The 50,076-nt window shown below is 68.1% G+C and carries 30 protein-coding genes and 3 tRNA genes; 17 read left to right on the plus strand and 16 right to left on the minus strand.

Going from position 1 to position 50,076, the window contains the following annotated elements; all coding sequences use genetic code 11:
• The first annotated feature begins 342 nt into the window (after window positions 1-342).
• The gene (pip, locus tag EX88_RS0120070; RefSeq protein ID WP_031373765.1) at window positions 343-1,296 is read left to right on the plus strand and encodes a prolyl aminopeptidase; all 954 of its coding nucleotides are present in this window, start codon (window positions 343-345) and stop codon (window positions 1,294-1,296) included.
• 39 nt (window positions 1,297-1,335) lie between these two features.
• Here the strand turns inward: pip and idi are convergent, their stop codons facing one another.
• The 3 genes from idi to EX88_RS0120085 all read right to left on the minus strand — a co-directional run bounded on the left by idi (window position 1,336) and on the right by EX88_RS0120085 (window position 3,134).
• Complete coding sequence (idi, locus tag EX88_RS0120075; protein ID WP_031373766.1) at window positions 1,336-1,875, minus strand: isopentenyl-diphosphate Delta-isomerase; 540 nt, start codon at window positions 1,873-1,875, stop codon at window positions 1,336-1,338.
• Window positions 1,876-2,103: 228 nt separating this feature from the next.
• Window positions 2,104-2,445, minus strand: a complete 342-nt coding sequence (locus EX88_RS0120080; RefSeq protein ID WP_031373767.1) for a hypothetical protein — start codon at window positions 2,443-2,445, stop codon at window positions 2,104-2,106.
• A 604-nt stretch (window positions 2,446-3,049) separates the two neighbouring features.
• A tRNA-Leu gene (locus EX88_RS0120085) sits at window positions 3,050-3,134 on the minus strand.
• Between the two features lie 407 nt (window positions 3,135-3,541).
• On the opposite strand from EX88_RS0120085, the gene rnk reads away from it, so the two are divergent.
• Window positions 3,542-3,979: a nucleoside diphosphate kinase regulator gene (gene rnk / locus EX88_RS0120090; RefSeq protein WP_051885353.1), complete on the plus strand. Its 438-nt coding sequence runs from the start codon at window positions 3,542-3,544 to the stop codon at window positions 3,977-3,979.
• Between the two features lie 350 nt (window positions 3,980-4,329).
• Here the strand turns inward: rnk and EX88_RS0120095 are convergent, their stop codons facing one another.
• The 5 genes from EX88_RS0120095 to EX88_RS0120115 all read right to left on the minus strand — a co-directional run bounded on the left by EX88_RS0120095 (window position 4,330) and on the right by EX88_RS0120115 (window position 12,016).
• Window positions 4,330-5,733: a heavy metal sensor histidine kinase gene (locus EX88_RS0120095; protein ID WP_031373769.1), complete on the minus strand. Its 1,404-nt coding sequence runs from the start codon at window positions 5,731-5,733 to the stop codon at window positions 4,330-4,332.
• Window positions 5,730-6,446 (minus strand): heavy metal response regulator transcription factor, encoded by a 717-nt coding sequence (locus tag EX88_RS0120100; RefSeq protein ID WP_031373770.1) that lies wholly within the window; start codon window positions 6,444-6,446, stop codon window positions 5,730-5,732. The genes EX88_RS0120095 and EX88_RS0120100 overlap by 4 nt, the downstream gene beginning before the upstream one ends.
• 49 nt (window positions 6,447-6,495) lie before the next feature.
• Window positions 6,496-9,642 carry a multidrug efflux RND transporter permease subunit gene (locus EX88_RS0120105; protein ID WP_051885354.1) on the minus strand — a complete coding sequence of 1,049 codons (3,147 nt, stop codon included), beginning with the start codon at window positions 9,640-9,642 and terminating at the stop codon, window positions 6,496-6,498.
• Window positions 9,639-10,838 (minus strand): efflux RND transporter periplasmic adaptor subunit, encoded by a 1,200-nt coding sequence (locus EX88_RS0120110; protein ID WP_051885355.1) that lies wholly within the window; start codon window positions 10,836-10,838, stop codon window positions 9,639-9,641. Before EX88_RS0120110 ends, EX88_RS0120105 begins: the two co-directional genes overlap by 4 nt.
• Before the next feature lie 353 nt (window positions 10,839-11,191).
• Window positions 11,192-12,016 carry a glutaminyl-peptide cyclotransferase gene (locus tag EX88_RS0120115; RefSeq protein ID WP_081931280.1) on the minus strand — a complete coding sequence of 275 codons (825 nt, stop codon included), beginning with the start codon at window positions 12,014-12,016 and terminating at the stop codon, window positions 11,192-11,194.
• Window positions 12,017-12,198: 182 nt separating this feature from the next.
• Here EX88_RS0120115 and parC point away from each other — a divergent pair, with 182 nt between their 5' ends.
• A complete protein-coding gene (gene parC / locus EX88_RS0120120) occupies window positions 12,199-14,442 on the plus strand; it encodes a DNA topoisomerase IV subunit A (protein WP_031373774.1) in 2,244 nt (747 codons plus the stop codon).
• Window positions 14,443-14,975: 533 nt separating this feature from the next.
• Here parC and EX88_RS27225 read toward each other — a convergent pair.
• Complete coding sequence (locus EX88_RS27225) at window positions 14,976-19,214, minus strand: autotransporter domain-containing protein (RefSeq protein WP_031373775.1); 4,239 nt, start codon at window positions 19,212-19,214, stop codon at window positions 14,976-14,978.
• A gap of 624 nt (window positions 19,215-19,838) precedes the next feature.
• Between EX88_RS27225 and EX88_RS0120130 the strand changes: the two genes are divergently transcribed.
• From EX88_RS0120130 to EX88_RS0120180, 12 genes are all read left to right on the plus strand, one after another.
• Window positions 19,839-19,915, plus strand: a tRNA-Arg gene (locus EX88_RS0120130).
• Window positions 19,916-20,256: 341 nt separating this feature from the next.
• Window positions 20,257-22,530: a prealbumin-like fold domain-containing protein gene (locus EX88_RS0120135; RefSeq protein WP_152566386.1), complete on the plus strand. Its 2,274-nt coding sequence runs from the start codon at window positions 20,257-20,259 to the stop codon at window positions 22,528-22,530.
• Between the two features lie 122 nt (window positions 22,531-22,652).
• Window positions 22,653-22,777 (plus strand) — tRNA-Arg (locus EX88_RS26225).
• Between the two features lie 98 nt (window positions 22,778-22,875).
• Complete coding sequence (amaB, locus tag EX88_RS0120140; RefSeq protein ID WP_031373777.1) at window positions 22,876-24,408, plus strand: L-piperidine-6-carboxylate dehydrogenase; 1,533 nt, start codon at window positions 22,876-22,878, stop codon at window positions 24,406-24,408.
• Window positions 24,409-24,531: 123 nt separating this feature from the next.
• Window positions 24,532-24,723 carry a hypothetical protein gene (locus EX88_RS0120145; protein WP_031373778.1) on the plus strand — a complete coding sequence of 64 codons (192 nt, stop codon included), beginning with the start codon at window positions 24,532-24,534 and terminating at the stop codon, window positions 24,721-24,723.
• 184 nt (window positions 24,724-24,907) lie between these two features.
• The gene (locus tag EX88_RS0120150; RefSeq protein ID WP_031373779.1) at window positions 24,908-25,102 is read left to right on the plus strand and encodes a hypothetical protein; all 195 of its coding nucleotides are present in this window, start codon (window positions 24,908-24,910) and stop codon (window positions 25,100-25,102) included.
• A gap of 173 nt (window positions 25,103-25,275) precedes the next feature.
• Complete coding sequence (locus EX88_RS0120155; protein WP_031373780.1) at window positions 25,276-25,566, plus strand: DUF4190 domain-containing protein; 291 nt, start codon at window positions 25,276-25,278, stop codon at window positions 25,564-25,566.
• Window positions 25,567-25,731: 165 nt separating this feature from the next.
• Window positions 25,732-26,790, plus strand: coding sequence for a quinone-dependent dihydroorotate dehydrogenase (locus tag EX88_RS0120160; RefSeq protein WP_031373781.1), 1,059 nt, complete (start codon window positions 25,732-25,734; stop codon window positions 26,788-26,790).
• 69 nt (window positions 26,791-26,859) lie between these two features.
• Window positions 26,860-27,900: a UDP-N-acetylmuramate dehydrogenase gene (gene murB, locus EX88_RS0120165; RefSeq protein WP_031373782.1), complete on the plus strand. Its 1,041-nt coding sequence runs from the start codon at window positions 26,860-26,862 to the stop codon at window positions 27,898-27,900.
• A gap of 20 nt (window positions 27,901-27,920) precedes the next feature.
• Window positions 27,921-28,808 carry a DMT family transporter gene (locus tag EX88_RS0120170; RefSeq protein ID WP_031373783.1) on the plus strand — a complete coding sequence of 296 codons (888 nt, stop codon included), beginning with the start codon at window positions 27,921-27,923 and terminating at the stop codon, window positions 28,806-28,808.
• 420 nt (window positions 28,809-29,228) lie between these two features.
• On the plus strand, window positions 29,229-30,632 hold the full coding sequence (locus tag EX88_RS0120175) for a pectin acetylesterase-family hydrolase (RefSeq protein WP_031373784.1): 1,404 nt from the start codon (window positions 29,229-29,231) through the stop codon (window positions 30,630-30,632).
• Between the two features lie 30 nt (window positions 30,633-30,662).
• On the plus strand, window positions 30,663-31,277 hold the full coding sequence (locus tag EX88_RS0120180) for a hypothetical protein (RefSeq protein WP_051885356.1): 615 nt from the start codon (window positions 30,663-30,665) through the stop codon (window positions 31,275-31,277).
• 30 nt (window positions 31,278-31,307) lie between these two features.
• Here EX88_RS0120180 and EX88_RS0120185 read toward each other — a convergent pair whose 3' ends face one another.
• On the minus strand, window positions 31,308-32,378 hold the full coding sequence (locus tag EX88_RS0120185) for a GGDEF domain-containing protein (RefSeq protein WP_031373786.1): 1,071 nt from the start codon (window positions 32,376-32,378) through the stop codon (window positions 31,308-31,310).
• 345 nt (window positions 32,379-32,723) lie between these two features.
• Here EX88_RS0120185 and EX88_RS0120190 point away from each other — a divergent pair, with 345 nt between their 5' ends.
• Window positions 32,724-33,092: a hypothetical protein gene (locus tag EX88_RS0120190; protein ID WP_152566387.1), complete on the plus strand. Its 369-nt coding sequence runs from the start codon at window positions 32,724-32,726 to the stop codon at window positions 33,090-33,092.
• Window positions 33,093-33,916: 824 nt separating this feature from the next.
• On the opposite strand, the gene EX88_RS0120195 is transcribed toward EX88_RS0120190, so the two are convergent.
• The 6 genes from EX88_RS0120195 to ispG form a co-directional block, all read right to left on the minus strand.
• Window positions 33,917-37,231: a S8 family serine peptidase gene (locus tag EX88_RS0120195; RefSeq protein WP_031373788.1), complete on the minus strand. Its 3,315-nt coding sequence runs from the start codon at window positions 37,229-37,231 to the stop codon at window positions 33,917-33,919.
• A 496-nt stretch (window positions 37,232-37,727) separates the two neighbouring features.
• Window positions 37,728-41,012 carry a S8 family serine peptidase gene (locus EX88_RS0120200; protein WP_031373789.1) on the minus strand — a complete coding sequence of 1,095 codons (3,285 nt, stop codon included), beginning with the start codon at window positions 41,010-41,012 and terminating at the stop codon, window positions 37,728-37,730.
• A gap of 296 nt (window positions 41,013-41,308) precedes the next feature.
• Complete coding sequence (locus EX88_RS0120205) at window positions 41,309-42,577, minus strand: YadA-like family protein (RefSeq protein WP_235186370.1); 1,269 nt, start codon at window positions 42,575-42,577, stop codon at window positions 41,309-41,311.
• Between the two features lie 143 nt (window positions 42,578-42,720).
• On the minus strand, window positions 42,721-46,011 hold the full coding sequence (locus tag EX88_RS0120210) for a S8 family serine peptidase (RefSeq protein ID WP_081931283.1): 3,291 nt from the start codon (window positions 46,009-46,011) through the stop codon (window positions 42,721-42,723).
• 271 nt (window positions 46,012-46,282) lie between these two features.
• The gene (locus tag EX88_RS0120215; protein ID WP_081931285.1) at window positions 46,283-47,020 is read right to left on the minus strand and encodes a phosphatase PAP2 family protein; all 738 of its coding nucleotides are present in this window, start codon (window positions 47,018-47,020) and stop codon (window positions 46,283-46,285) included.
• A complete protein-coding gene (ispG, locus tag EX88_RS0120220) occupies window positions 46,995-48,266 on the minus strand; it encodes a flavodoxin-dependent (E)-4-hydroxy-3-methylbut-2-enyl-diphosphate synthase (protein ID WP_036149614.1) in 1,272 nt (423 codons plus the stop codon). The genes EX88_RS0120215 and ispG overlap by 26 nt, the downstream gene beginning before the upstream one ends.
• Before the next feature lie 207 nt (window positions 48,267-48,473).
• On the opposite strand from ispG, the gene xseA reads away from it, so the two are divergent.
• Complete coding sequence (xseA, locus tag EX88_RS0120225; RefSeq protein WP_031373794.1) at window positions 48,474-49,835, plus strand: exodeoxyribonuclease VII large subunit; 1,362 nt, start codon at window positions 48,474-48,476, stop codon at window positions 49,833-49,835.
• The last annotated feature ends 241 nt before the right edge of the window (window positions 49,836-50,076 follow it).

Here is a 50,076-nt window from a genome sequence, read left to right on the forward strand (position 1 = left end):
CGCGTAGCGGGCGGAAGCTCTGCTCTTGCTTGAGAGACACGCCGGAGGCCGCGAGAGCGCGGTCGCGACTTGCGTCGCTCCTACCCACGCTCCAGCAGTCGACGACGCGAGATTGAAACTCCGTAGTTGCGGTTTGTAACCGGAGGATATCCAGTAGGACGCCGCTCCTACCCTTTGAAGCCGCGAACACAACGCCCCGATCACGCGCCGAGATGCAGGTCGCTGCGCAACCCACCGCCACACCGTGCCGGATCGGTCAAAATTGCGGCGCGAGGTTCGCGGCTGATGACGCGCACGGAACCCTGGCGCTATGCTCGGATGATTCCCTGCAGGAGACCGTCCGTGCGCGAGCTGTATCCGGAAATCGAGCCTTACCGCACTCATCGCCTCGCGGTCGACGAGCTGCACGAGCTGCACATCGAGGAATGCGGCAACCCCGACGGCTTGCCGGTGATCTTCCTGCACGGCGGTCCCGGCGCCGGCGTCTCGCCGTACCACCGCCGCTTCTTCGATCCCAAGCGCTATCGCATCGTGCTGTTCGACCAGCGCGGCTCCGGCCGCTCCACGCCGCACGCCGAACTGCGCGACAACACCACCTGGCACCTGGTCGCCGACATCGAAGCGATCCGCGAGCATTTCGGCATCGAGCGCTGGGTCGTGTTCGGCGGCTCCTGGGGTTCGACCCTGGCGCTGGCCTATGCGCAAACCCACCCCGAGCGCACGCTCGGCCTGGTCTTGCGCGGCATCTTCCTCGGCAGCACCGGCGAGCTGCGCTGGTTCAACGAACTCGACGGCGGCGCGCGCTGGATCTTCCCGGAACGGTGGACGCGCTATCTCGACCACATTCCGCCGGACGAACACGAGGACCTGACCGAGGCCTATTGGCGCCGGCTCGACAGCGACGACGAGGCGGTGCGCCTGGCCGCGGCGCAGGCCTGGAGCTATTGGGAAGGCGGCAGCACCACGCTGGTGCACGACCCCGACGAGGTCGGCAATTTCGAGGAGCCGCATGCCGCGATCAGCGTCGCGCGCGCCGAGGCCCACTACTTCCGCAATCGGGTGTTCCTGGAACCGGACCAGTTGCTGCGCGGGGTCGAGCGTATCCGCCACATCCCCGCGACCATCGTGCACGGGCGCTACGACATCATTTGCCCGGTCAAGAGCGCCTACGACCTCGCCTGCGCCTGGCCCGAGGCCGATTTCCGCGTGGTACTGGCCGGCCACAGCGCGGCCGATCCGGCGATCGTCGACGTACTGGTGAGCGCGACCGACGCGCTGGCCGATCGCTACGGCTGAGGCTCGACCGCAGCAAGCAGAACCGCAAAGCCGGCGGCGTTATCGCGTCGCCAGGCTTTGCCAGCGTTCGAACTCGGCGCGCCCGGTTTGGTCGGCGATATGGCGCAGCCAGCGGCTGAACTCCTGCGGCCGTCCGGCCAGGGCATCCCACAGCTCCGGCAGCGGCTTCCAGGCCCAGTCGGAAGCTTCCGCGGGATCGGGCAGCGGCTGGCCGTCGTAGCGGCCGACGAAGACGTGGTCGCATTCGTGTTCGACCAGGCCGTCGGAGACGTCGAGACGATAAGTGATGCGGGCCACGTGCCTGAGCTCGCACTCGAAACCCATCTCCTCGCGCAAGCGGCGCCGCGCCGCGGCATCGGTGGCCTCGCCTTCGCGCGGATGGCCGCAGCAGCTGTTGCTCCACAAACCGCCGGAGTGGTATTTGCCGTCGGCGCGACGTTGCAGCAGCCAGCGCCCCCGGGCATCGAACACGAACACCGAGAACGCGCGGTGCAGCAGCCCTTGCCGGTGCACCTGCATCTTCTCGCCGACGCCGATGGCCTGGTCTTGCTCGTCGACCAGGATAAGCATCTCGTTCATATCGCTCTCGTTCGCTGCATGAGCGCGACTATGCCAGCCCCTGCGTTCGGGGTCGTGCGCTCAATCACGGGCGGGGCATGAAACCGGCCGAATCGGCACAGCGCGGGAATGGCCGAGCGGGCTTGCGAAGCGCGACCGCCGCGCCCCCTGCAGCTCGCTTGCGAATCCGCATAGCGAACGGCCCCGCCAAGGCGGGGCCGCTGCGTTCGAACCGATGTCGCGACCGGCTTACTTGTCGATGCGGGCCGGGTCGCGGCTGGTGGAGCTGGCGCCCTTGGTGTCGGTGGTCGGAGCCGGCGGCTCGCCGCCTAAGTCGGCGTCACCCATCTTTCCGTCGAGAAACGCTTGCTTGCACACACGTGCGAACAGGTTGGCCGAATAGGGATTGAAGCACTTGCGGTTGACGACCTTGTACTCGCCGGTGGCGGGATTGACCGGCCTCCAGCAGTCCTGCGGCACGCCGATCTTGCAGAACAAGAAGGGGTTGTTGCCGTAGTACGGAATGAACTCGTTGGCGAAGGCGCTCGAGGACGCCATCAGCAACACGATCGACAGACAAAGCTTTTTCATGAGACCTCTCCTTAGTGTGAACTCGATTTCCTGTATTGCAGACCGGCGCGTCGTTCCCCTCGCCTGGATTCGCGGTCGAAACCGTCGAATCGGCCCCCGGGGCCCTGCGCTTCCCCTTGCCGCCACAGCCTTCACGGCTTGAGCTTCGTGGCGAAGACTAGCCGATGAGCCTGGGCCAGGCAAAGGCCGGCCCCCGCAAAGACTATCGCCGAGCCTTGTCGCAGGGGTCACGACGGCCCGGTTGGCAGGGGCCAACGTCCTGGCGCCCCGTCGCCGGCACACCGAATACCGCTCGGCCATCCCGCGCCGGTCTCGGCAGCGCCGGAGGCCGTCCCGACCCTCCAAACGCCCGAAACCGTCGATCGGCCGGCCGGAACGGTCGCGACCGCCGACCCATGTGGACAAATACGGCAGCCCTGGCCCGGACCGGTCAGGCCTGGTGGCCGCGGCAGGATGAATAAGGGGGCGGCGGCACCGCGCCGGCCGGGCCGGCGGGTCGCCGCGAGGGGTTGCCGGCAAAAAATCGCAGGCAACAAAAAACCCCGCCGAGGCGGGGTTTTTCGTTGGATCGTCGCATCGGTGCCGACTGCGATGATCGATGTAGTGGTGCCCAGGAGAGGACTCGAACCTCCACGGTTTTACCCGCTAGTACCTGAAACTAGTGCGTCTACCAATTCCGCCACCTGGGCCTGCCGCAACACGTTCAGTACTGCGGGGCGCGTATGTTGCGTTGCGGCGGGTCGGCTGTCAACGGTTTTGTCGCAACTTATTTCAACCAGCATTTAAGGCAAGGTCGGGAAGGCCGCGTCCGAGCCGTTGCGCTCGCGAGGACTGCAGCGCAAGGCCCGCGCCATGCGCGCGCCGACGCAATCGCGCCGCCGTCGGCGCCGGCGAACGGTGCTGAACGCTCCGCTTGCTGCGCTCCATCACCGAGGCCCGGTTCCATCCGATTCCTGCCGCGCTCGGACCGCGCAGCGGCGCGGCAGGGCAGCGCCTGCGGCTTGATGCCCCCTCGCCGCCGGGCTAAGGTCCGCGAACATCCTGAACCGCGGGCGGCGCATCGTGCGTCGCCCGTTCTTGCTTTGGAGATCCACGAATGAACCCGAACCACCTGCCCCATCCCTCGGGACTGCCTCCTCCGCTGACCCTGTCGCGCCTGGACTGCGACCGGCTCGAAGCCCTGCTGGAACAGCCGCTCGCCGCCGCTCTCGACACCCGCGGCCTGCGCCGCGAACTCGACCGCGCCGACCTCGTCGAACCGGCGCAGATGCCGGCCGACATCATCACCATGAATTCGGTGATCCGCTTCCTCGACGAGAGCAGCGGCGAAGAGCGCGAAGTCACCTTGGTGTATCCGCGCGACGCCGACGGCAGCGCCGAACGCATCTCGATCCTGGCGCCGATCGGCACCGCCCTGCTCGGCCTGTCGGTCGGCGCCAGCATCGACTGGCCCCTGCCCGGCGGCCGCAGCGCACGACTGCGCGTGCTCGCCCTGCGCTACCAACCCGAAGCTGCGGGCGACCTGCACCGCTGAGTCGCGCGGGCGCGCCCGTGGGTAGGAGCGGCGCGAGCCGCGAGCGCGAAACCAACGGCGACGACGCCCCCGGCAAAGGCCACGAGAGAACCACCGCGCGAGCGACGGCCATGGTTCGTTCGCGGCGATCTGAAACCGCGTGGTCGCGGCTTGCGCCGCTCCTACCCTTTGCTGCGTCGCTCCTGGGTAGGAGCGGCGCGAGCCGCGACCGCGAAACCGCAGCCAGCTGCGACACATCGGCGGCTAGCAGAGAATCAGCGATGCGAGCGACGCCCATCGATGGGTTCACGGCAATCTGAAACTGTGTGGCCGCGGCTTATGACCGAAGGAAATCCAGCAGGACGCCGCTCCTACCCTGTAGCGCTGGTGCAGGCCGCCGGTGTGGCGAGGTTGAAGCCCACCGTCGTCGCACCCTCTTCGCTGTTCGCGAATACTTCGCCGCCGTGCAGGACCGCGATGGCCTTGACGATCGACAGGCCCAGGCCGTGATGGCGTTCGCCGCGGTGTTCGCGCGCGGCGTCGACGCGATAGAAACGATCGAACATGCGCACCAGGTGCTCGGAGGCCACCGAGGAGCCCTGGTTGCGCACCGCGACGCGCGCGCCTTCGCCGCCGTTGCCGAGTTCGACCACGATCTCCGAGCCCGGGGTCGCGTGCTGCACCGCGTTGTGCAGCAGGTTGGTCATGGCGCGGCGGAACAGCGCGGTGTCGATCCAGGCATCGGCGGCGCCGTCGATGCGCAGGCGCATGCCGGCTTCTTCGAGCAGGTACTCGAGGAACTCGCCGGTCTTGGCGACTTCGTCGGCGAGCGCCACGCAGACCCGATCCAGGGCGATGTCGCCCTGGTCGGCACGCGACAGGAACAGCATGTCGTTGACGATGCAGCGCATGCGTTCGAGCTCTTCCAGGTTCGACTGCAGCACGTCCTCGAGCTGGGCGGCTTCGCGCGGCCGCGACAGCGCGACCTGGGTCTGGCCCATCAGATTGGTCAGCGGCGTGCGCAGTTCGTGGGCGACGTCGGCATTGAACGCATCCAGGCGGGTGTAGGCGCCTTCGAGCCGGTCGAGGGCGCCGTTGAAGGCGCCGGTCAGATGGCCGAGCTCGGGCGGCAACTGCGCCGGCTGCAGGCGTTGCGAGAGGTTGCTCGGGCTCAAGGCCTGCGCCTGGCTCGACAAACGCTGCAAGGGCCGCAGGCCGACCCGCGCGATCCAGTGGCCGAGCAAGGCCACCACGGCGGTGCCGACCACGCCGAGCACCACCAGCGCCAGCACGAACGAGCGCAAGGCCGACACGTAAGGCCAGGAATCGATGCCGATCCACAACCGCACCGCCGGCCGCTCGCCGTGCGCGGGAATCAATTCGTTGAGGGTGCGGTACGGCGCCGAGTGGCCGTTCAGCCACAGGCGGCCCATGCCATGGTCGCCCTTGCGCGGCACGTCCACTTCCGGCTCGCCGCTGCCGATGCGGAAACCGGCATCGCCGCTCCAGGCCCAGATGCGGATGCTGCGATCGCTGGAGGTCAGGTTCTCGACCTTGTCCTGCACCTTGTACCAACGCTGGCGGGTGTCGCACATGGCGACGCTGCCGGCGACCGAACGCAGCTTGGTCTCCAGCTCGGCGCGCTGGTAACGCACGATCTGGTTTTCCAGCACCTGGTACAGGGTGACGCCGACCAGGGTGAACACCAACAGCGCGGCGAGCGCGAACATCGCCGCGAGGCGTTGGGCGATGGAGATGTCGCTGAAAGGCCTCATGCCGAGGCCCGCCCCGACGGCGACGGGACTTCGCCCTGCTCGCCCTCGCGCGCCTCCAACACATAGCCCATGCCGCGCACGGTGTGCAGCAGCTTGTCGCGGAAGGGACCGTCGATCTTGGTGCGCAGGCGCTTGATCGCGACCTCGACCACGTTGGTGTGGCTGTCGAAATTGATGTCCCAGACCTGTGCGGCGATCACCGTCTTCGACAGGATCTGGCCGCGGCGTTGCGCCAGCAAGGCCAGCAAGGCGAATTCCTTGCCGGTCAGATCCAGGCGGCAGCCGTCGCGATGGGCGCGGCGCGCGATCAGGTTGATCGACAGATCGCCGATCTGCAGCTCGGTCGGCTCCTGCTGGCGGCCGCGCCGCACCAGCGCTTGCAAGCGCGCCAACAACTCGATGAAAGAGAACGGCTTGACCAGGTAATCGTCGGCGCCGGCGCCGAGGCCATGCACGCGGTCGTCGATGCGGTCGCGCGCGGTCAGCATGATCACCGGCGTCTGCTTGCGCGTGCGCAGTTCGCGCAGCACCGCGAAGCCGTCCATGCCGGGCAGCATCACGTCGAGCACGATCACGTCGTAATCGAGTTCGCGCGCCAGGTGCAGGCCGGACACGCCGTCGCGGGCGACATCGACCGCCCAGCCCTGCTCGGCCAGGCCGTCGCGCAGGTAATCGGCGGTCTTGATTTCGTCTTCGACGATCAGCAGCTTCATCGCGACACCGAGCTTGCGGGCAATACCTGGGCCGACATCGTACCGCCGCTCAGGCCGTCGCCGCTGCGGCCGGGTCGGCCGAGCGGGCCGGGTCGACCGGCCCGGGCGAGGCCGCCTGCGCCGCCTCGCGGCGACGGCGCAGGAACAGCCGGTCCAGCGCCAGATAGATCACCGGCGTGCTGTACAGGGTCAGGACCTGGCTGATCAGCAGGCCGCCGACCACCGCCACGCCGAGCGGCTGGCGCAACTCCGCGCCTGTGCCGAAGCCGATCATCAGCGGAATCGCGCCGAGCAAGGCCGCCAGGGTGGTCATCATGATCGGGCGGAACCGGGTCAGGCAGGCCTCGTGGATCGCCGCGGTCGGCGTCAGGCCGCGCCGACGTTGCGCATCCAGCGCGAAGTCGACCAGCAAAATGCCGTTCTTCTTGACGATGCCGATCAGCAACACAATGCCGATCAGGGCCATGATCGAGAAATCCAGGCGCCACACCCACAGCAGCAAGACCGCGCCGATGCCGGCCGACGGCAGAGTCGACAGGATCGTCAGCGGGTGGACGAAGCTCTCGTAGAGCACGCCGAGGATGATGTAGACCGCGAGCAAGGCGGCCAGGATCAGCAGCGGCTGGGTCGCCAGCGAGTCCTGGAAGGCCTGCGCCGAGCCCTGGAAATTGCCGCTGACGCTGCTCGGCATGCCGATCTCCGCCTTGGCCCGGTCGAGTGCGGCGACCGCATCGCCGAGGGCGACGCCGGCGGCGAGGTTGAACGAGATGTTGACCGCCGGCGACAGGCCGTTGTGGCTGATCGACAAGGGCCCGTTGCCGGGCGGCTCGACCCGCGCCACCGCCGACAACGGCACCATCTGCCCGGTGGTGGCCGAACGCAGATGGAAGTAAGCCAGGCTGTCGATGCTGCCGCGCATGCGCGGGTCGATTTCGAGAATCACCCGGTATTGGTTGGTCTCGGTCTGGAACTCGTTGATCTGGCGCTGGCCGTAGGCGTCGTACAGCGCATTGTCGATGTCCTGGGCGCTCAGGCCGAAACGCGCCGCGGCGGTGCGGTCGATCGCCAGGCGCACGATGCTGGCGCCGATCTTCTGGTCGTTGGACACATCGCGCAGCTCCGGCAATGTCGCCAGGCGCTGGGTCAGGCGATCGGCCCACAGCCCCAGTTCGGCGCTGTCGGCGCCGCGCAGGGCGTACAGGTATTGGGTGCGCGAGGGCCCGGCGCCGATGTTGATGTCCTGCGCCGAGCGCATGAAGATCGTGATGCCCGGCACCTGCGACAGCTTGCCGCGCATGCGGTCGATGAACTCGTCGGCGGACACGTCGCGATCGCCGCGGTCCTTGAGCACGAACCAGAACCGGCCGTTGGACATGGTCGAACTGCCGGCCGTGGCGCCGACCGAATGGCCCCAGCTCTGCAGGGCCGGGTCTTCGGCGGCGAGCTGCGCCAGTTGCTTGTGCTTGGCGACCATGTCCTCGTAGGAAATGTCCTGCGCAGCTTCGGTGGTGGCGAACACGAAGGCGGTGTCCTGCGACGGAAAGAAGCCCTTCGGGATCAGCGCATAGGAAGCGACCGCGATCACCACGGTCAGGCCGAAACCGGCGAGCATCAGGCGTTGATGGGCCAGCGCCCATTGCAGGCTGCGGTCGTAGCCGGCGAGCAACCGTCCCGACCAGGTGCCGGCGGCATCGGCATGGCCGGAGGACTTGCGCATGAAGCGCGAGGCCAGCATCGGCGCGAGCGTCAACGACGCCACGATCGAAATCGCGATCGCCACGGTCACGGTCAGCGCGAACTCGGCGAACAGGCGCCCGACCACGCCGCCCATGAACAACAAGGGGATGAAGGCGGCGATCAGCGACACGCCGATGGTCACCACGGTGAAGCCGATCTCGCTGGCGCCCTGCAGCGCCGCCTGCAGCATCGGCATGCCGGCTTCGCGATGACGATGGATGTTCTCGACCACGACGATGGCGTCGTCGACCACGAAACCCACGGCGATCACCAGCGCCACCAAGGTGAGGTTGTTGAGAGTGAAACCCAGGGCGTACATCGCCGCGAACGTGGCCACCAGGGCCACCACCAGCACCGCGCCGACGATCAGAGTGGCGGACAGTTCGCGCAGGAACAGGCCCATTACCACGACCACCAGCAGCACGGTCAGGACCAGGGTCAGCTCGACGTCGTGCAGGGAGGCGCGAATGGTGCGGGTGCGGTCGTTGAAGACCTCGACCTCGACGCTGGCCGGCAGATTGGCGCGCAACCGCGGCAACGCTTCGAGCACCGCGTCGGTGGTCTTGATGATGTTGGCGCCGGGCTGGCGAAACACCACCAGCATCACCCCGTCCTTGCCGTTCGGCCAAGCGCGTACGTAATCGTTCTCGCCGCCGAAACTGATGCGGGCGACGTCGCCCAGCCGCACTGGCGCGCCGTTGCGATAGGTCACGACCAGGCGCTCGTAGTCCTCGGCCTTGAACAACTGGTCGTTGGTTTCCAGGGTCGACATGCGCCGCGCGCCGATCACCGCGCCCTTGGCCTGGTTGACGCTGGCGCTCTGGGCGACGTTGCGCAGGTCGGCCAGGGTCAGGCCGATCGCGGCCAGGCGCTCGGGCGCGGCCTGGATGCGCATCGCCGGCCGCACCTGGCCGGCGACGAAGACTTCCGACACGCCGTCGATCTGGCTCAGGCTGCGCGCGAAGCGGGTCTCGGCGAGGTCGCTGAGCTCGGTCAGCGGCATCAGCGGCGAATGCATGCTCAGGATCAGGATCGGGCTGTCGGCGGGGTTGATCTTGGTCCAGCGCGGCAGGCTCGGCATGTCGCGCGGCAGGCGCCCGGAAACGTTGTTGATCGCCGCCTGCACTTCCTGGGCGGCGGTGTCGATGCTCTTGTCGAGCACGAACTGCAAGGTGATCGAGGTGCTGCCCAGGGCGCTGGTCGAGGTCATCTCGCTGATGCCCGGCACCGCGGTCAGCTGCGTCTCCAGCGGCGTCGCCACCGCCGAGGCCATGGTCTCGGCACTGGCGCCGGGCAGCGAAGCATCGATGCGGATGGTCGGGAACTCGGCCTGCGGCAACGGCGCCACCGGCAGCCGCGGCAAGGCGAACAAGCCGAGCAACAGCACCGCTGCGGTCAGCAGCGTGGTCGCGACCGGATGGCGAACGAACCAGCCGGAAATCGAGACGCGACCGCTCACGGCGCCCCCGCCACGCGCGCCGCCACGGCGTTGCCCGGCGCGGCGCGTACGGTCGGCGCGGTCGGCGCCACGGTCATGCCGGGTTTGAGTCGCGACTGGCCGTCGCGCACCACCACGTCGCCGGCCTGCAGTCCGCTGACCACGGCGAGTTTGTCGTCCTGGTACTCGATCCGCACCGGAACCAGCGCGACCTTGTTGCCGGCCTCGAGGCGGTAGACGAAGTGGTCGTCGGCGCCGCGCTGCACCGCTTCGCTGGCGACCACGGTCGCGGCCGCGCTGGTGCCGGTGCGCACGCGCACGCTGACCAATTGCCCGGGCCACAGGCGGTCCTGCGAATTCTTGAACACCGCGCGGATGCGCACGGTGCCGGTGGCGTCGTCGATCTGGTTGTCGATCACGCTCAACTCGCCTTGCGCCAGCACCACGCCGGCGTCGCGGTCGAGCGCCTGCACCTCGACCGCGCCGGCGGCCTGGGCTTGGCGCAGGCCCGGCAATTGGTCCTGCGGCAGGGTGAACATCACCGAGATCGGATCGACCTGCTGCACCGTGACCAGGCCGTCGTCGTCGCCGGCGCGCACCACATTGCCCGGATCGACGCGGCGCAGGCCGACGCGGCCGTCGATCGGCGACAAGATTCGGGTATGCGACAGTTGCACGCGAGTGGCGTCGATCGCCGCCTGGTTGGCCTGCGCGGTGGCCTGCAACTGCTGCACCGAAGCGGCCTGCTGTTCCAGCATCTGGCGGGCGATCAACTGGCTGCCGGACAACTGGCGGAACCGGTCGAGGTCGGATTTCGCCGCGCGCAGTTGCGCCGCATCGCGCGCCAATGCGGCCTGGGCGCCGTCGAGATTCGCGGCGATGCTGCGGTCGTCGATGCGCGCGAGCAACTGCCCGCGCTTGACCTGCTGGCCTTCGCGGAACAGCACCTGGGTCAGCACGCCATCGACCTGCGGGCGCAGCACCGTGCTCTGCAGGGAGGTCACCGTGCCGATGGTTTCCTGCCAATGCGGCACGTCGCGGCGCTCGACCCGCATCGTCGTCACCGGAACCGGCGGCGGTGGCGCCGGCGGCGGCGCGCCGCGGCTGCCGAAAGCGCCCCAGGCCAGCCCTCCGGCGACGACCGCGAGCGATACAGCGGCGGCGAAAACGGTCTTGCGGGCGCGGGGCGAAAGCGTGGAGACGGGCGTGGGCGACATGGCGGCATCCGTGGCGGGTCGATGGAGCGGCGCACCGGAGCGCGCCGCGACGGCCCGCGAGGGGAGGAAAGCAGACCGTGCGACGACTCTAGGCGGCGGCCACGGACAGCAAGCTGTCGCTTGGCTGACAAATTCGTCAGCTGGCGCGGTTATCGCCGGCCTGCTTCATATCGATGCGTTCGACGACAGTGCCTATCGGCACGGTCGCGTCGCACGATCGCGATGGTTGGACGCACGCAGCACAATGCGGCGCCGCAAGGGCACGCAGGCTCCAGCGATACAGGCGGCCAGATCCCGCTCTATGTGGCTTGATCTGTGCGGTTCGAACGGCGCGGTTTGGCTGGGCCGTTTGCTCAGCGCGGCTTGACCGCGCGCGGCGCCGGCGGCACCAGTTCGATCTCGAACAGATCCGGCCACAACTTGCCGGTCACGAACAGACGCTTGCGCGCGCCGTCGTAAGCGATGCCGTTGAGTACGTCGGCGCCGCGGCTGCGGGTGCCGTGGCGCGCGAGCAGGCCGCCCAGGTCGATGCGACCGACGACCCGGCCGCTGTTCGGGTCGATGCGGACGATGCTGTCGGTCATCCAGACGTTGGCGAACAGCTCGCCGTCGACCCATTCCAGTTCGTTGAGCTGCGGCAGCGGCTTGCCGTTGAAGGTCACCCGGATGCGCGAGCGCTCGCGCAGCGACTTCGGATCGAGCAAACGGATCTGCGCGGTGCCGTCGCTCATGTAGATCGTGTCGGCCGAGCGCGCCAGGCCCCAGCCCTCGCCCGGATAGGCGAAGTTGCCGGTCACCGCGAGCCCCGGCAGCTTGACGATGTAGCCGGTCTGCGTGGTCCAGGTCAGCACCAGCAACTGCTGGCCGCGGTCGGTCAGGCCTTCGCCGAACACCGAGGCCGGCAGATCGGTCTTCTCCAGCACCTTGCCGTCGGCCAGGCGGACCTTGCGCACCGACGAGCGCCCGTACATGCCGGTGCTCTCGTACAGGAAACCGTCCTTGAAGATCAAGCCCTGGGTGAACGCGCCGGCATCGTGCGGATAGCGCGCGACCACCCGGTAGGAATACACCGGCACTTCACGCCCCGGCGCCTGGGCCGTCGCCACCGGCAGCACACTCGCCCCGATCAAGGCCAGGCAAGGGATCAGCGAGGCGGGAAGGCGTGCGCGCAAGGGCATGGCAGTCTCAACGTGGGCGATCGCGGATGCCGAGAATACCGCCTCGCGCCCGAACCGGCTGCCGCACGGCTGCCGCACGACGCCCGCGCCGGTCCACGCCCCGTCCACGATACCCCGTCCACATCCGCCCAGCCGTCCCCGGTTAGAATCCCGGCTCAGCCCTACCCCGCCTCAAAGGTTCCATGACTGATCCCGTACGTCCGGTTTTCCACGGCTTCGAACAGATTCCCCTGCGCGAGTACGCCGAGCGCGCCTACCTCGACTACTCGATGTACGTGGTCCTGGACCGCGCCCTGCCCTTCCTGGGCGACGGCCTCAAGCCGGTCCAGCGCCGCATCATCTACTCGATGAGCGAACTCGGCCTCAACGCCGGGGCCAAGCCGAAGAAATCCGCGCGCACCGTCGGCGACGTGATCGGTAAGTACCACCCGCACGGCGACAGCGCCTGTTACGAGGCGATGGTGCTGATGGCGCAGCCGTTCTCGTACCGCTATCCGCTGGTCGAGGGCCAGGGCAACTTCGGTTCCAGCGACGATCCCAAGTCGTTCGCGGCGATGCGCTACACCGAATCCAAGCTGACCCCGATCGCCGAAGTGCTGCTCGGCGAGCTCGGCCAGGGCACGGTCGACTGGACCCCGAACTTCGACGGCACCCTGGAAGAACCGACCTGGATGCCGGCGCGCCTGCCGCACCTGCTGCTCAACGGCACCACCGGCATCGCGGTCGGCATGGCCACCGACGTGCCGCCGCACAACCTCAACGAGATCGTCAGCGCCTGCGTGCGCCTGCTCGACGACCCCGACGCCACCACCCGCGACCTGTGCGAACACGTGCTGGGCCCGGACTATCCGACCCCGGCCGAGATCATCACCTCGCGCAGCGACCTGCTGGCGATGTACGAGACCGGCCTGGGCAGCGTGCGCGCGCGCGCCATCTTCGAGAAGGACGGCCCGAACATCGTCGTCACCGCGCTGCCCTACCAGGCCTCGCCGGGCAAGGTCATCGAACAGATCGCGACCCAGATGCGGGCCAAGAAGCTGCCCTGGCTGGAAGACATCCGCGACGAGTCCGACCACGCCAACCCGACCCGCATCGTGCTGGTGCCGCGCTCCAACCGTGTCGACGTCGAACAGCTCATGGGCCACCTGTTCGCGACAACGGACATGGAGAAGAGCTACCGGATCAACATGAATGTGATCGGCCTGGACGGCCGGCCGCAGGTCAAGGGGCTCAAGGCCTTCCTGAGCGAGTGGCTGAGCTTCCGCACCGACACCGTCACCCGCCGCCTGACCCACCGCCTGGAAAAGGTCGAGCGCCGCCTGCACTTGTTGGAAGGCTTGCTGGTCGCGTTCCTCAATCTCGACGAAGTGATCCGCATCATCCGCAGCGAGGACGAACCGCGTCCGGTGCTGATGAAGCGTTTCGACCTCAGCGAAGAGCAGACCGACTACATCATGGAAACCCGGCTGCGCCAACTCGCGCGCCTGGAAGAAATGAAGATCCGCGGCGAGCAGGACGAACTGGCCGCCGAGCGCGAACAGCTGATCGCCACCCTCGGCAGCAAGGCCAAGCTGAAGAAGCTGATCAAGGACGAGTTGCTGGCCGACGCCAAGAAGTTCGGCGACGCGCGCCGTTCGCCGCTGGTCTCGCGCAACGCCGCCCAGGCCTTGTCGGAAACCGAGCTGGTCGCCAGCGAGCCGATGACCGTGGTCATCAGCGAAAAGGGCTGGGTGCGCGCGGCCAAGGGCCACGAGATCGACGCCGCCACGCTCAGCTATCGCGACGGCGACGGCCTGCTCGGCGCGGCGCGCGGACGCAGCACCCAGCAGGTCGCGTTCCTGGATTCGACCGGCCGTTCCTACTCGACCCTGATCCACGGCCTGCCCTCGGCGCGCGGCAACGGCGAACCCTTGACCGGCCGTTTCTCGCCGGCACCGGGCGCGTCGTTCCAGACCCTGGCGGCTGGCGACAACGATCAGCGCTTCGTTCTCGCCAGCAGTCATGGCTATGGCTTCGTGACCCGCTTCGAGAACCTGACCGGCCGCAACAAGGCGGGCAAGGCGATGCTGTCGCTGACCCCGAATGCGAAGGTGCTGCAACCGGCGCAGGTCGGCGATGTCGAGCAGGATCGCGTGGTCGCGGTCACCAACGTCGGCCATCTGCTCGCCTTCCCGGTGTCGGAGCTGCCTGAGCTCGACAAGGGCAAGGGCAACAAGATCATCGACATCCCCAAGGCCAAGCTCGGCACCGAACGCGTGATCGCCGTCGCCGTGGTGGCCCCGGGCGGCACCCTGACCGTCAAGTCGGGCGCGCGCACCATGAGCCTGTCCTGGAAAGACCTGGAGCCCTACCTCGGCGCCCGCGCCACCCGCGGCGGCCTGTTGCCGCGCGGCTGGCAGAAGGTCGAAGGCTTGTCGGTGGAGTAAGCCTCCGCAGGCCCCGTCGCAAATACGACAACGCCCCGCTTCGAGCGGGGCGTTGTCGTTATGAGTCCGGTGGCGGCGATACGCTCTTGGGTAGGAGCGGCGCAAGCCGCGACAGCCGAAGCGGTGCAATACCACGCCAGCAACCGAAGTCAGGACGCAATCGGACATCGCTGTAAAGCAGCCGCTTCCCTGCAGCTTCGGCTGACTACGCTTGCGAAAATTACTTCGATTGGTCGCGGCTCGCGCCGCTCCTACCCGATTGCGGCGATACGCTCTTGGGTAGGAGCGGCGCAAGCCGCGACAGTCGAAGCGGCGAAATACCAAGCCGGTGTCCGGAGCCAGGACGCAATCGGACATCGCCATAAAGCAGCCGCTTCCCTGCGGCTTCGGCTGACTACGCTTGCGAAAATTACTTCGGTTACCCGAAAAGCAGAACGCTCCGGGTGCGAGCCCGGAGCGTTCTGAGTGCATCGTTTCAATCAACTTCGCGGTTGCGCTTTGCAGCCGGCCAACCGCGACTCAACAGCGCCCACTCAGCGCCCGGTCTCCGGCGTCTTCGTGGCCGCCTCCGTCTCCATCGCCACGTCCTGCGCGCTCGGGGCCATCATCGCCGCACCCGACTGCAGGCCCGGCGAGAACGACAGCAGCAGGCCGAAGCTGGTGCTCGGGTCCTGGCCGCTGCCGTGCTGGCGACGCATCAGCAGCGACAGCTTCCAACCTCTGGAGAAGGTCATGTCCATGCCTGCGCCGTAGCTCAACGCGTTGTCGCCGTAGCTGCGCAGGCCCAGCACGTAGTCGTTGGCGACCGGCATGATCACGTAGTTGAGGTTGACGTCGCTGCGGTTGTCGATCGACTCGCGGTATTCGAGCAACCAGTACGGACGGAAGATGTTGCCGCGTGCGGTCACGATCGGCAGGCTGCCTTCCACGCCCAGCGATGCACCGCTGTTCTCGACGGTCTGCGAGCCGTAGCTCAGGTCGTAGATGCCCAGCCCGGTCTCGCGATAGCCGTCGAGCTTGGTGCGGCTGCTGTCGAGGCGGCCGTAACCGGTCAGCATCATGCCGTTGCCGCCGCCGTGTTCGTAACCGGCGGTGAGCGAACCGAACACCTGGTCGCCTTCTCGCTCGGCCGAAGCGGTGGCACCGGCCGTCGCACTGTAGCGGCGGATGTCGAAATCGAGGCGGCCCCAACCGAGGATGCCGTCGACGAACCAGCGTTCGCTCGGGCGCCACAGGCCGTACAGCGACAACGCGCGCTGCTCGGCATCGAGCTTCGAGCGGCCGTCGTCCAGGTCGGTGTCGTTCCAGCCGAAACCGCCGGCGACGCCGAGCAGGAAGCGCTCGCCGATGCGCCAGTCGGCACCGACGGTGAGGCCGTCGCTCTGGAAGTCGAAACCGTCGCTGCGCGCGTTGCGTTCGCGCTGACCATTCGTGATGCTGCCGGCCGTCCACAGGCCCCAGCCTTCCGGCAGGCGCACCGGATCGATCGACATCACTTGGCCGGCGGTCAGCGACATCGCCCCGCCCGAGCGGCTGCTCAGGTTGAGGGCCATGTCGTTGCTGGAACGGTTGGCGCCGGCGAAGCGCTGCTGGCGCAGGCGGTCGTGGATGTTGGACTGCTGCGCCGAAGCGAAGCGCACGCTGGCGTCGACTTGCGCTTGCAAGCCACCGACCACGCTGGGATCGCGGGTCGGGTCGGGTCGGCCGGTCACCGTCAAGGTGGCATCGATCGAAGCCTGCAGGTAACTGCCGCTGGCCGCCTGGGTCGCGACCAGGGTCGCCACGCCGGCACCGACGATCGTCACCCTGCGTCCGCTGACCGTCGCCACCGCCGTATTGGCGCTGCTGAAGCTGAAGGCGCCGTTGCTGTTGCTGCTCGGGTCGGGCAGATCGAAGGCCGCCTCGCCGACGGTCTTGGCGAGGTCGCCGATCCAGGCCAGGTTCGGCGTGGCGCCGGCGATGATCACTTGCAAGGCGACTTGCGGCGCGGCGGTGTAGTTGGCGTTGCCGGCCTGGTCGGCGGTGAGCGAACACGTGCCCGATCCCAGCGTGCTGACCGTATTGCCGCTGACGGTGCAGATCGCCGGCGAAGTGCTGGCGAACACCACCGGATTACCCGAGGCTCCGCCGCTGGCCGACACCGTGAAGCTGCCGCCCGGCGTGTACACCGGCGCTGCCGGATTCGCGCTGAAAGCGGTGATGGCCTGAGCGGCCGCGCCGATGGTCACGTCCAGCGTCAGTTGCGGCGCGGCGCTGTAGTTGCCGTCGGCGGCCTGGTCGGCCGTCAGCGAACAGGTGCCCGCGCTCAACATCGTCACGGTGCTGCCGCTGACCGTACACACCGAACTCGTAGTGCTGGCAAACACGACCGGGCTGGTCGAGGCACCCGGCGTGGCCGAGACCGCGAAGCTGCCGCCGGCCGCGAACACCGGCGCCGCCGGGTTGGCCGCGAAATCGGTGATCGCCTGGGCCGCGAGGGCGATGGCCACATTCAAGCTGACCTGCGGCGAAGCGCTGTAATTGCTGTCGCCGGCCTGATCGGCGGTGAGCGAACAGGTACCCGCGCTCAGCATCGACACCGTGCTGCCGGCGACCGTGCACACGCTCGGCGTGACGCTGCCGAACACCACCGGGCTGCTCGACAGGCCCGGCGTCGCCGAGACCGTGAAGCTGCCGCCCGGCGCGTACACCGGCGCGGCCGGATTGGCAGCGAAGTTGCTGATCGATTGAGTGGCGACACCGATCGCGACGACCAGCGAGGCCTGCGGCGCGGCGCTGTAGTTGGCGTTGCCGGCCTGGTCGGCGGTCAGCGAGCAATTGCCCGCGCTGACGATCGTCACCGTGTTGCCGCTGACCGTGCAGACCGCCGGCGTGGTGCCGGCGAACACCACCGGGTTACCCGAGGCGCCACCGGTCGCCGACACGGTGAAGCTGCCGCCCGGCGAGTACACCGGTGCGGCGGGATTGGCCGCGAACGCGCTGATGGCCTGGCTGGCAGGACCGATGGTCACCGCAAGCGTCGCCTGCGGCGCGGCCGTGTAGTTGGCATTGCCGGCCTGATCGGCGGTGAGCGCGCAGTTGCCTGCCGCCACCGTCGTCACCGTATTGCCGGCGACGGTACAGACCGCAAGCGTGGTGCTGGCGAAGACGACCGGGTTACCCGATGCGCCACCGGTGGCCGAGACGGTGAAGTTGCCGCCCGGCGCGTACACCGGCGAGGCCGGATTGGCGGCGAAGGCGGTGATCGCCTGGCTCCCCTGCGCGATCACCAGGGTGTAGGCGCGCGTGCCGCTGAAACCGTTGCTCGAAGTCGCCTGCACGGTGAAATTGAACGAACCCGCGGCGGTCGGGGTGCCCGACAACGCACCGCCGTTCGACAGGGCCAGGCCCGGCGGCAAGGCGCCGGCGGTGACCGCGAAGGTATACGGAGCGACGCCGCCGTTGCCGCTGGTGGCGCTGAGGGTCTGCGAATACGCGGTCGCGAGCGCGCCATTGGGCAAGGTGGCCGGATTGACCGTCACCGCCACCGTGACGCAGCTCAGCACGAGGTTGGTCACGTCGGCGGCGATCGCCGCACCGCTGGACGGCGCGACGCTGCACAGCTGGCCGGCGGGATTGCTGAGCACGCTGACGTTCCAGTTCGCGCCCTGTGGCAGGCGTGTGGCGAAGACGAAGCTGCTGGCGGCCTGCGCCACCACCACCTGCTGCGAGCTGACCGGATTGGTCGCGGCGAGTTGCAGGGTGACCGGGCCGGTCTGGCCGCTGGCCGAACCGCCGACCGCGAATTGGGTCGGGGCGAAGCAGACCAAGGCCGCGCCGTTGCCGGCTTGCACGCCGTTGTTGATGGTGACGGCGCTCAGGCCGGTCGCGCCCGAGCTGCCGCCCGCACCGCCGCCACCGCCGCCGTTCCAGTTCTGCTGGCAAGTGACGGTACCGACGCCGGCACCGCCGCCGCCGGCACCGACCGTGGCACCGCCGCCGCCGCCGCCGCCGAAGCCGGCACCGCTGAAGGAACCGGAGAAGTTGAAGGCGTCGCCGCCGTTGCCATTGGCCGCGTTGCCGGCAGTGGCCGGAAAGCTGCCGCAGCCACCGCCGCCCGCACCGCCGGTGCCGACCGCTCCGCCACCGCCGCCGTAGGGGCCGGGGCCGCCCGGCACGTCCGCGCCTGCGCCGCCCGTGCCGCCGCCGCCGACACCGCCGGCACCGCCCGCGATGACGTTCGCGGTGCTCCAGCCGGCGTTACCGCCGCCACCGCCGCCGCCGGCGATGCCGACGCGGTTGCCGATGCCGTTGCCGCCGACGCGCAGGTCGGTGGCGCCGCCGCCGATGCCGTCGACGCCCTCGCCGATGCCGCCGGGATTGACCGCCTGCGAGCCCTGCCCGCCGACCCAGATCGACAAGGTCGCGCCGGGCGTGACCGCCAGGGTGCCGCGCACCCGCCCACCCAGGCCGCCGGTGCCACCGGGTGAGTTCGGGCTGCCGCCGATGGTGCCGGCGCCGCTGCGACCGGCGCCGCCCTGGGCGCCGCTGAGGTAGACGGTCAGCGAATGCACGCCGGCCGGCACGGTGAGGGTCTGCTCGCCGCCGGTGAAACCGAACGCCGCCGGCGTTTCGCCGACACCGCAACTTTGCGCTTGCGCCGTACCGGTAATGCCGAGCCCCGCCAGCAACAGCAGGCCGCTCAGCCGGACCATGGCGCCGCGAGCCGCGCGCAGGGCCGGATCGAGACACAGGCGCGTGGTCGCGCCCGCACGGAATCGCAACGTCTTCATAAGCATCATCTCGCCCCCTAGGCGAACCGCATCGCGGTTGCACGAAACCCTCGCACACGCGATCGCGCGCACGGCCTGTGCGCCACGAACGCGAGTGCTCCCCTGCAAAAAGTCCTGGGCCTATGCGCTCGCGGCCTACCCCAAGGCCCGACGAGCGTCCGGTCGAAACCGGTACCCGGAACACAAGCGCCCCTCCCTGAGGCGCTTCGTTGGAAACAGTTAACGCGGAACGAGCCCGTTTGCGGACAACTCGTCACAATAAAAACTGTGCCAAGCGACACATTAATCCAGATGACCCGGATTTTCCGTACCGCTGGTCCGACAACCCCGGACTCGGCTTCACGATGCCGGCCGCGGCACGTTGCAGCCGAGCTTGCCGACTCGGACGCGCCGCTACGCGCGATCGGGCGCGCCGTGGCCTGGCCCCCGCGGGACCAGCCGCCTGCGACGAACCCGGCCGCGAGCGTTGTAGCGCAGCGCGCAAGCACGGCTATGCGGCGTCCCGGCCCAGCCGCCGGACACGGTCGTGGCCGGGCCACGGCCGCCCCGGGTACAATCCTCCGGCTCGCTGCACTCAGGCGCAGCGCGGTCGTAGAGCAGCCGGCTACACCGTGAAATCGCAACGGCCCCGTAGCTCAGCTGGATAGAGCATCCCCCTCCTAAGGGGAAGGTCACACGTTCGAATCGTGTCGGGGTCGCCAACCTAAGGGCTGGGCGAGACAGCAAGCAAGCGCGCGCTTCCAAGTCCCGATGGCTCCGCTCATCGCATTCGACTCGGACTTCACCCGGTCGGGCAACGGCCCGACGGCGGCAAACACGCTGCCGGCACCAATGCGTCACGTCTGCTCGGCCGGCACGAACGACACATCGAACACTCGCCATCTTTGTGCGGTTCGATCCGCCCCGGCCACTTACCTGCCGGCATCGCGCACATAACGTCGAACAGCGCCGTCTTCGGCCAGCGGCCATGAACAAAAAATAAGTGTGATTGCCCTGAATTTGGCGTATTTCTCTACGTACGACGGAACATGCGGCCCTATGCTTGCGCTCTGTCGGAACAACCGACGAACCGCTGGCATCGAGTTGCTACAGCCGTTCTCAGGGGGAAGGTTCCATGCCGAGGTCATCCAGTGCCCTGCTGCCGCCAGGCGCAGCCCTGCTTTCTGTGAGCCGGCGCAGGCCGGGCATACGATTTTCGAGACGCGCCTTCCTCTGCCTGTTTGCGGCGATGTCGGCATTCGGATTCGCCGGCGGTGCTTTCGCGCAAACCAACTGGGTCACCTTGTCGGGCGGTAATCCGGGCATTTTGAACAGCGGCCAGACCGCCACGCGAACCTGGCTGTGGGCGCCCGGTGGAAGCTCTATTACCGGCACGGTCGATATGACCCGCACCGGCGCCGGGCAGGTCTATGGATTCACCGAGAATCATCAAACCACCATTACCGCGAGCGGCTTCGGCGCCCCCGCTTACTCCGACGCATACGCCAACTCTGTCGGCGGCGTGACCGGAATCTTCCACTTCGGTTTCGAGGGCGAATTTCCGCGCGCACCGGACGATGCGCCGCCCGCGGCGGTTTCCACGACCGTCGTCGACTTCAAATTCAACGGCAGCGTCACCTCGCCCGACAACACCATCATTTCGTTATTCGACCCCGGTTCCGGCGATACCGGCGTCACCGGGCCGTTCACTTATAACTTCGATGCCTACTATCAAGGCGTTCCGATCAACACCAGCACCTGGACAGTGACGGTCGTCGACCCGTATCCGCCCACCGGCACGCCGACGAACTACACCTGGAACGCATCCACCGCGACCTACACGCTGTCGTCGTTTCCGTCGGCGACCGGCGGCAACTATCCCGACACGCTGGTTTTCATCGATACCCATAACACCACCTTCGACCGTCTGGTATTGACGGCGGTCGGTCTGGTGACGGACAACCTGGGCGTCGGCTTCGGCTCGGCCAATGTGCCCAACCTGCCGATCACCCTGGGCAAGACCTGGGTCAACGGCAAGAGCGGCGATACCGTCAGCCTGACTCTCGCAGGAGCGGGCGCAGAAAATCCTACCGCCGGCACCTCGACGCCGCCGGCCACGACGACCGCGGCGACCGCGAACGGCTTGCCGAGCCAAACGGTCACCCTCAGCGAAACCTTCACCACCGGCAGCGCGGCGAACTACACCATCACCTGGGAATGCCGGCGCATCTCGAACAACACGCTGGTGGCGAGCGGCACCGGCGCTAGCGGCAGCTTCACCATGCCGACCGACTCGGGCGTCGGCTGCGCGTTCACCAATACCCGCATCGCGCAGCAGATCAATCTGGCCAAGACCTGGCAGAACGCCACAGTCAACAATGCGATTACGGTGACGACGACGGGCGGCACCAACAACCCGACGCTCGCCTCCACTGCGAACACACCGAACGAGACCGATACCGGCGCGGCGGTCACCGTGTATGCCGGCGACAGCGTCGTGCTTCCGGCGGAAGCCTTTTCCAACGGCAGCCAGGCGAACTACCTCACGACGGTCGCCTGCGCCGGCGGCTCCACGCTCGCGTCGGGCGCGACCGGACGCTCGCTGACGATCTCGACCAGCACCACGGCGACCACCTGTACCTACACCAATATCAAGCGACCGGTGATTCGCCTGCAGAAGTCCTTGCCGCTCGGACGCTTCGTTGCCGCCGATCAGTTCGCACTGAGCGTGGCCGGCCCGGGCGCGCCGGCGCCGGTGACGACCACCGGCAGCGGCAGCACCGCCACCGGCACCGTGACGGTGGACCCGGCCACGATCGGCTCGGCCTATACGCTGTCGGAAACGGCGGCGGCCGGCACCAATCTGGCGAACTACACCACGGCCTGGAACTGCAGCAACGCCTTTTCGGGCGGACAGACGCCCAGCGGCAGCGGCACCAGTTTCAATCTCACTCCGGTAGCCGGCGACGACCTGACCTGCACCTTCGCCAACACCCGCGCACCGCTCGCGGACTTGTCCATCACCAAGACCAACACCCCGGGCGTGAACGGCGACGTCGACCAGGCCAACGACACCTTGATTCAAGGCGCCATCACCACCTACACCATTGTGGTGACCAACAACGGCCCGGACGCGGTGACCGGCGCGGTATTGCGCGATCCGATCGCCGGCCGTAGCGAGCTGATCTGCCCAGGCCCGGCAGCTTGCTCGGGAGCGGGTTGCCCCGCACCCACCCTGACCATCGCGCAACTGGATGCAGGGGTGGCGCTGGCAACCTTGGCGGCGACGGCACCGAACAATCAGGCGACCGTAACCCTGAGCTGCACGGTCCAGTAAGCAAGCCGACCGCCGGATCGACAGCGGCCGGCGCGGCCCGCCGCGCGGCCGTGATCGGCCTAGCCATGCCCGGCCATGACGGGCAATCAACATGCAATAACCGGCCATAAGCGCCCGTTACCGGCCGTTGCCGAGCACCGCCGCGGCCCACCGGCTACAATTCGCCGGAGCACCCCACGCTTCGATTGGACGCGGCGCCCCCCTCCTAAGGGGAAGGTCACACGTCCGAATCGTGTCGGGGTCGCCAACCACGCAGCGCCGCTCATGCGCGCTGCCGGCGCCCGCGAGGGCGTCCCCTTTCCGTCTCGCCGCGCCACGGCGCGACCATCACTTGGAGCTTTCGGTATGACCCACCCCGTTCTCGCCGCCCTGGGACTCAAAGACAACGAGTCCGGCACCTACCTCGGTCATGGCGAATGGTCGAAGACCGCCGACGCCGGCGTGCTGGAGCCGATCAATCCCACCGACGGCGAAGTGCTGGCGCGCGTGCAGGCGTCCTCGCAGAGCGATTACGACACCATCGTCGAACGCGCCCAAGCCGCCTTCGCGGTGTGGCGCACCACCCCGGCCCCGCGCCGCGGCGAAGCGATCCGCCTGTGCGCCGACGCGCTGCGCAAGCACAAGGACGCGCTGGGTTCGCTGGTCGCGCTGGAAATGGGCAAGTCCAAGCCGGAAGGCGACGGCGAAGTGCAGGAAATGATCGACATCGGCGATTTCGCCGTCGGCCTGTCGCGCCAGCTGTACGGCCTGACCATGCACTCCGAGCGCCCGGGTCACCGCATGTACGAGCAGTGGCATCCGCTCGGCCTGGTCGGCGTGATCTCGGCGTTCAACTTCCCGGTCGCGGTGTGGGCCTGGAACTCGTTCATCGCGGCGATTTGCGGCGACATCACCATCTGGAAGCCCTCGCCGAAGACCCCGTTGTCGGCGATCGCCTCGATGAAGATCTGCAACGAAGCACTGCGCGCCGCCGGTTTCCCGGACATCTTCTTCCTGTTCAACGACGCCGGCACCGAGCTGGCCTCGAACTTCGTCGACGACAAGCGCATCGCGCTGGTCAGCTTCACCGGTTCGACCAAGGTCGGCCGCGTGGTCGGCGAGCGCGTCGCGCGCCGCATGGGCCGCTCGCTGCTGGAACTCGGCGGCAACAACGCCATCATCGTCGACGCTTCGGCCGACCTGAAGCTGGCGATCCCGGCGATCGCGTTCGGTGCGGTCGGCACCGCCGGCCAGCGTTGCACCACCACCCGCCGTTTGTTCGTGCACGAGTCGATCCATGACGACGTGCTGGCCAAGCTGGTCGCGGCGTTCAAGCAGGTCGAGAAGAAGATCGGCGACCCGACCGACCCGGCCAACCTGATGGGCCCGCTCAACAGCCGCGATGCGGTGCAGGCCTACCTGGATGCGGTCGAAAAGGCCAAGGCCAGCGGCGGCAAGGTCGAGACCGGCGGCGCGCAGATCGAGCGCAAGGGCAACTTCGTCCTGCCGACCATCGTCACCGGCCTGAGCAACGACGCCGAAGTGGTGCAGACCGAAACCTTCGCGCCGATCCTGTACGTGATGAAGTTCAAAACGCTGGACGAAGCCATCGCCCTGCAGAACGACGTGCCGCAGGGCCTGTCGTCGTCGATCTTCACCGCCAACCTCAAGGCCGCCGAAGCTTTCCTGTCGGCCGCGGGTTCCGATTGCGGCATCGCCAACGTCAACATCGGCACCTCCGGCGCCGAGATCGGCGGCGCGTTCGGCGGCGAGAAGGAAACCGGCGGCGGTCGCGAGTCGGGTTCGGACGCATGGCGCGCCTACATGCGCCGCCAGACCAACACGATCAACTACTCCGACGCATTGCCGCTGGCGCAGGGCATCAAGTTCGATCTGTAAGCGCGGGCGGCGATGCCGTTCTCCGATCGAACGCCAGGTCCGTTGCCGCCGGGGTATCCCCTGGCGGCAACGGATGCCGCGGGCCAGCCCATCGGTGCAGGCACGCGGGTATGCATTCCCTGTTTGCCCGACTGGTTGATCCACGACCTGCCCGAGCCAGAGGTCGCGGAGCTGCGCCGCTTCGAAGGCCAGTCGCTGCCGGTTTTGCGCATCGACGCTTACGGTTACCTGTGGTTCGGCGAGAACTCTCCGCGGTTTTGCCTCAGGCCGGCCGAAGTGTTGGTCGAGCCCATCGATTCCAGCAGCCCGGGCTAGCGCAACGCAGTCCCCGGCAACCACACCGTTTTGTGATCGCAAGCGCAAAAGTCCGTCACACCGGCGATCGCAGACCGCGACGCATTCGGCGTAATCGCCGCGCCGCCGCCCCTAGCATGGGCTCGCCAGATGGACTGGCGACGGTGAAGGACGTCTTGTGGACACACGGAACCGTAGCATCCGCTTGAGCGCACTGGCCTTCGGCGTATTCGGCTTCGCCGCCGCCCTGACCGCCTACGCCGCGCCGCAATGCGAGCACTGCCTGGCCGGCTATTACGTCTGCCGAAGCAACAGCCCAGGCGACACGCAACCCTGCCTGGAAGCCATGTGGGATTGCGAGACCGCCAGCGGCTGCGCGATGAGCTATCCGCCGGATTGATCTATCGCGGGCATCGGCACGCGCCCGGTACCGGCCATGATCGAACGCGGACCGCGAACGCGCTTTGCGGACCGCTTCGTCTTTGCGTCGTCGCGATAACCCGCGGCGAGCATGCCGGCGCGGCAAGCCCGTCGTATGCTGTGACGATATTCACATCACGAGGGAACGTCCCCATGCAAATGCCTGTCCGCCAGACCAATGTCCTGGCCATCATCAGCCTGATCGCCGGCATCCTCGGCTGGACCCTGCTGCCCCTGGTCGGCAGCCTCGGCGCCATCATCACCGGCCATATGGCGCGCGGCCAGATTCGCCGCGAACCGGACCGCTACGACGGCAACGGCCTGGCTATCGGCGGCCTGATCCTGGGCTGGGGCTCGGTGATCATCGCCCTGCTCAGCCTCATCGTGATCGTGCTGTTCTTCGGCGGCCTGGCCACGATCGTGGCCCTGAGCGGCCAGCACTGACACCGCCTGCGCGATGCGTCCCCGGGCGCATCGCGCAACCGCCGCGCCATCCCGCCGGCTGCGGCCCAGCCCGCCCGCCGCCAACCGCCACACGCCATGCTCGCCCCGAGCCACCCGCTTGGGCGATAATCGGCGTCCCCGTCCCCGAGCGCCCCCGACGACCTCGTGTACAGCCTTGCCCGACCCTTTCTCTTCGGACTGGATGCCGAACGAGCGCACGGCCTAGGCCTGACGGCGCTGGAAACCGCTTATCGCAGCGGCCTCAATCCACTCATGGCGCGGCCGCCCAAGCCGCTGCCGACCAAGGTCTTCGGCCTCAGCTTCCCCAATCCGGTCGGCCTGGCCGCCGGCCTGGACAAGAACGGCGCCCACGTCGACGCCCTGCTCTCGCTGGGTTTCGGCTTCATCGAGATCGGCACCGTCACGCCCAAGCCGCAGGCCGGCAACCCGCGTCCGCGCATGTTCCGCCTGCCCGAACAGCAGGCCGTGATCAATCGCCTGGGCTTCAACAACGACGGCGTCGACGCGCTGGTGCGCAACGTCGCCAAGGCGCGGCGCAAGCGCGGCCTGCTCGGCATCAACATCGGCAAGAACAAGGACACCCCGAACGAGAACGCGGAGAGCGATTACCTCTACTGCCTCGAACGCGTGTATCCGCTGGCCGACTACATCACCGTCAACATCTCCTCGCCCAACACCGCCGGCCTGCGCGAACTGCAGGAGGAGCAGTCGCTGCGCCGCCTGGTCGGCAGCCTGCGCGAGGCGCAGGAGAAATTCGCCGCGCGCGAAGGCCGGCGCGTGCCGATGCTGGTCAAGATCGCGCCCGACCTGTCCGACGACGACATCGAGGCCGCCGGCCGCGTGCTCGGCGAGTTGCAGGTCGACGGCGTCATCGCCACCAACACCACCATCGCGCGCGACGGCGTCGAAGACAGCCCGCATGCGAAGGAAGCCGGCGGCCTGTCCGGGCGCCCGCTGATGAGCCAATCGACCACGGTGCTGCGCAAGATGCGCACGCGCCTGCCGGAAAACATTTCGATGATCGGCGTCGGCGGCATCCTGTCGGGCGCCGACGCGGTCACCAAGATGGCCGCGGGCGCGAGCCTGGTGCAGTGCTATTCGGGGCTGGTCTATCGCGGGCCGGCCCTGGTCCACGAATGCGTCGAAGCGATCCGCCGCCGCAAGGAAGCGCCCAGCCGCGGCAATGTCCCGCCGACGATCTGAGCCCGCCGTCATCCACCCGATTCCCTATCGCAAGCATGATTCGCAGGCATGGTTCGCAGGCATGAGCGCATGAGCCCGAGCGTGCGCGTGCTGCGCGATGCATCCCTGAAAGACCGCAACAGCTTCGGTGTCGCCGCGCGCGCGCCGTGGCTGGTCAGCGTCGACGAGGCCGCGGCCCTGCCCGAGGCGCTGCAACGCCCCGAACTGAGCGACGGCCTGGCCCTGGTGCTCGGCGGCGGCAGCAATCTGCTGTTCGCCGGCGACCCGAGCGGTGCGGTGCTCGAACTCAGCGGCCGCCAGGTGCGCATCGTCGAAGACGACGGCGAACGCGCGATCGTCCGCGCCGATGCCGGCGTGCCCTGGCACGGCTTCGTCATGCAGATGCTGGCGCAAGGCTTCGCCGGCCCCGAAAACCTGGCCCTGATCCCGGGCACGGTCGGTGCCTCGCCGATCCAGAACATCGGCGCCTACGGGGTCGAGGTGCGCGACTTCGTGCACGCAGTCGAAGCCTTCGAGCCGGCGACCGGGCGTTGGTTGCGCTTCGACAACGCGCAATGCCGGTTCGCCTACCGCGACAGCCTGTTCAAGCAATCGCCGGACCGTTACCTGATCAGCGCGGTCGAGTTTTCGCTGTCGCGCGTGCCCGCGCTCAGGCTCGACTACGCCGGCATCGGCGATGAGCTCGCGACGATGGGCGTGCATGCACCGACGCCGCAGGCGGTCGCCGATGCGGTGATCGCGATCCGCCGCCGCAAGCTGCCCGACCCGGCCGTGCTCGGCAACGCCGGCAGCTTCTTCAAGAACCCGATCGTGCCGATCGCGCAAGCAGAAGCCTTGCTGGCCGAGCATCCGTCGATGCCGTCGTTCCGCGGCAACGACGCCGACACGCGCAAGCTGTCGGCGGCCTGGCTGATCGACGGCTGCGGCTGGAAAGGCCATCGCGACGGCGACGCCGGCGTGTCGGCCGCGCATGCGCTGGTCCTGGTCAACCATGGCCGGGCCAGCGGCGTGCAACTGCTCGACCTGGCCCGCCGCATCGCCGCCTCGGTGCAGTCCCGCTACGGCGTCGCGATCGAACCGGAACCGCGCCTGATCGGCGCCACGTGGTGAGCGCCGCGCCGGCGCATCCGATGCGGGCCGCCAGCCTGATGCTGGCCAGCACGATCTCGTTCGGCGTGATGACCATCGCGATCCGTTTCGCTTCGCAATCGCTGCATACCTTCGAGATCGCCTTCTTCCGCAACCTGTTCGGCCTGCTCGCGGTGTTGCCGCTGTTGCTCGGCGCGCAGCGCGCGGAACTGCGTACCCGGCAATTGCCGAAGTATTTCGTGCGCTGCCTGATCGGCATCTGCTCGATGCTCGCCGGCTTCTGGGCCATCGGCCACCTGCCGCTGGCGCAGGCGATTTCGCTGACCTATTCGACGCCGATCTTCGTCACCATCGCCGCGGTGCTGTTCCTGCACGAACAGGTGCGCGCGCGGCGCTGGCTCGCGGTGCTGGCCGGTTTCATCGGCGTGCTGGTGATCGTGCGGCCGGGCTCGGCGGATTTCTCCATCGACAGCCTCGCCGCCCTGCTCGCCGCGGTGCTCGGCGGGGTGATCTCGATCCAGATCAAGCAGCTCTCGCGCATCGACTCGGCCAACACCATCGTCCTCTACACCTATGCGTTCTGGGTGCCGATGTCGTTGGTCCCGGCACTGTTCGTCTGGCAGTGGCCGCAGGGCACGGTGTGGTGGTGGATCATCGCCGCCGGCATCTTCGGCACCGGCGGGCAAGTGCTGTGGACGCACGCGCTCAAACTCGGCGAAGTCTCGGCGCTGACGCCGATCAGCTTCATGCAACTGCCGTTGGTGGCGCTGGCCGGCTGGCTCTGGTTCGGCGAAGGCCTGGACGCCTACACGGTGACCGGCGCGGCGATCATCCTGGCGTCCAACGCCTACATCGCCCATCGCGAAGCGGTGCTGGCGCGGCGCGCGGCGTCGGCCGCGGCGACGGCGGGGGCCGTGCCGGGAGAGTGAGTTGCTGCGCCTGGTCGTAGCGTTTGTAGGGTCGCCGGTCAGGCGGGGCCTCGCGATCTGGCGCAAATCCCCTCTGCCCCCCCTTTGCAAAAGGGGAACAGCACGGTGGCTTTGAAGGCACGAACGCTCCTGGTGGCTCGTACCAGCGATGCATCGACTCCGCTTGTTGCAGCGCACGAAGGCGCCGACCGCACTCGGCGATTCCGTGATCGGGGTCCGGGCATTAGCGGACAGGCGCGGCCGCATTAGCGGTCAATCTGCGCAGATCGGGTCCGGCGCACGCCGGCGCGATTGACGCGGCCGTACGGCGGGCGATATCCAGACGCGGCAGTACGGAGGGGAACCGGCCTCGCGCACGCCCTAGCGCGCGCCGGTAACGCGACCCGCTCCTCCCTTCATGACGATCCAAGGAGAGAGATCATGGCACTGAGCCGTCACGTGGCCGTCGCCCTTCTGGGCGGCGCCGTCGCCTTGTCCAGCCTGCCCTCGCATGCCGAGCAAGGCGATTACGGTTTCTTCGAAACCATCCGCAACCTGTTCTCGCCGCCCAAGGCCGACAACAAAGTCCAGCCGGCGCAACGCAGCGGGCAGTACCCGCTGCTCAGTCGCGACGCCGCACGCGCCGACGGCTTCGACCCCGGCGCCTACTACCAGTGGCAGACGGTGCAGTTGCCCGCCGAGACCGGCGCAGTCTGCGGCAACGGTTCGCCGTACAAGATCTTCGTCAACCGCGTGCCCGACACCACCAACACCATCATCTACATGGAAGGCGGCGGCGCCTGCTGGGACTATGCGAGCTGCTCGGGCCAGGGCGGCGTGCGCGGCGCGCGCAATCCCAACGGCGTGCCCGACGACTACATGAAGCTGCTCAATCCCGGCGCGAGCCTGGTCAGTCCGTTCGTGACCCGGGTCAGCCCGTTCGACGGGGTCAAGACCCAGGGCTGGAACATGGTCTACGTGCCCTATTGCACCGGCGACCTCTACGGCGGCGACAAGGTCGCGGTCTACGACGACCCGACCGGGCAAGCGCAACCGCTGGTCTGGCACCACAACGGCCTGCGCAATTCGCGCGCGCTGACCGCCTGGCTGAAGGACAACCTGCCGCGGCCCGGGCAGATGCTCAGCACCGGCTGCAGCGCCGGCGGCGCCGGCAGCCTGATCAACTACGACCCGCTGCGCCGCGATCTGTCGCCGAGCCGCGCCTTTCTGATCGACGACTCCGGCCCGATCTTCCCGACCCCGCGCAACGGCAACCCGGCCCAATACCCCTCGCAGCCGTTGATGGCGCATATCCGCGGCGCTTGGGGCCTGGACGCGCCGAACGGCCCGCTGGCCTATCTCGCCAGCGGCCTGCCGCAGCTCGACCTCGACGAACTCGGTTCGATCTACCCCGCACTCGCCAACAAGCACGGCAGCGACCGGCTCGGCGCGACCCACTTCTGGCAGGACCTGAATTACTCGTCGTACTCCTACGAGCGCTTCCACGCCGACATCCAATCGGCGCCGAACCAGGCCGCGAAAGAAACCCTGATCCACGCGAAATGGGCTTCCGACACCCAACGCCTGTCGGACCGCCTCAACGGCCTGGACAACTTCGGCGGTTACTTCCCGCAATACCGCGCCTTGAACGAAAGCCATTGCACGACCATCGTCGATTTCAAGAACGGCGACGTGCAGGAGCAGAGCCTCGAGCTGAAGCACTTCATCGACAGCGTGCTCGACGGCAGCGGCAAGGTGCGCGACGCTTCCGAGCAGAACGACAGCCGCGACAAGGCCAAGCCGTTCAACCTGCTGTACTGGCTGGTCGACCAGTTGCTGGCCTGACCGGTTCACACCTGATAGAAGCAGGCACCGATGCGCACGACCCTCTTATGGGTGCTCACCCTGACCGCCGCGGCCATCGCCGCGGCGGTCGGCGGCGGCTGGCTGCCGCTGTCCAAGGCGAAAGCCGATACGGTAGCGGCCAGCAACGCTCAGGGCACGGGCGCGCCGTCGCAGATGCAGGCCCTGCTGGCGACACCGCAGGCCCGCGACTACCGCCAGCGCCAACAGTTCCAGCGCGATGCGCAGCGCTTCTTCCGCGATGCGCGCAACCTGGGGCCGGTCGCACGCAGCCAGCGCGCGCAAGTGTTGGAGCGCAAGATCGATGCCTATGAGAACGCCGGCGAACTCTCCGCCGGCGAAACCATGCTGCTGCGGGTCGGGCTGATCCAGGCCACGGTCGTCGACCCCGCCGAACAGGCGGCGCAGGTCGAAGCGCTCGCCCAGCGTTACCGCGCCGAGGCCGCGCGCCGTAATGCGCAGTGGCAAAACCAGCAACAGCGAGACCCGCGTTTCCGGGACTACAAGCAGCGCGAACGCGACGTGGTCGCCGAAGTCCTGGCGATGCAGCGCATCCCCGGCGGGCTCAGCCGCGACGAGTACCTGCGCCAGCGCCTGCAGGCCGAACGCGAACAGGCCTATCGTTAGCCGTGCTGCTATCGGTTGGCGGCAACGCGCTCAATCGCCTTCCGCCACCGCCACACGATTGCGCCCGCCGCGCTTGGCCGCGTACAAGGCCTGGTCGGCGCGCGCGAACGTGGCCGCCGTGTCCTCGCCGGCGCGGTGCGTGGCCAGGCCGATGCTGATGGTCAGCGGCAACCCGACCGGCAGATTCGCGACCGCCTCGCGCACGTACTCGCATTGCAGCTGCGCTTGCGCCTGACCGCACTCGAACATCATCAGGAACTCCTCGCCGCCGTAGCGCGCCACCCCGCCCGGCGCGGCCGCGTACAGACGCAAGGCCTCGGCGACCGCCAGCAGGACACGGTCGCCTTCGGGGTGGCCGTGGACGTCGTTGATGGTCTTGAAGTGGTCGATGTCGAGCACGGCGACGTGCAGCGCGGCCGGCGCCTGCTGCCGCGCCAGCGCCTGTTCCAGCGCCAGCGCGAACGCGCGCCGGTTCGGCAGGCCGGTCAGCGGATCGGTGCGGGTCAGCGCAGTCAGATCGGCGTTGCTGGCTTCGAGCTCGGCCTGGTACTGCAGCAGCTTCTGCTCGTACCAATCGCTCTCTTGCAACTGCCGTGCCAAAGCGTGGCTGACCCGGCGCAATTCGAGCAGGCGCGAGGTCTGGGTCGACAAGGCCTGCAAAGCGACGTACTGGTGTTGGCGTAACTCGCGCGGCTGGCGGTCGATCACGCACAGCGTGCCCAGCGCCTCGCCGCCCGGCGTCACCAGCGGCGCCCCGGCATAGAAGCGGATGTTCGGGTCGTCGACGACCAGCGGGCTGTCGGCGAAACGCGCATCGTTATGCGTGTCCGGCACCACCATGGTCCGGTTCGGCTCGAGGATAGCGTGGGCACAGAACGCCAGCTCGCGCGGTGTCTCGCTCGCGGCCAGGCCGATGCGCGCCTTGAACCACTGCCGGTCGGCGTCGACCAGGCTGACCAAGGCGGTCGGCACATCGCAGATCGCGGCCGCGATCGCGACCAGATCGTCGAAATCCTTTTCCGGGGCGGTGTCGAGGATGTCGTAGCTGCGCAACGCCGCCAGGCGCGCGGCTTCGTTGGCGGGTATCTCGGGTTTCTGCACGACTCGGATTCCTGGGGTCGGAGCTGTCGAACCCCATCCCCTGTCATGGCCTCCGACCTGTCGAGTCTAGCAAGGCCTCGCCGCCGCGGGATCGGACCGGAGCACGGACCAGAGCACGGACCGGACCGGCCGCCCTGCCCCGTAACCGCGCCATGCGCAAGTGCGGGACCGACCCGACCCGCGTTTCGCCGACCGCCGTCACGGCCATTGCGCGATGCCGTACTTTCAAGCGATGGCGCTGCTTGCAATGTCGGCCCGCTACAATCGAACCTGCCGTGCAGGCGCGCGAGCGGCCTGCGAACGACAACCTGGAACGACCGCACCCATCGCCACAGAGAGGGCCACGTGCAAGTGGAAACGAACGATTACGTCGAACTCAAGAGCGAGATCCTCGACGGCATGCGCAGCTACATGGAAGAAGTCGCCGAAGACGGCAGCGACGCGGGTTACACCGCACAGGACATCGACGACTGCGAAGGGATCATCGATCGTTTCCTCGACTCCATCGCCCACGCCGCCGGCGACAACGCCCGCGCCAGCGGCGCGGTCAAGGATGCGGTGCTCGCCCTCAACGCCCTCAACGCACGTTGCAATCACAGCCTGATCGAGACCGACCAGCGCGAAGGCCTGTGCGAACTGATCATCCGTGTCGCCGCGACCGCCGGCGTGGGCTCGGGCCAGGACGACATCACCGAGGAATGGCGCGAGTGGTGAGGCGAGTGGGCTGCGTCGGCGACACCGGCGCGGCTCACATCATCGAGTACGCCCGCCATTGTCAATGAGTTGTGGAGCCTTCCAAGGCACGAGACGAAAAGCGGCAAGATCCGCTTCATCCTGCACCGACTCCTCGATACCCTCCCCCTTCGAGGGATGGCCCGATTTGAAGGATACGCCGTGAAGATCGAACGAAGTGCAATTCGCACGGGCAGAAAGCACGAACAAACAGGCGCCTGATGCCCAAGACGCCGAAGCGGACAGTTTCACGGGCACTCTGCTTCGTTCGTTATTTCGGTATGAGCAGCACCCATCCCGACTACGCTTGGACAGACGTGCGTGGCGCATCCGTCCGGCGAACCCAGCGCCTGCCCTCGTACCGAACCGAGCGCCAGCGCCAGTCCGAAAAACGCCATCCAGGCCAAGGCGCGCCGCAACCATTGATTGCGATCGGTAGTTCCGTTTGAAGTTCTCATGGTTCATCCGTGCCAGTCAGCCGTTGCAGCTGAAACCTTCGATGCGGGCAACCTTGTCCGCTTTCCGTCGCAATCTTTCTTCGTATGAAATGTGCTTTGCAAGCCTTCGAAATACGGCAGGAAACGAAGGGTGAATTGAATTCGTTGAATATGAATGCGTAGATGGCACATCCATCGGCGCTCAACGGTCGGCCGTCGATAGCTGTCGATGGCGAGAAAACAGAAGCGGCCGATCGATAATCACCGATCGATGTACGACCACATCGCAGGCATCCTCGCCGCCACGCAGGCAAAAAAAACCGGGCCCGCGAACGGGCCCGGTCTGGATAACGCTTCAGCCTGCGATGGTTACGGAGTGACGGTCAAGGCCACCCGCAACGCCACCTTCGGCCGCACCGGATCGTCGCTGGCCACGCAGACATAACCCACGTGTCCGCCCGGCGCGAGGCCGGCGGTGTTGATGCGCACGCGATTGGCGATCGTGCCGTGTCCCGGCACGGTGCCGAAGGCGCGCGTCGGCGCACCGATCCACGGCGCACCGCAAGCGCTCAGGCCCTGGATGTCGTAGGCCAGCCCGGCGAAACCGGCACCGGCCAACCAGGTGCCGACACCGCTCGCGTTCGGCGCGATGGTGCGGAACTGGCTGTCGCCGCTGTTGGAGGCGAACCAGACCCAGCGGTTGGCGAAGCTGGTACGCGCATTCACCACCAGCCAGTAGCGGCCCGGAGCGAGTTCGACGTTCTGCCCGGCCGCGACCAGGTCCAGCGCGATGTTGGCGCCGTCCAGGGTCACGCCCACGCCGTTCGGCGCGGAGGTGTAGCTCCACACCGCACTGCCGGCCAACGGGTTGCTGCTGGGATTACCGCCGTTGTCGGCATACACGCTCCAGCTGATGTTGGTCGCCGTGCTCGCCAGGGACGCACCGCTGGACACGAAGCCTTCCGAGAACAGCTTGGACAGGCGGGTGGTGTCGGTCAGGGTGAAATCGTCGCTGGAGAACTGCGCCGGCAGACCGCCGGCCGAGGCCGGGTCGGTGTAGATCGTGCTGCGGAAGCCGCTGGCGACGCCTTCGCTGCTGGCGTTGACGACGGTGCGCGATGCCGAACCGGTGTTGTCGACCTGGAACTCCAGCGGCGAGGCGCTGGTGTTGCCGATGCTGAAGTCGGCGAAACCGCGGCTGCCGGCCCTCAGGCTCAGCGACACTTGTTCCGGGCTCAACGCGATCGCCGGCGGCGGCACCGAGATCGCGATCGGCAGATGCAGATCGGGCGATGCGCGGGTCAACATCGGCTTGAGGTCGAGCTGACCGAAGTGCCAGCTTCCGTCCTTGGCGAAGCCCTTGCTCAGCACGATCACGTGCACCGTCGTGCTCTGCCCGGGCGCGGACAGGAACACCGGCGGGAAGGCGATGCCGTCGAGTCCCTTCACCTGCGCCAGCCACAACTCCGGCTTGCCCTGGGCATGGCGGAAGACGCGCTTGAACGTGCACGAGCCATAGCACTCACGCTTGTCCAGGCTGGCCAGGTTGAGCTTGGAGACGTCGCCGCCGGTGGCCGGATCGGCCGCCAGGAAGTTCGCCGTGGTTTCGTTGAGCACCAGGCCCGAGCGCAAGGCGCGATCGACCTGGATGCGGCCCGCTCCCTTGGCGAAGGCGTCGGCCGGGGTGACTTCGTCTTCTTTGAAGACCTCTTCCTTCGAGGTCATCATCAAGGCCGACTTGATCTCGTGCGAGGTCCAATCGGGCTTGGCCTGGCGCAACAGCGCGGCGGCGCCGGCCTGATGCGGCGAGGCCATCGAGGTGCCGCTGAGCAGGCCGACGATGTTCTCGCTGCCGGTCAGGGTGGTGCCGGAAATCACCGCGAGTATGTTGACGCCGGGTGCGGTGACGTCGGGCTTGATCAGATCCAGGCCGTCGGTCGGTCCGCGCGAGCTGAAACCTGCGAGCACATCGGGCGTGTTCGGAATCGGCGTCGGCGGGAAGTTGATCCCGCCGGTCGTCGTATTGCCGTTGCCGGTGGCGAAATTACGCAAGGCATCGCTGTCGGTCTGCGCGGCGAGGAAGGTCGGGATCGTCGTGCCCGGGACGCTGGGCGAGGTGGCGCCCGGCTGGTTATTGGCGATCACCACCGCGACCGCACCCGCGGCGGCTGCGTTGTTGACCTTGACAGTGAAGTTGCAGGTGCCGCGACGCACCACCGCGACCGCATTCTGGAAGGTGGCGGCCGGGAACGCGGCGCAACCGTCGGCGGCGGTATCGATGCCGGCGCTGACGCGGACCGGCGTGGTCGGCGGCAAGGACGTGGTGAACGCCGCGCCGGACGAGCCTTCGGTCAGTACCACCGCCTGCAACGCCGGCGGCACGGCGCCGGGGCCGGTCACCTGCAGCAGATAGGCGAAGGTGCCGCGGCCGTGCTGGGAAGCGGCGGTCGTCGAGGTCCACGGTTCCTGGTGGCCGAGCGTGTTCGGGCCGGGGCCGCTGTTGCCGGCCGAGGTGGCGATGTAGATGCCGGCATCGGCCGCGTTGAGGAAGGCCAGCGACACCGCTTCGCCCCACGGCGAGGCGCCGCCGCCGATCGAGTAATTGATCACGTCGACGCCGTCGGCGATCGCCTGGTCGACCGCGGCCACCGCCGAGGTGTTGGGGCATTGGCCTTGGTTGGTCGCGATGATCGTGTAGCAGATGTCGTAGGCGATGATGTTGGCGTGCGGTGCGACGCCGGAAATACGGATGTTGCGGCCCTTGTAATTCGCGGTCCAGGCGTTGCCGGCCGCGGTCGACGCGGTGTGGCTGCCGTGGCTGTTGGTGTCGCCGAAACCGGGCTCTTCGCGCAGGCCCGCAACGCCGCAGGTGTTGCCGGGCGGCCCGCAGACGAAGTCGTAACCGCCGATCAGCTTGTCGTTGCAACGGCCTTCGTCGACGCCGCCGGGGGCACAGGTGCCGAGGTAGTTGCCGCTGCCGTTGGGATTGATGTGCTGATAGCCGGTATCGTCGACCGCGGCGAACGCCGGGCTGCCGAAGTTGATGCCGGTATCGAGCACGCCGACCACCACGCCTTCGCCGCGGAACTGAGTCGGGCTGGCGTTCCACAACGCCGGCGCGCCGATCAGCTGCGGGCCGACGTCGGTCGCCAGCGGATACTCGCGGTATTCCTCGACCAGTTCGACGCCGGGCAACTTGGCGATGCGCGCGGCTTCGTTCTGGGTCATGCGGGTGACCACGCCGTTGACGGCGTGATGCATGCGGCGCTCGATCGCGAGCGGACGACCGATCAACGAACTGATGCCGCGCTCGTGATCGCGCTGCACGGTGTCGAGATGGCGTACGTAGCTGCGCGCTTGCGCGCTGTGTACGTCGATGCGATTGCCGTCCGCGCTGTTGGCGGCAGCGCTGTTCGCGTTCTGCGCGCCGGCCAGGCGTTGCGGCGCGGGCAGGCCCGCGACTTCGCCGTGGTAGGTGCTGAGCGGCGCTTCCTTGTACAACACGATGTAACGGCTGGTCTGGGTTTCCAGGCCGTTATGGATACGATTCGGCGATGGTGCGCCGCCGATCGCGCCGGCATCGGCCGGGCTGTCGTTCGAGAGACCGCGGATCGCGGCCCCCGCGAGCGCCGCCAGCCCGACCAGGCTGATGGCGATCGTCAATCGGTTCAGTGCAGTTGGCATGAGAGATCTCCTCGTCCGTTCGCGAAGAAACCGCCCCACGCCTGCCCCCTCAGGCATGTCGCGGTTCGAATTCAGGAAGGTAAAGATCGTCGGCGACGAACGGCGGCCCTGCTCCGTGCCCGCAGCCCCCCAGCGCCCTTCCAAGCGCCGGAACTACCGCAAACGCAACGAGGCGTTGCCTCCCCTCCCAAGCCAGCAGCCTGCTGGAGGCTCGAACGTTGCGGCGTGATGAGTAACACATTTTCGATGCGCCCACAGATGCTTTTTCGGCATGTTGCAGTGCTGAAACCTCAGTTCCGGGGCAGGCGCGGACGTGCGGCCGATGCCGGCCAGCGATGGCAGCGAGGCCGAGCGAACCTGCGAGCCCTCGGCGAGGTTGCCGCTAACGACGACGGCGCCCGGTGGGGCGCCGTCGTTTTGTTGCGCCGCGGCAGAGTCGCGGTATTCACCTTGCATCGCAGCACGAGCCGCGAGTGAGGCGCGCTGCGGTGCGGCCTCAGGGCGTCACGGTCAACTCCACGCGCAAGGCCGAGTTGGGGCGCTCGGGATCGTCGCTGGAGACGCAGACATAACCGACGTAGTGCCCAGGGGCGAGACCGTTGCTGACGATGGTGACGTCGTGGTCGTCGCCATTGCCGATTCCGACTTGGCCGCTGCCCAAGTTGGTGAGTATCCAGCTCGCTCCGCAGGTATGCCGCGTCTCGACGCTCCAGGCCAGTCCGGTCCCGCCGGGCCCGGGCAAGCCATTTCTCCAGTTGTAGAAACCCAGACGCATGGCGCGATAGCCGTTGCTCCCGGCCAAGTTCGATTGCAGCCAGATCCACTGCGTGGCTTGCGCCGTGCGCACGTAAGGCACCAACCAATACCGTCCAGGCGCCAGGTCGAGCGTTTGATTGGCCGCAGCGAGATCCAAGCCGATATCGCCCCCCTTGAGACGCAGACCGGGCGCGGTCATCGAAGCGGTGGAGAAATTCCAGACCGCCGGTGGATTGCCGACCGTCATCGGGTGTCCGGATGGGTTGCCGTTGAAATCCGGATACACGCTCCACCCCAACATCATGGCCACGTTCGCCAACGGCGAGCCGCCGCTATTCGCGCCTCGCACGAGCATTTTGCCGATGCGCGTGGTTTCGGTGAGGGTGAAATCCTCGGCGGCGAAGGCCGCCGGCGGATTGAGGTTGGGATCGGTGAAGATCGTGCTCACGTCTCCATACGCGATAGGCGAGGCGCTGGTGTCCACCAGCGTACGCAGTGCGGTGCCACCGAGCTGGAACTGATACAGCAAGGACGAGCCGCCACGATTTTCGACACGGAACGGCACGGTCGCGTTGCTGCCCGCGGCCACGGTCAACGATACCTGCGCCGGATTGAACGCGATCGCCGGCGGCGGCACCGCGATCGCAATCGGCAAACGCAGAACGGCCTGGGTACTGCCGCTGCCGGAGCTGAGTTCCAAGCGGCCGTGGCGCCACGAGTTGTCTTTCGGCACGCCGCTGCTGTCGATGGTGACGAGCACCGCCTGGCTTGCGCCGGGCGTCAGCGTGAACTGGGTCGGCGCGATCGAGCCGGGAAAGCCATGCAGCACCAGGTTCCAGGTCTGTGCGTTCGCCGAGGTATTGCGGAAAACCCGGGTGAAGCTGCAACTGTCGGGACACTTCGCCTGCGCCAGGCTCGCCAGGTTCAAGTTCGCCGGGTCGCCGCCGTTGGCCGGATTGGCCGCGCGGAAGTTCGCCGCGGTTTCGTCGAGCACCAGGCCGGCGCTCCAGGCCTGATCGACGCGAATGCGGCCGGCACCGATCGCATGCGCATTGCCGGGCGTGTACTCGTCGGGCAGGAACACCTCGGGCTTGGCGGTCATCATCAAGGCCGACTTGAGCTCGGCCGCGCTCCATTGAGGCCGTGCCTGACGCAGCAACGCCGCCGCGCCGGCATTGTGCGCGGCCGCGATCGACGTGCCGTTCGCCAACGCGACCGCGGACTCGCTGCCGCTGATCGCCGTGCCCGACGTCGCCGCCAGCACCAGCACGCCGGGTGCGGTCAGGTCGGGCTTGAGCACGGAGAAACGGCCGGCCGGCCCGCGGCCGCTGCTGCCGGCCAACACGTCGGGCGTGTTCGGGATCGGCGTCGCCGGATAGCCGATGCCGGCGGTCGCCGAGGCCTGGGCCATGGCGAAATCGCGCAACTGCGTGCCATCGGCGGCGGAAACGTGGAAGGCCGGGATGGTCGTGCCTGGATAGGTCGGCGCGAACGTGCCCGGCACGTTGTTGGCCATCACCACCGCGACCGCACCGGCGGCAGCGGCGTTGTTGACCTTGATCGAGAAGGTGCAGGTGCCACGGCGCATGATCGCAATCGCGCCCTGGAACGTCCCGCTTGGGAATGCACTGCAACCATCGGACCCGGTGTTGATGCCCGGACTCGCACGCAACGGCGTGCTCGCGTCTATCGCCGCAGTCAGCGCTACACCGGTACTGCTTTCGCCCAGGACGATCGTCTGCACCGCCGCCGGCACCGGTGCGGGCCCGGTGACCTGCAGCAAGGAAGCGAACTCGCCGCGCCCATGCTGCGCGGCCGCGGTCGTCGCGACCCAGGGTTCGAGATGCTCGACCTTGCCCGCCTCCGAGCCCAGGTTGCCTGCCGGCACCGCCACATAGATGCCGGCTTCGGTGGCGTTGAGCAAAGCCAAGGACACCGCTTCGCCCCAAGGTTCGAGACCGCCGGTGATCGACAGGTTGAGCACGTCGACGATGCCGTCGGCCACGGCCTGGTCGACCGCCGCGACGACCGACACGCTCGGGCAATAGCCCTGCCCGGTCGAGACCGCGCTGTAACAGGCGTCGTAAGCGATCAGGTTGGCGTGCGGAGCCACGCCAGAGATGGCGACGTCGCGGCCCTTGTACTGGACCGTGCGCGCATTGCCCGCGGCCACCGATGCCACCTGCGTGCCGTGGCCTTGGCTATCGCCGAAACCGGGCTCTTCGCGCACCGTCGAGATGCCGCAAAAATTGCCCGGCGCGCCGCAGACGAAATCGTACCCGCCGATCAGCTTGTCGTTGCAGCGCCCTTGGTCGACGCCGCCGGGAGCGCAGGAACCGAGATAATTGCCGCTGCCGAGCGGATTGACGTGTTGATGATTCGCCGCATCCACGCCGGCGAACGACGGGCTGCCGAAGTTGATGCCCGAGTCGATCATGCCGATCACCACGCCATCGCCCTGGAACGAGGTCGGGACGGCATTCCACAACGCCGGTGCGCCGAGCAACGCCGGTCCGGTGTCGCCGGCCTGGGCGTATTCGCGATACGGCTCGACCAGCAAGACTTCGGGGTGTTCCGCGACACGCGCAGCCTCGGCCGCGCTCAAGCGCACTACCGCACCATTGAGCGCGTGACGCAGGCGCCGCTCGACGTGCAGGCGGCGTCCGAGCGCACGGCCGATCTCGGCCTCGTGCTGCGCCTGCAGGCGCTCGAGGTGATCCAGATAGGCGCGTGCGCCATTGCCATGCACGTCCAACCGTCCGCGGCCGGCAGGGCCGGCCTGCTGTCGCGCCGGTGCCGGCAGATAACCCGACTGACCGCGATAGGCGCTCAGCGGCGCCTCGCGATAGACCACGAAGTAACGCACGGCGTCGCCGCCGCTGCCCGTACTCAAGCCCGGTGGCGGAGCGCCGCCAACCGGTCCCGAATTTCCTGCCTCCTCGCGCGACACCTTCATGGCCGCGAAAGCGAGCGCTGTCACCGCCGCCGCGGCTAGCGCCACGGCGATCGAAATCTGCTTCGACATCCTGTTGTCTCCCCGGGTGATGGGACGGTACGAGCGCACCGCCCGGCCGCGATGTTCGCATTGCGCCATGCGGATGTCCGCTGCGGCCGCGCGCATTGCGGTGGCTTGCAAAGGCACAACCAAGCTGCGCCCGACCGGCCGCCGAGGCTGCGATGCCGGGACCCGCCCGGAAGCCTGCGTGCCTAAAAAAAGCGGCGCCCTCACGAGCGCCGCCCAGAACTTGCCGCTTTTTGAAATCGCGCTTCAACGATCGGACATGAACTGCCCTGGGTTACGCGACAACAATGCGAACCGCCTTACCAGCCGAAGCCGACGCCCACGCCCGCCGAGCTTTCCGAATCGCTGAACGCACCGCCGACGGTCACCGTGGCGCGGTCGCTGATCGCGCGCTGATAGCCGATCGACAAGGCCTGCTCGCCGCCCTGGAAACCGGCGCCGACCGCGATGCGGTTCTGGGTGCGCAGGCCGGCCGCGCTGGCCGACATCTGCACCATCGCCGAAGTCATCGCGCCCAGCTTGTCGATGCGTTCGTCCTGCTTGTTGAAACGCCAGTTCATGTCGTCGCGCAGTTCGTTGATCGCCGCGGTCGGCGCCGCCAGCATCTGGTTCATGCGCGCATCGGTGTAGGTGTTGGCGCTGCGCAGCGTCTGCGCATCGCCGGCCTGCACCTGGGCGACGTTGGCCGCATCGGTCGGCGCGGTGCCGGTGGCGACGTTGGACACGCGCGTGCCGCCACCGCCCTGCAGAGTGACCTGTGCCTTCGAAGCGTCGTCATAGGTCACCGACGAAGCCACGCCGGCGCCGACCCGCGTGTAGAGATCGGTCAAACGGCCGTCGACCGCGGAGAAGGCCGCGCCGACGTCGTTGTAGTTGCCGCCCTGGATTACATAGGTCGGCGGCGTGAACACGCCGCCGGCGAAGCTCGCGCCGCCGCCGAAGGCGCCGCTCAGGGTGTTGAGCTGCGAAAGGTTCACCGCATCGGTGTCCTGGGTCGCGGCGGCGACGTTGACCAATTGCCGCTCGCTGCCGGCGGCGCCGAAGGACACGCTGTTGGCGCGGTCGGCGATGGAATCGCTGCCGAGCGCGACCGAGCCGACGGCCGACGCCGAGCTGTTGGCGCCCAACGCGGTGGCGTTGTCGACGCTGGCCGAACTGCCGGCACCGCTGGCGGTGGAGAAGCGTCCGCCGGCCGTGCTGGCCGAGCCGCTCGCGGTGGAGAACTCGCCGGCCGCGGTGGCGCTGTCGCCGATCGCGCTGCTGTTGGCGGCCGAAGCGGTCGCGCCGGTGCCGACTGCGGTGCTCTGGTCGCCCGCGGCGGTGGTGCCCGCGCCGACCGCAACCGCGCCGACCGCGCTGGCGGTCGCGCCGGCGCCGGTGGCCACGGCGAAGTCGCCGTCGGCGCTGGCGCCCTGACCGCAAGCGATGGCGCTGCCGCCGGCGGCGGTGGCGCCGCCGGTGGTGGTGCCGCCGAAGCCGTCGTCGAGCACGCAGGGCTCGCCGGCCCAGACGGTTGTGCAAGCCAGCGAAAGAGCGGCAGCGAGAAGAGTCTTGTGCGAAATGTTCAAACTGTCCCCCAGTAGGATGTCGTGCGCCGCCGCGGATCCGTGCATCGGCGCGGCGGTGGAAAGAGGCATCGACGCGGACCGCACAAGCGGCCGCGCCGGGTTTTGAGGTGCCGGACCCGAATGCGGGTCCGGCACCCGGAGCGTCACGGCGAGGGCGTGACCGTCAGGGCCACCCGCAGCGCCGCCTTGGGACGCAACGGATCGTTGCTGGCCACGCAGACATAGCCGGAGTAGCTGCCCGGCGCGAGGCCGGCGGCGCTGATCTGCACCTGCGTGTCGACGTTGGCGCCGACCGCGAGGCGGCCGAACGCGCGCGACGGCGCGCCGATCCAGGTGGCGCCGCAGGCGTTGGCGCCCTGCAGCTGATAGGCCATGCCGGGCGCACCGGCCGTCGCCGTCCAGGCACCGCTGCCGTCGGGGACAATGATCGCGCCGCGGTAGATGTTGTCGCCGCTGGTGGCGTTGAACCAGAACCAACCGGTCGCCAAAGGCGCGCGCACCGATACCACCAGCCAGTAGCGACCGGCCGGCAGATTGACGTTCTGACCGGCGGTGGCGAGGTTGAGGTTGATGGTGGCGAAGCCCGAGGTCGACACGCCGGCGCCGTTCACCGTGGAGGTGTGGCTCCACACTGCCAACTGCGGCGTCGATTCCGGATTGCCTTCGGGGTTGCCGTCGACGTCGCGGAAGATCGACCAGTTGATGTTGGTCGAAGTCGCCAGAGAACCGCCGTTGACGAAACCATCGGCGACGATCCGGGTGATACCGGTCGCATCGCTGAGGGTGAAGTCATCCGCCGACAGCTGCGCGCGCGCGCCGACCGTGGCCGCGTCGGTAAAGCGAGTGGAACGGCGGCCATTGGCGTTGTTCGGCAACTGCGCGACCAGCGTGCGTCCACCGCTGCCGGTATTGTCGATCTGCCAATCCAGGTTGGAACCGCCGATGTTGCCGAGGCGGAAGGTCACGTTGCCGCTGCTGCCTTGGGCGAGGCTCAGCGCGGTGGCCGGAGTGGCATCCAGACGCGGCGGTTGCACCGCGACCGCGATCGGCAGGCGCAACAGCGGTTGGCTGGTGTCGCCGCCGGACGGCGTCAGCACCAACTTGCCGAAGTTGAAGTTGCCGTTCGAGGGCAAGGAACTGGTGCTGACCGTGATCTTGACCGTCTTGCTCTCGCCCGGATTGAGCGTGAACAGCGAGGGCGAGACCAGTGCGCTCAAGCCCTGCACCTTGCCGGTCCAGGTCTGCCGGGTCGACAGCACGTTACGGAAGGTGCGGGTGAACGAGCACGAACCGGCGCAGCTGAACTTGGCCATGCTGGCCAGGTTCAGCGCCGAGACCTCGCCGCCGCCGGCCGGATTGGCCGCACGGTAGTTAGCGGTGGTCTCGTTGAGCACCAGACCGGCGCGGATCGCTTGCTCCAGTTGCAGGCGGCCGGCGCCCATCGCGTGCGCATCGGCCTGAGTGACGCCGTCCTCCTTCAGCACTTCCTGTTTGGCAGTCATCATCAGCGCCGACTTGACCTCGGCCACGGTCCAGTTCGGACGTGCCTGGCGCACCAGCGCGGCGGCGCCGGCATGGTGCGGCGAGGCCATCGAAGTACCGCTGATCAGGCCGACCAGGTTCTCGCTGCCGCTGATCGCCGTGCCCGCGGTGACGGCCAGGATATCCACACCCGGCGCGGTGATTTCGGGCTTGATCACATCCAGGGTGCCGGCCGGGCCGCGCGAGCTGAAACCGGCGAGCTGGTCGGGCGTGTTGTTGACGATCACCGACGGGAACGGAATGGCGCCGACGCTGGTGTTGGCGTTGGCATTGGCGAAGTCGCGCAGCAGGTTGCTGTCGGCCTGGCTGGCGACGAAGGCCGGAACGGTCGCGCCGGTCACCGTCGGGGTCAGCCCCGTAACTTGGTTGTTGGCGATGACCACCGCCACCGCACCCGCGGCCGCGGCGTTGGCGACCTTGTCGCTGAAGTTGCAGGTGCCGCGGCGGACTACCGCGACCGAGTTCTGGAAGGTATTGGCCGGGAATGCGGCGCAACCGTCGTTGGCGGTATCGATGCCGGCGCTCACGCGCACCGGCGTGTTGGCCGGAATGGCGACGGTGAACGGCGTGCCGCCGCTGCCTTCGGTCAGTTCGATCGCCTGCAGGTCGTCGGGCACGCTGCCCGGGCCGGACAGCGACAGCACCCATGCGAAGGTGCCGCGGCCGTGCTGCGAAGCGGCGGTGGTGGCGACCCATGGTTCCAGGTGGCCGGAACTGTAAGACCCCGGGCCGTCGTTGCCCGCAGCGGCGGCAACGTAGATACCGGCATCGGTGGCGTTGAGGAACGACAACGAGGTCGCTTCGCTCCACGGATTGGAACCGCCGCCGATGGAGTAGTTGATGACGTCGACCACGCCGTCGGCGATGGCCTGGTCGATCGAACGCACCGTGGCGGTGTTCGGGCACAGGCCGCGGCCGGTAGAAATCTGGGTGTAGCAGGCGTCGTAGGCGATGATGTTCGCGCGCGGCGCGACGCCGGAAATGCGGATGTTGTGGCCGCGGTAGCTCGCGGTCCAGGCGTTGCCGGCCGCGGTCGAGGCGACGTGGCTGCCGTGGCTGTTGGTGTCGCCGAAGCCGGGCTCTTCGCGGATGTCGGCCACGCCGCACTGGTTGCCCGGCGCGTTGCAGACGAAATCGTAACCGCCGATCAACTTGTCGTTGCAACGGCCTTCGTCGACGCCGCCGGGGGCGCAACTGCCCAGGTAGGTGCCGGCGCCGAGCGGGTTGACGTGCCGATAGCCGCTGTCGTCGATCGCGGCGAAGGCCGGGCTGCCGAAGTTGATGCCCGAGTCGATGATGCCGACCACCATGCCCTCGCCACGGAACCCGGTCGGAGCGGCGTTCCACAGCGCCGGCGCACCGATCAGCGCAGGGCCGACGTCGGTGGCCTGCTCGTATTCCTTGTACGGCTCGACGAAGCGCACTTCGTCGAGTTGGGCGAGGCGATCGGCCTCGCGCGGGGTGAGCTGGGTGACCATGCCGTTGAGGGCGTGGCGCATGCGGAAGTCGATGCGCGGGCTGCGTCCGAGCAGGCCGCGGATGCGCTGCTCGTGCTGGGCCTGGACATCGCCCAGATGCTGCACGTAGCCGCGCGCCGCCGCGCTTTGGACGTCGATGCGTCCATTGCCGGCGACCGTGCTCGGCAGGCGCTTGGGCGCCGGCAAACCGCGCACTTCGCCCTTGTAGCTGCCCAACGGCGCCTCGCGGTAAACCACGATATAGCGCTGATAACCGTCCAGCGCTGCCTCGCTCGGCAGCGACGGCGGCGGTGCGCCGCCGATCGGCCCGCTCGGGCCGGCATCGCGGCCCGACATCAGCGCGCTCGCCCCCGCGACGGCGGCAACCGCGGCGATCGCCGCCGCAATGGAAGTCCTCTTCATCACTTTCCGCATTCCCCTAGCCCCTCTTTGCTGACGCATGCGCTAAGCGCAACGCCTGGCCAACGCGACCGGCATTGCGCACTCGTGTAGGGGAAGGTGGATCCGTCGCGGCGCCGGCGTGGACACGGCCCAGGTGCTGCGTTGTTCCTTCCCCCTGAAGTCACAACGCAGGCGGAACGGGATCCCCCCACCCGCGTCACACTTTATTTGTGGAATAACCTTGCCAGTCTTGGCGAAACCGGCCGAACGATGGCCGCCGAAACCCTTGCCCGCGGGCTTGGAATCAGGTAGCCGCGCGCCACGGCCGCAACTGCCCGCCGCGGTAGACGATCAGATACACCGCCACCACCCAGGCGGTGGCGACCGCCCAGCCGGCGAGGATGTCGGAGGGGAAATGCACGCCGAGGTAGAGGCGCGAGAAACCGACCAGGGGCACGAAGGCCGCCATGATCGCCAGCACCGGCCAGCGCCAGCGCGTGTTCCAGCTCAACAGGATCAAGGTCGCCGCGAGCGTCATCGAGCCCATCGCGTGGCCGCTGGGGAAACTGTAGTTGTGCTCGGGCGCGATCGACTCCCACAGCGACGGCCGCTCGCGGGCGAAGAACTGCTTGGCGGCGATGTTGAGCAGGGCCGAGCCACCGAGGGCGAGCGCGGCGAAACTGCCTTCGCGGAAACGGCGGCGCGCGATGAGCGCGGCCACCAGGGCGATGTCGAACGGCACCACGCCGTGAAGGTAGCCGATCCGGGAGATCAGCACGAAGAACTTGTCGTAGCCCTCGCGCGCCAGGCCGTGGGCGTATTCGAGGATGGGTACGTCGAAGACGATCGCTTCCTGCTCGTGGATCTCGTCGGCGAGTTCGGCGAAGCCCCACAGCGGCATCAGCAGACCGATGAAGACCAGCAGCAACAGCCAGCCGTGTCGACGCAGCAGCGCGGCGCCGAAGCGCGCTTCCTGCTGGAGGGTGTCGCCGCCCTCTCGGGCGGCGACGCTGGACTCAGACGCCTGCGGCGCGGGCGCCATAATTGCGCTCGACGTAGGTGTCGATCAGGGCGACGAATTCGGTGGCGATGTTCTCGCCGCGCAGGGTCACGGTCTTCTGGCCGTCTTCGAACACCGGCGCCGACGGCGCTTCGCCCGTGCCCGGCAGCGAAATGCCGATATTGGCGTGACGCGATTCGCCCGGGCCGTTGACGATGCAGCCCATCACCGCCAGGGTGAGGTTTTCCGCGCCCGGATGGGTGATCTTCCACTCCGGCATTTTGGCGCGCACGTGTTCCTGCACCTTCTGCGCGAGTTCCTGGAAGAAAGTGCTGGTGGTGCGGCCGCAACCCGGGCAGGCGGTGACCATCGGCGTGAACGCGCGCAGGCCCATGGTCTGCAGCAGTTCCTGGGCGACGATGACTTCGTTGCTGCGGGCCTGGCCCGGTTCGGGCGTCAGCGAAATGCGGATGGTGTCGCCGATGCCTTCCTGCAGCAGCACGCCGAGCGCGGCGCTGGACGCGACGATGCCCTTGCTGCCGATACCGGCCTCGGTCAGGCCCAGGTGCAGGGCGTGGTTGCTGCGGTTGGCGAGTTCGCGATACACCGCGATCAGTTCCTGCACGCCGCTGACCTTGGCGCTGAGGACGATGCGTTCGGCCGCCAGGCCGAGCTCGACCGCACGCGCGGCCGAGTCCAGCGCCGAACGGATCAGCGCCTCGCGCAACACGCGGCCGGCGTCCCAGGGCTCGGCGCGCTCATGGTTTTCGTCCATCAGCTTCGCCGCCAGGGCCTGGTCGAGCGAGCCCCAGTTGGCGCCGATACGCACCGGCTTGCCGTGTTTGATCGCCAGCTCGATCAGAGTGGCGAACTGGCTGTCCTTCTTCTTGCCGAAACCGACGTTACCCGGGTTGATGCGGTACTTGGCCAGGGCCTCGGCGCAGGCCGGCTCGGCGGTCATCAACTGATGGCCGTTGTAGTGGAAGTCGCCGATGATCGGCACCTCGATCCCCATCATCGCCAGCTTGTCGACGATGCGCGGCACCGCCGCGGCCGCTTCAGCGGTGTTGACGGTCACCCGCACCATCTCCGAGCCCGCTCGCCACAGTTCGGCGACCTGCTTGGTGGTCGAGGCCACGTCGGCGGTATCGGTGTTGGTCATCGACTGCACCACCACCGGGGCGCCGCCGCCGACTTCGACGCCGCCGACCTTGACCGTACGGGTCAGACGGCGCGGGAGGGGGCCAAAACCGGAATGAGCGCAGGGCAGGACGAGGTCTGAATTCATGCCCGCCATTGTAGCGCCGAGGGCCGGACTTACGTGTCGCGCAGGTGAAGCGCGGTTCGATGAACGGCCCCGCGCAAGGGCCGAAGCCGCGGACCGGCGCTGAGACCGGGCCGGCCCATCGCGATACTATCGGCGCCTGTGCCCGTCGGCGCCCCTTGCGGCGCCATGCCGTCGCTCCCGCCTGCCGCCGTCTCTCCAGTCTCTTCCATGCCCCCCAGCGACCCCGATCACGTCCTGACGCCAAGCCAGCTCAATACGCTGGCGCGCAACCTGCTCGAGGACACCTTCCCGCTGATCTGGGTCGAAGGCGAACTCGGCAACCTGTCGCGGCCGTCCTCCGGGCATCTGTACATGACCCTGAAGGACGCGCGCGCCCAGGTCCGCTGCGCGATGTTCAAGCCCAAGAGCAGTTGGCTGAAGTTCGTCCCGCGCGAAGGCCTGCGGGTGTTGGCGCGCGGCCGGCTGACCCTGTACGAAGCGCGCGGCGACTACCAGCTCGTGCTCGACCATATGGAAGAGGCAGGCGAAGGCGCCTTGCGGCGCGCGTTCGAGGAACTCAAGGCGCGGCTAAGCGCCGAAGGCCTGTTCGACGCCGAACGCAAGCGCGAGCTGCCCCGCTTCCCCTCGCGCATCGCCGTGATCACCTCGCCGAGCGGCGCCGCGGTACGCGACGTGCTGAGCGTATTGGCCCGGCGTTTTCCACTGGTCGAAGCCGAGGTGTTGCCGGTGCCGGTGCAGGGCGATACCGCGGCGGCGCAGATCGTCGCCATGCTGCAACGCGCCCTGGCCTCGCAACGCTACGACGTGATCGTGCTGGCCCGCGGCGGCGGCTCGCTGGAGGACCTGTGGGCGTTCAACGACGAACGCCTGGCACGCGCGATCGCCGCGTCCGAAGTGCCGGTGGTCTCGGCGATCGGCCACGAGACCGATTTCACCCTCGCCGATTTCGCCGCCGACGTGCGCGCACCGACGCCTTCGGTGGCGGCCGAGCTGCTGGTGCCGCAGCGCGAAGACCTGCTGCACCGCGTGCGCGTGCTGGAGGCGCGGCTGCGCAATCTGCAATTGCAGCGCCTGCGTCAGGCCATGCAACGCGCCGACCGCGCCGGCCTGCGCCTCAACGCCTTGCGCCCGCAGGCGCGACTGGCGGCCCTGCGCGTCCGTCAACAGGACGCGCTGCGCCGCCTCGAACAGGCCTGGCGCCGCCAGCTCGAACGCGAACGCGCGCGCCTGCGCCACGCCGACGCCGTGCTGCGTGCGCACCAACCGCAGCGGCGCATCGCGCGCTTGCGCGAACGCCTCAGCGCCCTCGCCCACCGCCCGCAGGCGGCGATCGCCCGGCGCCTGCGCAGCGACGCCCTGCGCCTGCGCGGCCTGGCGCGCTCGCTCGAAGCCTGCAGCCCCTTGGCCACCGTAGCCCGCGGCTATGCCATCGTCCAACACGAAGACGGCCGCGTCGTGCGCAGCGTGCTCGACGCCGCCCCCGGCGACCGCCTCAACGCGCGGGTCAGCGACGGACAATTGCGCCTGGTAGTGGAAGCGCCGGTCGGCGCCGACGGCGAGCGCGGGTAACCGAAGCACCCGACCCGATCGCGGCCTGTAGCGTTTCTACGTAGTCTGCGGCCGGTGACGGTGCGAACGGAATCATCACGGTCGCGGCTCGCGCCGCTCCTACCCGGAAGCAGGTTGCCGTTGCCGTTGCCGTTGCCGTTGCCGTTGCCACATGAGCTTGGCGCAGTATCGAACTTGCGAGAACGCCTGGAGACCCGGAGGGCGCCGCACAGGACGTGCGGCGTTTTTCGATAGGACAAGG

Origin of the sequence: Lysobacter antibioticus (genome assembly GCF_000731095.1) — a bacterium.
Lineage (GTDB): Bacteria > Pseudomonadota > Gammaproteobacteria > Xanthomonadales > Xanthomonadaceae > Lysobacter > Lysobacter antibioticus_B.

Coding starts and splice junctions, on each gene's coding strand:
- EX88_RS0120095 (WP_031373769.1), bottom strand. CDS start 5,733: ATGAGGCCTTTCAGCGACATCTCCATCGCCCAACGCCTCGCGGCGATG.
- EX88_RS0120115 (WP_081931280.1), bottom strand. CDS start 12,016: ATGCCCTTGCGCGCACGCCTTCCCGCCTCGCTGATCCCTTGCCTGGCC.
- EX88_RS0120215 (WP_081931285.1), bottom strand. CDS start 47,020: ATGGCGCCCGCGCCGCAGGCGTCTGAGTCCAGCGTCGCCGCCCGAGAG.
- EX88_RS0120180 (WP_051885356.1), top strand. CDS start 30,663: ATGCGCACGACCCTCTTATGGGTGCTCACCCTGACCGCCGCGGCCATC.
- EX88_RS27225 (WP_031373775.1), bottom strand. CDS start 19,214: ATGAAGACGTTGCGATTCCGTGCGGGCGCGACCACGCGCCTGTGTCTC.
- EX88_RS0120210 (WP_081931283.1), bottom strand. CDS start 46,011: ATGCGGAAAGTGATGAAGAGGACTTCCATTGCGGCGGCGATCGCCGCG.
- murB (WP_031373782.1), top strand. CDS start 26,860: ATGAGCCCGAGCGTGCGCGTGCTGCGCGATGCATCCCTGAAAGACCGC.
- idi (WP_031373766.1), bottom strand. CDS start 1,875: ATGAACGAGATGCTTATCCTGGTCGACGAGCAAGACCAGGCCATCGGC.
- rnk (WP_051885353.1), top strand. CDS start 3,542: ATGAACCCGAACCACCTGCCCCATCCCTCGGGACTGCCTCCTCCGCTG.
- EX88_RS0120200 (WP_031373789.1), bottom strand. CDS start 41,012: ATGTCGAAGCAGATTTCGATCGCCGTGGCGCTAGCCGCGGCGGCGGTG.
- EX88_RS0120110 (WP_051885355.1), bottom strand. CDS start 10,838: ATGTCGCCCACGCCCGTCTCCACGCTTTCGCCCCGCGCCCGCAAGACC.
- EX88_RS0120170 (WP_031373783.1), top strand. CDS start 27,921: ATGCGGGCCGCCAGCCTGATGCTGGCCAGCACGATCTCGTTCGGCGTG.
- parC (WP_031373774.1), top strand. CDS start 12,199: ATGACTGATCCCGTACGTCCGGTTTTCCACGGCTTCGAACAGATTCCC.
- ispG (WP_036149614.1), bottom strand. CDS start 48,266: ATGAATTCAGACCTCGTCCTGCCCTGCGCTCATTCCGGTTTTGGCCCC.
- EX88_RS0120100 (WP_031373770.1), bottom strand. CDS start 6,446: ATGAAGCTGCTGATCGTCGAAGACGAAATCAAGACCGCCGATTACCTG.
- amaB (WP_031373777.1), top strand. CDS start 22,876: ATGACCCACCCCGTTCTCGCCGCCCTGGGACTCAAAGACAACGAGTCC.
- xseA (WP_031373794.1), top strand. CDS start 48,474: ATGCCCCCCAGCGACCCCGATCACGTCCTGACGCCAAGCCAGCTCAAT.
- EX88_RS0120155 (WP_031373780.1), top strand. CDS start 25,276: ATGCAAATGCCTGTCCGCCAGACCAATGTCCTGGCCATCATCAGCCTG.
- EX88_RS0120195 (WP_031373788.1), bottom strand. CDS start 37,231: ATGCCAACTGCACTGAACCGATTGACGATCGCCATCAGCCTGGTCGGG.
- EX88_RS0120080 (WP_031373767.1), bottom strand. CDS start 2,445: ATGAAAAAGCTTTGTCTGTCGATCGTGTTGCTGATGGCGTCCTCGAGC.
- EX88_RS0120175 (WP_031373784.1), top strand. CDS start 29,229: ATGGCACTGAGCCGTCACGTGGCCGTCGCCCTTCTGGGCGGCGCCGTC.